The 55,875-nt window shown below is 38.0% G+C and carries 62 protein-coding genes and 6 pseudogenes (2 of these 68 running past the window's edge); 54 read left to right on the top strand and 14 right to left on the bottom strand.

Annotated features, from left to right (window positions below; translation table 11 throughout):
* The 4 genes in view from SK629_RS10360 to SK629_RS10345 are tightly spaced (at most 23 nt apart) and all read left to right on the top strand, a layout consistent with a single transcriptional unit that may run on beyond the window.
* Positions 1-88, top strand: the end of a protein-coding gene (locus SK629_RS10360; protein WP_042901805.1) for an ATP-binding cassette domain-containing protein. 776 nt of this gene lie to the left of the window's left edge; 88 of the gene's 864 nt are visible here — the last part of the coding sequence; its start codon lies off the left edge, out of view; it ends in the stop codon at positions 86-88.
* A gap of 23 nt (positions 89-111) precedes the next feature.
* Complete coding sequence (locus SK629_RS10355; protein ID WP_042901804.1) at positions 112-804, top strand: ABC transporter permease; 693 nt, start codon at positions 112-114, stop codon at positions 802-804.
* A gap of 8 nt (positions 805-812) precedes the next feature.
* Positions 813-1,394 (top strand): hypothetical protein, encoded by a 582-nt coding sequence (locus SK629_RS10350; RefSeq protein ID WP_042901803.1) that lies wholly within the window; start codon positions 813-815, stop codon positions 1,392-1,394.
* Positions 1,387-1,686 carry a cysteine peptidase family C39 domain-containing protein gene (locus SK629_RS10345; RefSeq protein WP_042901802.1) on the top strand — a complete coding sequence of 100 codons (300 nt, stop codon included), beginning with the start codon at positions 1,387-1,389 and terminating at the stop codon, positions 1,684-1,686. Before SK629_RS10350 ends, SK629_RS10345 begins: the two co-directional genes overlap by 8 nt.
* 92 nt (positions 1,687-1,778) lie before the next feature.
* On the opposite strand, the gene SK629_RS10340 is transcribed toward SK629_RS10345, so the two are convergent.
* From SK629_RS10340 to SK629_RS10320, 5 genes are all read right to left on the bottom strand, one after another.
* A complete protein-coding gene (locus SK629_RS10340) occupies positions 1,779-2,843 on the bottom strand; it encodes a DUF6574 domain-containing protein (protein WP_042901801.1) in 1,065 nt (354 codons plus the stop codon).
* A gap of 57 nt (positions 2,844-2,900) precedes the next feature.
* Entirely contained in the window at positions 2,901-3,812 is a 912-nt protein-coding gene (locus tag SK629_RS10335) for a DUF4097 family beta strand repeat-containing protein (protein ID WP_042901800.1), read from the bottom strand.
* Positions 3,805-4,398: a DUF1700 domain-containing protein gene (locus SK629_RS10330; RefSeq protein ID WP_042901799.1), complete on the bottom strand. Its 594-nt coding sequence runs from the start codon at positions 4,396-4,398 to the stop codon at positions 3,805-3,807. Before SK629_RS10330 ends, SK629_RS10335 begins: the two co-directional genes overlap by 8 nt.
* Positions 4,385-4,711, bottom strand: coding sequence for a PadR family transcriptional regulator (locus SK629_RS10325; RefSeq protein ID WP_042901798.1), 327 nt, complete (start codon positions 4,709-4,711; stop codon positions 4,385-4,387). The genes SK629_RS10330 and SK629_RS10325 overlap by 14 nt, the downstream gene beginning before the upstream one ends.
* Positions 4,712-4,849: 138 nt before the next feature.
* The gene (locus SK629_RS10320; RefSeq protein ID WP_042901797.1) at positions 4,850-6,016 is read right to left on the bottom strand and encodes a CynX/NimT family MFS transporter; all 1,167 of its coding nucleotides are present in this window, start codon (positions 6,014-6,016) and stop codon (positions 4,850-4,852) included.
* A 154-nt stretch (positions 6,017-6,170) separates the two neighbouring features.
* On the opposite strand from SK629_RS10320, the gene SK629_RS10315 reads away from it, so the two are divergent.
* Positions 6,171-7,001, top strand: coding sequence for a glycosyltransferase (locus SK629_RS10315; protein WP_042901796.1), 831 nt, complete (start codon positions 6,171-6,173; stop codon positions 6,999-7,001).
* Positions 7,002-7,087: 86 nt separating this feature from the next.
* A complete protein-coding gene (locus SK629_RS10310; protein ID WP_042901795.1) occupies positions 7,088-8,938 on the top strand; it encodes a polysaccharide biosynthesis protein in 1,851 nt (616 codons plus the stop codon).
* Positions 8,939-9,043: 105 nt separating this feature from the next.
* Here SK629_RS10310 and SK629_RS10305 read toward each other — a convergent pair whose 3' ends face one another.
* Genes SK629_RS10305 through sdaAB form a run of 3 tightly spaced genes read right to left on the bottom strand, consistent with a single transcriptional unit; the run spans position 9,044 to position 11,250 of the window.
* A complete protein-coding gene (locus tag SK629_RS10305) occupies positions 9,044-9,676 on the bottom strand; it encodes an HAD-IA family hydrolase (protein ID WP_042901794.1) in 633 nt (210 codons plus the stop codon).
* Positions 9,677-9,697: 21 nt separating this feature from the next.
* Entirely contained in the window at positions 9,698-10,570 is an 873-nt protein-coding gene (sdaAA, locus tag SK629_RS10300) for an L-serine ammonia-lyase, iron-sulfur-dependent, subunit alpha (protein ID WP_042901793.1), read from the bottom strand.
* Positions 10,571-10,578: 8 nt separating this feature from the next.
* Positions 10,579-11,250: an L-serine ammonia-lyase, iron-sulfur-dependent subunit beta gene (gene sdaAB, locus SK629_RS10295; RefSeq protein ID WP_000838912.1), complete on the bottom strand. Its 672-nt coding sequence runs from the start codon at positions 11,248-11,250 to the stop codon at positions 10,579-10,581.
* Positions 11,251-11,490: 240 nt separating this feature from the next.
* On the opposite strand from sdaAB, the gene SK629_RS10290 reads away from it, so the two are divergent.
* Positions 11,491-12,138, top strand: a complete 648-nt coding sequence (locus tag SK629_RS10290) for a M23 family metallopeptidase (protein ID WP_042901792.1) — start codon at positions 11,491-11,493, stop codon at positions 12,136-12,138.
* Between the two features lie 524 nt (positions 12,139-12,662).
* On the opposite strand, the gene SK629_RS12755 is transcribed toward SK629_RS10290, so the two are convergent.
* The gene (locus tag SK629_RS12755) at positions 12,663-12,815 is read right to left on the bottom strand and encodes a hypothetical protein (protein ID WP_235219631.1); all 153 of its coding nucleotides are present in this window, start codon (positions 12,813-12,815) and stop codon (positions 12,663-12,665) included.
* Here SK629_RS12755 and SK629_RS12960 point away from each other — a divergent pair.
* The 11 genes and pseudogenes from SK629_RS12960 to SK629_RS12740 form a co-directional block, all read left to right on the top strand.
* A pseudogene (locus SK629_RS12960) lies at positions 12,778-12,858 on the top strand (hypothetical protein); the annotation flags it as partial. The gene SK629_RS12755 and the pseudogene SK629_RS12960 sit on opposite strands and share 38 nt — an antisense overlap.
* Positions 12,859-12,873: 15 nt before the next feature.
* Complete coding sequence (locus SK629_RS12750; RefSeq protein ID WP_235219630.1) at positions 12,874-13,011, top strand: hypothetical protein; 138 nt, start codon at positions 12,874-12,876, stop codon at positions 13,009-13,011.
* Positions 13,012-13,170: 159 nt separating this feature from the next.
* On the top strand, positions 13,171-13,347 hold the full coding sequence (locus tag SK629_RS12745; RefSeq protein ID WP_235219629.1) for a hypothetical protein: 177 nt from the start codon (positions 13,171-13,173) through the stop codon (positions 13,345-13,347).
* A 49-nt stretch (positions 13,348-13,396) separates the two neighbouring features.
* Entirely contained in the window at positions 13,397-13,762 is a 366-nt protein-coding gene (locus tag SK629_RS12270) for a hypothetical protein (RefSeq protein ID WP_152639386.1), read from the top strand.
* A gap of 907 nt (positions 13,763-14,669) precedes the next feature.
* Positions 14,670-15,404 (top strand): ABC transporter ATP-binding protein, encoded by a 735-nt coding sequence (locus SK629_RS10270; protein ID WP_042901789.1) that lies wholly within the window; start codon positions 14,670-14,672, stop codon positions 15,402-15,404.
* A gap of 10 nt (positions 15,405-15,414) precedes the next feature.
* The gene (locus SK629_RS10265) at positions 15,415-17,433 is read left to right on the top strand and encodes an FtsX-like permease family protein (RefSeq protein ID WP_042901788.1); all 2,019 of its coding nucleotides are present in this window, start codon (positions 15,415-15,417) and stop codon (positions 17,431-17,433) included.
* A gap of 75 nt (positions 17,434-17,508) precedes the next feature.
* Positions 17,509-19,089: an ATP-binding protein gene (locus SK629_RS10260; protein WP_235219628.1), complete on the top strand. Its 1,581-nt coding sequence runs from the start codon at positions 17,509-17,511 to the stop codon at positions 19,087-19,089.
* Complete coding sequence (locus SK629_RS10255) at positions 19,070-19,666, top strand: response regulator transcription factor (protein WP_000698453.1); 597 nt, start codon at positions 19,070-19,072, stop codon at positions 19,664-19,666. The genes SK629_RS10260 and SK629_RS10255 overlap by 20 nt, the downstream gene beginning before the upstream one ends.
* 149 nt (positions 19,667-19,815) lie before the next feature.
* A complete protein-coding gene (locus SK629_RS10250; RefSeq protein ID WP_235219627.1) occupies positions 19,816-20,397 on the top strand; it encodes a hypothetical protein in 582 nt (193 codons plus the stop codon).
* A gap of 384 nt (positions 20,398-20,781) precedes the next feature.
* The gene (locus SK629_RS10240; protein ID WP_042901786.1) at positions 20,782-21,369 is read left to right on the top strand and encodes a hypothetical protein; all 588 of its coding nucleotides are present in this window, start codon (positions 20,782-20,784) and stop codon (positions 21,367-21,369) included.
* 4 nt (positions 21,370-21,373) lie between these two features.
* Positions 21,374-21,571 (top strand): annotated as a pseudogene (locus SK629_RS12740) (hypothetical protein); the annotation flags it as partial.
* Here SK629_RS12740 and SK629_RS10235 read toward each other — a convergent pair.
* Positions 21,482-22,360, bottom strand: a complete 879-nt coding sequence (locus SK629_RS10235; protein ID WP_042901785.1) for a helix-turn-helix domain-containing protein — start codon at positions 22,358-22,360, stop codon at positions 21,482-21,484. The pseudogene SK629_RS12740 and the gene SK629_RS10235 sit on opposite strands and share 90 nt — an antisense overlap.
* Before the next feature lie 382 nt (positions 22,361-22,742).
* Here SK629_RS10235 and SK629_RS10230 point away from each other — a divergent pair.
* The 12 genes and pseudogenes from SK629_RS10230 to mnmG all read left to right on the top strand — a co-directional run bounded on the left by SK629_RS10230 (position 22,743) and on the right by mnmG (position 33,411).
* Positions 22,743-23,026 (top strand): annotated as a pseudogene (locus tag SK629_RS10230) (lactococcin 972 family bacteriocin).
* A 54-nt stretch (positions 23,027-23,080) separates the two neighbouring features.
* Entirely contained in the window at positions 23,081-25,189 is a 2,109-nt protein-coding gene (locus tag SK629_RS10225; protein ID WP_042901783.1) for an amino acid ABC transporter permease, read from the top strand.
* On the top strand, positions 25,186-25,815 hold the full coding sequence (locus SK629_RS10220; protein WP_042901782.1) for an ABC transporter ATP-binding protein: 630 nt from the start codon (positions 25,186-25,188) through the stop codon (positions 25,813-25,815). Before SK629_RS10225 ends, SK629_RS10220 begins: the two co-directional genes overlap by 4 nt.
* 401 nt (positions 25,816-26,216) lie before the next feature.
* Positions 26,217-26,432 carry a hypothetical protein gene (locus SK629_RS10215; RefSeq protein WP_042901781.1) on the top strand — a complete coding sequence of 72 codons (216 nt, stop codon included), beginning with the start codon at positions 26,217-26,219 and terminating at the stop codon, positions 26,430-26,432.
* Positions 26,433-26,588: 156 nt separating this feature from the next.
* Positions 26,589-27,710, top strand: coding sequence for a tRNA 2-thiouridine(34) synthase MnmA (gene mnmA, locus SK629_RS10210; protein WP_042901780.1), 1,122 nt, complete (start codon positions 26,589-26,591; stop codon positions 27,708-27,710).
* 149 nt (positions 27,711-27,859) lie between these two features.
* On the top strand, positions 27,860-28,012 hold the full coding sequence (locus SK629_RS13030) for a helix-turn-helix domain-containing protein (protein WP_419991777.1): 153 nt from the start codon (positions 27,860-27,862) through the stop codon (positions 28,010-28,012).
* Positions 28,013-28,282: 270 nt separating this feature from the next.
* Entirely contained in the window at positions 28,283-29,053 is a 771-nt protein-coding gene (locus SK629_RS10205) for a hypothetical protein (RefSeq protein WP_042901778.1), read from the top strand.
* Between the two features lie 27 nt (positions 29,054-29,080).
* Positions 29,081-29,650, top strand: coding sequence for a hypothetical protein (locus SK629_RS10200; protein ID WP_042901776.1), 570 nt, complete (start codon positions 29,081-29,083; stop codon positions 29,648-29,650).
* Positions 29,628-30,077 (top strand): hypothetical protein, encoded by a 450-nt coding sequence (locus SK629_RS10195; protein WP_042901775.1) that lies wholly within the window; start codon positions 29,628-29,630, stop codon positions 30,075-30,077. The genes SK629_RS10200 and SK629_RS10195 overlap by 23 nt, the downstream gene beginning before the upstream one ends.
* Before the next feature lie 535 nt (positions 30,078-30,612).
* Entirely contained in the window at positions 30,613-31,068 is a 456-nt protein-coding gene (locus SK629_RS10190; RefSeq protein ID WP_042901774.1) for an NUDIX hydrolase, read from the top strand.
* Between the two features lie 8 nt (positions 31,069-31,076).
* Positions 31,077-31,508: an NUDIX hydrolase gene (locus SK629_RS10185; RefSeq protein WP_042901772.1), complete on the top strand. Its 432-nt coding sequence runs from the start codon at positions 31,077-31,079 to the stop codon at positions 31,506-31,508.
* Complete coding sequence (gene mnmG / locus SK629_RS10180; RefSeq protein ID WP_042901771.1) at positions 31,498-33,411, top strand: tRNA uridine-5-carboxymethylaminomethyl(34) synthesis enzyme MnmG; 1,914 nt, start codon at positions 31,498-31,500, stop codon at positions 33,409-33,411. The genes SK629_RS10185 and mnmG overlap by 11 nt, the downstream gene beginning before the upstream one ends.
* Before the next feature lie 33 nt (positions 33,412-33,444).
* Here the strand turns inward: mnmG and rnjA are convergent, their stop codons facing one another.
* Positions 33,445-35,124, bottom strand: a complete 1,680-nt coding sequence (gene rnjA / locus SK629_RS10175; RefSeq protein ID WP_042901770.1) for a ribonuclease J1 — start codon at positions 35,122-35,124, stop codon at positions 33,445-33,447.
* Between the two features lies 1 nt (position 35,125).
* Positions 35,126-35,359: a DNA-dependent RNA polymerase subunit epsilon gene (locus SK629_RS10170; RefSeq protein ID WP_042901769.1), complete on the bottom strand. Its 234-nt coding sequence runs from the start codon at positions 35,357-35,359 to the stop codon at positions 35,126-35,128.
* Positions 35,360-35,705: 346 nt separating this feature from the next.
* Here SK629_RS10170 and SK629_RS12735 point away from each other — a divergent pair, with 346 nt between their 5' ends.
* From SK629_RS12735 to SK629_RS10070, 21 genes and pseudogenes are all read left to right on the top strand, one after another.
* Complete coding sequence (locus SK629_RS12735; protein WP_235219626.1) at positions 35,706-36,257, top strand: hypothetical protein; 552 nt, start codon at positions 35,706-35,708, stop codon at positions 36,255-36,257.
* Between the two features lie 207 nt (positions 36,258-36,464).
* Complete coding sequence (locus SK629_RS10160) at positions 36,465-36,680, top strand: hypothetical protein (protein WP_042901767.1); 216 nt, start codon at positions 36,465-36,467, stop codon at positions 36,678-36,680.
* Between the two features lie 536 nt (positions 36,681-37,216).
* Complete coding sequence (tsaB, locus tag SK629_RS10155) at positions 37,217-37,900, top strand: tRNA (adenosine(37)-N6)-threonylcarbamoyltransferase complex dimerization subunit type 1 TsaB (protein ID WP_042901766.1); 684 nt, start codon at positions 37,217-37,219, stop codon at positions 37,898-37,900.
* A complete protein-coding gene (rimI, locus tag SK629_RS10150; RefSeq protein WP_042901765.1) occupies positions 37,897-38,334 on the top strand; it encodes a ribosomal protein S18-alanine N-acetyltransferase in 438 nt (145 codons plus the stop codon). The genes tsaB and rimI overlap by 4 nt, the downstream gene beginning before the upstream one ends.
* Entirely contained in the window at positions 38,324-39,334 is a 1,011-nt protein-coding gene (gene tsaD, locus SK629_RS10145; RefSeq protein ID WP_042901764.1) for a tRNA (adenosine(37)-N6)-threonylcarbamoyltransferase complex transferase subunit TsaD, read from the top strand. The genes rimI and tsaD overlap by 11 nt, the downstream gene beginning before the upstream one ends.
* Positions 39,335-39,437: 103 nt before the next feature.
* Positions 39,438-40,301, top strand: coding sequence for an XRE/MutR family transcriptional regulator (locus SK629_RS10140; protein ID WP_042901763.1), 864 nt, complete (start codon positions 39,438-39,440; stop codon positions 40,299-40,301).
* A gap of 287 nt (positions 40,302-40,588) precedes the next feature.
* The gene (locus tag SK629_RS12955; protein ID WP_315010581.1) at positions 40,589-40,756 is read left to right on the top strand and encodes a hypothetical protein; all 168 of its coding nucleotides are present in this window, start codon (positions 40,589-40,591) and stop codon (positions 40,754-40,756) included.
* A gap of 66 nt (positions 40,757-40,822) precedes the next feature.
* Positions 40,823-41,491, top strand: coding sequence for a CPBP family intramembrane glutamic endopeptidase (locus tag SK629_RS10135; protein ID WP_042901762.1), 669 nt, complete (start codon positions 40,823-40,825; stop codon positions 41,489-41,491).
* A 73-nt stretch (positions 41,492-41,564) separates the two neighbouring features.
* A pseudogene (locus SK629_RS10130) lies at positions 41,565-41,780 on the top strand (Rgg/GadR/MutR family transcriptional regulator); the annotation flags it as partial.
* 354 nt (positions 41,781-42,134) lie between these two features.
* Positions 42,135-42,419: a bacteriocin immunity protein gene (locus SK629_RS10125; protein ID WP_042901758.1), complete on the top strand. Its 285-nt coding sequence runs from the start codon at positions 42,135-42,137 to the stop codon at positions 42,417-42,419.
* A gap of 133 nt (positions 42,420-42,552) precedes the next feature.
* Complete coding sequence (locus SK629_RS10120) at positions 42,553-43,779, top strand: MFS transporter (protein WP_042901756.1); 1,227 nt, start codon at positions 42,553-42,555, stop codon at positions 43,777-43,779.
* A gap of 158 nt (positions 43,780-43,937) precedes the next feature.
* Positions 43,938-44,633, top strand: coding sequence for an AzlC family ABC transporter permease (locus tag SK629_RS10115; RefSeq protein WP_080710301.1), 696 nt, complete (start codon positions 43,938-43,940; stop codon positions 44,631-44,633).
* On the top strand, positions 44,623-44,946 hold the full coding sequence (locus SK629_RS10110; RefSeq protein WP_042901755.1) for an AzlD domain-containing protein: 324 nt from the start codon (positions 44,623-44,625) through the stop codon (positions 44,944-44,946). The genes SK629_RS10115 and SK629_RS10110 overlap by 11 nt, the downstream gene beginning before the upstream one ends.
* A gap of 103 nt (positions 44,947-45,049) precedes the next feature.
* Complete coding sequence (locus SK629_RS10105) at positions 45,050-45,880, top strand: amino acid ABC transporter substrate-binding protein (protein WP_042901754.1); 831 nt, start codon at positions 45,050-45,052, stop codon at positions 45,878-45,880.
* A 153-nt stretch (positions 45,881-46,033) separates the two neighbouring features.
* A complete protein-coding gene (locus SK629_RS10100) occupies positions 46,034-46,888 on the top strand; it encodes a MetQ/NlpA family ABC transporter substrate-binding protein (RefSeq protein ID WP_020902669.1) in 855 nt (284 codons plus the stop codon).
* Positions 46,889-46,984: 96 nt separating this feature from the next.
* Positions 46,985-48,358 carry a M20 family metallopeptidase gene (locus SK629_RS10095; protein ID WP_042901752.1) on the top strand — a complete coding sequence of 458 codons (1,374 nt, stop codon included), beginning with the start codon at positions 46,985-46,987 and terminating at the stop codon, positions 48,356-48,358.
* A complete protein-coding gene (locus SK629_RS10090) occupies positions 48,351-49,412 on the top strand; it encodes a methionine ABC transporter ATP-binding protein (RefSeq protein WP_042901750.1) in 1,062 nt (353 codons plus the stop codon). The genes SK629_RS10095 and SK629_RS10090 overlap by 8 nt, the downstream gene beginning before the upstream one ends.
* Before the next feature lies 1 nt (position 49,413).
* The gene (locus SK629_RS10085; RefSeq protein WP_000444647.1) at positions 49,414-50,106 is read left to right on the top strand and encodes a methionine ABC transporter permease; all 693 of its coding nucleotides are present in this window, start codon (positions 49,414-49,416) and stop codon (positions 50,104-50,106) included.
* A gap of 130 nt (positions 50,107-50,236) precedes the next feature.
* Positions 50,237-51,106, top strand: a complete 870-nt coding sequence (locus SK629_RS10080) for a helix-turn-helix domain-containing protein (protein WP_042901748.1) — start codon at positions 50,237-50,239, stop codon at positions 51,104-51,106.
* Between the two features lie 184 nt (positions 51,107-51,290).
* Entirely contained in the window at positions 51,291-52,535 is a 1,245-nt protein-coding gene (locus SK629_RS10075; protein WP_042901747.1) for a hypothetical protein, read from the top strand.
* Between the two features lie 16 nt (positions 52,536-52,551).
* Positions 52,552-52,776, top strand: a pseudogene (locus SK629_RS10070) (hypothetical protein); the annotation flags it as partial.
* A gap of 193 nt (positions 52,777-52,969) precedes the next feature.
* Here the strand turns inward: SK629_RS10070 and SK629_RS10065 are convergent.
* On the bottom strand, positions 52,970-53,539 hold the full coding sequence (locus tag SK629_RS10065; protein ID WP_042901744.1) for an MptD family putative ECF transporter S component: 570 nt from the start codon (positions 53,537-53,539) through the stop codon (positions 52,970-52,972).
* Positions 53,540-53,791: 252 nt separating this feature from the next.
* Between SK629_RS10065 and SK629_RS11810 the strand changes: the two are divergent.
* The 3 genes and pseudogenes from SK629_RS11810 to nrdI form a co-directional block, all read left to right on the top strand.
* Positions 53,792-53,992 (top strand): annotated as a pseudogene (locus SK629_RS11810) (helix-turn-helix domain-containing protein); the annotation flags it as partial.
* Between the two features lie 63 nt (positions 53,993-54,055).
* Positions 54,056-54,589, top strand: a complete 534-nt coding sequence (locus tag SK629_RS10060; protein WP_042901743.1) for a hypothetical protein — start codon at positions 54,056-54,058, stop codon at positions 54,587-54,589.
* Positions 54,590-54,666: 77 nt separating this feature from the next.
* A complete protein-coding gene (gene nrdI, locus SK629_RS10055) occupies positions 54,667-55,146 on the top strand; it encodes a class Ib ribonucleoside-diphosphate reductase assembly flavoprotein NrdI (protein WP_042901742.1) in 480 nt (159 codons plus the stop codon).
* 278 nt (positions 55,147-55,424) lie between these two features.
* Here nrdI and SK629_RS10050 read toward each other — a convergent pair whose 3' ends face one another.
* A protein-coding gene (locus SK629_RS10050; protein ID WP_042901741.1) for a DUF3021 domain-containing protein crosses the window boundary here: on the bottom strand, positions 55,425-55,875 show its 3' portion. Its footprint extends 8 nt past the window's final position; 451 of the gene's 459 nt are visible here — the last part of the coding sequence; the start codon falls outside the window, past its right edge — the gene reads right to left on this strand; the stop codon is at positions 55,425-55,427.

Below are 55,875 nucleotides of genomic sequence, written 5' to 3'. Positions count from 1 at the left end.
ATATAGTGTTGCTTCAAATCTAGTGATACAGGATATATATATTAAGAAGGAACGCTTTGAGGACTACTATTTGAGTAATATTATCTGATGATTTAAGAAAGGAGGAGAGTCATGAATTCTCTTAAAGCAGATATGTATAAATTTTACTGGGAAAAAAGAGGAGTGCTTCCTAGTTTGTTGATAGGATTATTGATTTTGTTATTCTCCTTATTTTTTAAGTCATCGAATGAAGATGAACCAGCATTTCGAGTATTGATTTCAAATGTGAGTGGTTTTATTCCTTTACTTTTTATCTCTACTAATTTATTTTTCTGGGGGGAAGATTATAGTTTCCGTACGATTAACATTCTCCTTACAAAAGAAAAACAACGATGGAAGTTATTTTTATATAAAACTTTGGGAGCTTTTTGTTTGTCTTTCCTATATGTAACTATTTTTTATAGTTTAACAGCTCTCGTCTATTTGGAAGGGGACATGGTGTTGATTGTTTCGACATTTTTACACCAGCTACCATACTATTTGGTTATTATCAGTATCTCGTTATTGATTTTTCAAATATTTGATAAGGTTTATGAATCATGTATGATTTATACACTCTATATTTTACTGTTTGATAACCTATTGATTTACGTCCTTCCAAACTCTGGTGAGAGTGTGAGAGACTATTTACTAATGACTTTAAATTTGAAAACTTCCCCTGAGGTAAGTCAATTTACTCTTACGAATGTAGGCTATCCTATATTGGTAAGTATAGCAGTGATTGTACTTACGTTTGTTGTATTCAGTAAAAAAGAATTTAAGTAGGAGTACTAATGATGAAAAAAATAGGAATTGTAATTGGGCTGTTGTTACTGTTTGTAGTAGCTGGAATTTTATTAACCTTAAAACGAGGAGAGACGACAATCAGTGTAAAACAATCGTGGGCTCTTTCTTCTAAAAGCATCAAAACGTTAGAGTTTTATGGTTCAAAGCAAGCAATTGATGTTAAAGTTGTCAAGAGTGAATCAGATGAAACAAGTGTTCAAATAGAAGGAAAAGTTTCCGAAGAATCAGTGAATAACATAACTAAAAACGTTAAAATGAGTTCAGATAGTCTATATATTCCATTTTCACAACATGGCTTTAATTTGGCTTTGAGTTCACAAGGGAAAGATAAGTTATATGTAACCATTTCCTTAGGGAAAAATGCGACTTTCGAAAAAATATTTATAGATACTCTTGTTGGTGATGTATCTATTACAGTTCCTGAAGACTTTGATGGAATCTATACTTTACATACAAATAATACAGGAGAAGTTTTAAGGGTTCCTACGACAAATCAAACTTCGAATAGCGTCATTGAAGTTGATGGTTATAGTAAGATAAGTGTTGAAAAAGGAGAAAATAATGGTTAGCCACTATAAACAAGCAACTTTGCTGGATTGTGGAATGGCTTGTGTAAAGACAATCATTTCTTACTATTTCCCAAAATTAGAACATTTAGATAGTCTACAATTTGATAACAATAACCACCAAGGACTGTCTTTGTTTGATATAGAAGATATACTAAAAAGCTATGGTATTGATGCGGACTCTTATCAAATTGAGACTCCTAGTTTGTTAAATATTTGGAATAACGAACTTCATAGCAACGTTATTATACTACTAAACTATAGAAGTACAACCCATCCTTGGACAAGATTTTGAAGGATTGGCACAAGAAAAGTAAAGCAGAAGCAGGTCAATCGACTTGCTTTTTGGCATAGAAAAAATCCTGCCATGGAAGACAGGATTGAAGTTTAAAGAAAGGCCAAGATACGAAGATAATCTCCAATCAGTGCCACTTCAGCTACAAAGAAGAGGAGGATAATGACTCCGTTCACAAGGACAGATAAGAATAACTGATAAAAGGAGTCGGTTTCACTTGATTGACTAGGTCTCGTAATGATATGGAGGCTGGCAAGCAGAATGATTCCAATGCTAATCACACATAAGAGGGCTGTAAATCGTAGGCTGTCAAAGAAGGCAAAGAAACTAGCAATAGCAGTGAGGAAGATTGGAATTGCCAAGAGTTGACTGTATTGTTGGACAACCTTTTCTAGCGTCCAGTCTTTTTCCTGGTGGATAAATCGTCTCACGACAAAACTACCCAAGAGGAATGAAAAGAAGAAGAGTGTTGTCGCTACTAGGATAGAGATGATTGAAAAGAGAGTTAAAGGAGCTAGCTGCTCAGGGAAGTGATTATGCATCGTTGCTATATGTCCATAGTAAGCATGTTTGATGTGGTAGATACTAAAGAAAAAGGAAGATGCAGAAAACAGAATGAGCAAGAGGAAGGCTGTATAACTGTGTGTGCTACTTGTTTCAAGCTTGCTTGTAGGAGATTTGATTGCTTCCACTAGCCAAGACCAAAAATCAAGCGCATGCTCTTTCCATTTATCCCTAGATTTTGGAGATTGGTAGGGGATATAAGGACTTTCTAAGGATTTGCTGATAAGAAGGGGCTCTTTCGTGGTTGTGTTTTGCTGAGGAAGTGCTTCTTGACTTTCTTCAGCTATAGTGACTTTTTCTGTTTCTTTAGAAAGGTCTTGCTCTTCTTCAGTAGAATTGGATGCTTTCTTTTCTTCTATTTCTGTTTTCGTTTCACCGTCTTCAGGAGTTTCAATTTTCTCTTCTTGCTGGCTTTCTAGTTCGACTTCAGCTTGAGAGACTTCCTCCTCTACTTGAATATTTTTTTCAATTGGCGTATCGAGATTAACTATAGTTTCTTCAGCCTTGTCTGCAAGATCTTGGGGCTGTTCATCAGGCTTGTTCTTGCTTGTTGCTTTTACAAAATCATTACTTTCAAACCATTCTTGTTTCATGGTAGAACCTCCTTTTTAGTTAGATATGCGTTATTGTGGTCGATATAAATAGGTTTGTTAAGGTCTGTTGGCTGTAGTCTCAAGACTAATATAATCATCAGCCTTAGCTATGAGTTGACCTTTTACATCGGTCTTTTCAGTTTTGTAAGGGTTGCTTAATTCGTTGGGTTTCTGTTGACTCTTATCTCTTAATAATTGATAAATAAAACCATGGTGACTCGAGAGGTCTAAGTTAATTTCTTGGCTTTCTTTTTGAGTTAGCATGATACTGAGCGCATTTTTAGAAGATAGTTCTACTTTACCATATACTTTAATATTTTCAGCGCGGAAGTGATGTTCTGTTGACTCTAGCTGACTATCTGTAAGGTCTGTATCGAAGATATTAACGATATTGGGCGTTGTGAGTTTACTGTTTTTGATACGACTTCCTTTAATTCGGAGGATATAGCTGTTTGTATTGAGGGTCGCATTTTCAAGACTGGCATTGGTGATACTAGTTTGACCGCGATTGGCTGAGATGTTGATCCCTTTTAAAGCTCTTCCTTTTGGCAATTGGAGAATAACTTCATCAAAACGACTAGAGTAGCTACTTGCGATATGGAGAATCCTGCCGATTCCAGAAGAGATAAGTGGAGTTTCAGACAGTTTCTTATCAGTGAGGCTTAGAGTTTTGTCGTTTTGATTTGTGACAAGATCATGGTTAGCAGAAATAGATGGATGATAAGAAATGTGGATTTGATCATCGAAAGAGTCTGTGATGGTCAGCGCGTGTTGGTGGAGCGTGATCTCTAGGTTTTCGACTTCCTTGCCAAAGGTGAACTCTTCCATCCGACTATCATAGACAGGCTCCTTGGACATGGCAAGCAAACTCTTAATCCCGTCAGATTGGATGCCTACAAAGAGCAGGATAAAGCCGATAATGGTAGTCACCACACCAAAAATGAGAAATCCTTTTGTAAACTTACGCATGCTGGTCACCTCTCTTTCCTTTTTTGAGAACAAATTGCACCAGGCGAACAATGAGTAGGCCGAAGAAGCGGGCTACATAGGAAATACCTAGTAAGACTAGTGAAGAAGCACCGATAGCCAGTAAACCAGAACCAAAAATCAAGATAAAGGCTGATTTAGCTTGGGTTAAGACAGTGAAACTTTCAACTAAAAATAGGAATCCACCGATGATACCAAGTATGGAAACTACAAAGAAAGCCAAGATGACGCTCGAAGCGGCCACAAGGATTGCGAAAAGAGCCAAGAGAATGGCGATTCCTAAAGGAATACCGATGGGTGCTGCAAGTAGGGCTAACAAGGCGATATGCAAAATTTGTCGGTTATTCTTTTGAGCAGGTGCTTCATTGATTTTTTTATCAAGAAGATTTGAGAGAACTTCGTGGGCCGCTTCTTTGGGAGTTCCTAAACTAGCGATGAGTTCCTCTTCTCCCTCGACTCCAGCATCGTCAAAGAGTTCTCTGAAATAGTCCATGGCTTCGATTTGGTCAGCCTGAGGCAGTTTTTTGAGATAGAGTTCTAGCTGAGTCAGGTATTCAGTTCTTGTCATGGCGGATACTCCCTTCTATGATGCCATTGATGGTGTCTGTATAGAGTGTCCATTCATCTTTTAGGGTCAAGAGTTGCTCTATACCACCATTTGTCAAGGAGTAGTATTTGCGCATGCGACCTTGGAACTCTCTAGAGTAGGTTATCAGAAAGCTATTGCCTTCCAATTTTTTTAAGATAGGATAGAGTGTAGATTCTTTGATATTAGCGATCAGCTTAATGGTCTGGCTAATCTCATAACCATAAGAATCCCCTTTTTCCAGTACGGCCAAGATGAGAAATTCAATCAAGGCAGAGGATGTTGGAAAGTACATGAGAAACCTCCTTTTCTAATGTGTAAGATTTTTATATATAATTTTTCTACACATACATTGTACATCTAAAAGAAAGCCCTGTCAAGAAAAATGTGTAAAATTTTTATATATAAAAAACTCCTAGTTTTTACTAGGAGTTTAGAGGATTTTATCAGCTCTGTCTACTGTAAAGAGAGCCACAGTCATCAGGATATCGACGAGCAAGAGGGCCGCTACAGCTGGTACCCAAGAGTGGAAAAGGTCAAAACTGTAACCAAAGAGAGTCGGTCCAAAGGCTGCTAGGATATAGCCTCCTGTTTGAGATAAACCAGACAACTGGGCAGTCTTTTCAGGGGCGCTTGTCTTGAGTGAAAAGTTGACCATGAGATAAGGGAAGAGGGCGCTGGTTGCAGTTCCGATGAGAAGATGGATGGCAAGCCAGTAAAAGAAATTACTAACAGGGAAAAAGAGCATGGAAATGCCGACAACACCAGCTAGTGAAACCAGAGTGAGCATGAGCTGACGGTTGCGAGTAGATAAACTAGTTGTCAGGCTTGGGATGGTCATTGAAAAAGGAATGCTAATCAGAGAGAAGATAGAGGTCAGCAAGCCAGCTTCGTGACTGGATAGGCCTGCATGGATAGCCATGGTCGGTAACCAAGTCATAGCAGTGTAAAAGAGCAAGGATTGAAAACCTGCAAAGACAATCACTGCCCAGACCTGTTTATTACGCATGACCTTTGTTTTGCTTTTTTGTTTGGTTTGTGGAGCCAGTCTGTGATTATAGCGGTGATTTGGGAGCCAGACCAAAAAAGTTGCTAGGCAGAGCAGGGTGAGGAGGATGATAAGTCCTTTCCAAGAACTGGCTTGTGTAATAGGCACAGCCAGATAGGAGGCCAGAGCCGTCGCAATCCCCATAGACGTTACATATAAGGTGGTCAGAAAACCAATCTTCTTTGGTTGATTAGCTTGGATAAGACTAGGAAGCAGAACATTGATGACTGCGATACTTGCCCCAACCATCAAGGTTCCTAGATAGAGCAGGGGTAGATTGATTAGTCGAATCAGAGAACCGATAGTCAAGAAGAAGAGGCTGTAGGTAAAAAGATGCTCCAAGCCAATTTTCTGAGCCAGTCGGGTAGAAAATAGTGAGAAGAGGGTAAACATGAGGAGAGGAAGGCTGGTCAGGACACCAAGTGAACTAACTTCGACTCCCAGTCCTTGCGAAATATCTCCCAAAATAATGGGTAAAACAGTAAAAGGAGTCCGCAAGGAAACACCAATTAGTATAATACCTGGAACAAAAAAGAGTGATTGCTTTTTCATATAATACCTCTTCTAGCTGATTTTAATAACAGCTTATTTTAAGGTTTTTTCCTTATAATGTCAAGTAAGGTTTTGGGCTTTCAAGATAAAAATGGGAAAGTCTTGAAAATTATGATAAAATAGTGGAAGGAAATCTATATATTGGAGAAAAACTGTGCTTGAAAAGCAAAAAATCAGCGTCTTGATGTCGGTCTATGTAAAGGAAAATCCGACATTTTTGATAGATGCCATTAATAGTATTCAAAATCAAACCTTGAAACCGAGTGAGTTGGTTCTGGTTGAGGATGGGCCTTTGACTCCTGAGCTCTATCAGGTATTAGACCAGCTTGAAGCTGAGTCTGATATTCCAGTGAAACGCTATCCTCTTGAGCAGAATCAAGGTTTGGGTCTGGCTCTTCGACAGGGTGTTTTGCAGTGTCAGTATGATATTATTGCCCGTATGGATACGGATGATATTGCTGTTCCAGATCGTTTTGAGAAACAGGTTCAGTTAATGGAGAAGGACAACCTCGACCTATTAGGTGGCCATATTGCAGAATTTATTGATAATCCTGATGAGATTGTTTCTTACCGTCGTGTTCCGACTCAACATGCAGATATTGTGGCTTATCAAAGGATGAGAAGTGCCTTTAACCATATGACTGTCATGTTCAAGAAGGACATGGTTCTCAAGGCAGGCAACTATGAGGATGGCCTTTATATGGAGGATGACCTCCTTTGGCTCAATATGATTGCTACAGGAGCCAAGACTGGAAATCTGGATCAAATCTTGTGTCAGGTTCGTGTCGGAGCAGGGATGTTTGAGCGTCGTGGGGGACTGCGTTACCTCAAACTCTATCGTCAAGCTCGTCAGCGCATGCTGAAGAGAGGGCAAATTTCTTACAGAGAGTACGCCAAGAGTGTTGCGATTCAGATGGTTGTTGCCCTTTGTCCAGGATTTGTCAGACAGTTTATTTTTATGAAGCTGTTACGAAAAAGCAATTAAAAGATTGTAGCAAATCGTAAACTGGATAAAAAAGTGTTATAATAACAATATAACCATTCAGCTCTTTTAAGGAGGAGTAAATTTCTATGAATAAAAAACTCACGGATTATGTCATTGATCTGGTGGAAATTTTAAATAAACAACAAAAACAAGTCTTTTGGGGCATATTTGATATTTTCAGTATGGTGGTTTCCATCATTGTATCTTATATCTTATTTTACGGATTGATTAATCCAGCACCTGTTGACTACATTATCTATACGAGTTTGGCCTTCTTGTTTTATCAATTGATGATTGGATTTTGGGGGTTGAACGCTAGTATCAGCCGTTACAGTAAGATTACGGATTTTATGAAAATCTTTTTTGGTGTGACTGCGAGCAGTGTCTTGTCATATAGCATCTGCTATGCCTTCTTACCTCTATTTTCAATCCGTTTTATCATTCTCTTTATCTTGTTGAGTACCTTCTTGATTTTATTGCCACGGATTACTTGGCAGTTAATCTACTCTAAACGTAAAAAAGGCAGTGGTGATGGAGAACACCGTCGTACCTTCTTGATTGGTGCTGGCGATGGTGGAGCTCTCTTTATGAACAGCTACCAACACCCAACCAGTGATTTAGAACTTGTTGGTATTTTGGATAATGATGAAAAGAAAAAGGGTCAAAAACTTGGTGGTATCCCTGTTTTGGGCTCTTATGACAATCTGCCTGAATTAGCTAAACGCCATCAAATCGAGCGTGTGATCGTTGCGATTCCGTCGCTTGATCCGTCAGAGTATGAGCGTATCTTGCAGATGTGTAATAAGCTGGGTGTCAAATGTTACAAGATGCCTAAGGTTGAAACTGTTGTTCAAGGACTTCACCAAGCAGGTGGAGGCTTCCAAAAGATTGATATCACAGACCTTTTGGGCCGTCAGGAAATTCGTCTTGACGAATCGCGTCTGGGTACAGAACTTACTGGAAAAACGATCTTGGTTACAGGAGCTGGTGGTTCAATCGGTTCTGAAATCTGTCGCCAAGTTAGCCGCTTCAATCCTGAACGCATCGTCTTGCTCGGTCACGGGGAAAACTCAATTTACCTTGTGTATCATGAATTGATTCGCAAGTTCCAAGGGATTGATTATGTACCTGTTATTGCAGATATTCAAGACTACGACCGTCTCTTGCAAGTCTTTGAGCAGTACAAGCCTGCTATTGTTTATCATGCGGCTGCCCACAAGCACGTTCCTATGATGGAGCGCAATCCAAAAGAAGCCTTCAAAAACAATATCCGTGGAACCTACAATGTTGCTAGGGCTGTTGATGAAGCCAAGGTGCCTAAGATGGTTATGATTTCGACGGATAAGGCGGTCAATCCACCTAATGTTATGGGAGCAACCAAGCGCGTGGCTGAGTTGATTGTTACTGGCTTTAACCAACGTAGTCAATCCACCTACTGTGCTGTTCGTTTTGGGAATGTTCTTGGTAGTCGTGGTAGTGTAATTCCAGTCTTTGAACGTCAGATTGCTGAAGGTGGTCCTGTAACAGTGACAGACTTCCGCATGACCCGTTACTTTATGACCATTCCAGAAGCTAGCCGTTTGGTTATCCATGCAGGTGCTTATGCCAAGGATGGCGAAGTCTTTATCCTTGATATGGGCAAACCCGTCAAGATTTATGACTTGGCCAAGAAAATGGTCCTTTTAAGTGGCCACACTGAAAGTGAAATTCCAATCGTTGAAGTGGGAATCCGCCCAGGTGAAAAACTCTACGAAGAACTCTTGGTATCAACCGAACTCGTTGACAATCAGGTTATGGATAAGATTTTCGTTGGTAAGGTCAATGTCATGCCTCTAGAAGCCATCGATCAAAAAATTGAAGAGTTCCGAACTCTCAGTGGAGATGAATTGAAGCAAGCCATTATCGCCTTTGCCAATCAAACAACCCACGTTGAATAAAAAAGAAAACGCATATTATTAGGACTTAAACCTTGGTAGTATGCGTTTTGTTATGTAGAGACTTGCTTCGTTTTATTCTGAAATAGAGTTATTGCCCAGTCTATGTTATTGAAAATACTCCAAAACTTCTAAGGGTTTGTGGGCCATATAATCAGGTTGATAGTTGAGCAAATCTGCTTGCTCTCCAAATCCCCAAGTGATGGCTAATTTCTGAATGCCTGTTTCTTGAGCTCCCAGCATATCAAACTTGGTATCTCCGATGATGATGGCTTGTTGAGGGGCTAGTTGATGTGCCTGCAAGGCTTGGCGAATGACATCAGCCTTATGGGGTGCTTCAGGGCTGGAACCATAAATGCCATTAAAGAAATGATAGATTCCCAAATTTTTAGTCATATCCTGAGCGGTTGGTGTATTCTTTGTAGTGGTGATATAGAGAGGGTAATTCTTGGATAGTTCTTCAAGTAATTCTACAATCTGAGGGAAAAGTTGAGCTTCATGGATGCCTTTTTCCTTGTAGTAAGAACGGTATATCTGCACAGCTTCAGAGATTTGTTCTTTGGGCAGGCAGGCCGCAAAACTACTTTCAAGGGGCGGTCCCATAAAATCACGAATCGTTTTGGCATCAGGGCTAGGTACCCCCAGCTCTTTAAAGGTATGGGTAAAGGCATTGTGAATCCCGATAGAACTGTCAACGAGGGTTCCATCCAGATCGAAAAAGATAGCTGAGATAGAGGTCATGGTTTCTCCTATTTGATAAGCTTATTCTCCGAAAATTTCTTTTTGGAGGCGACGACCAGTAGGTGTGGCAGCGAGTCCACCTTCAGCTGTTTCACGAAAGGCAGTTGGCATGCTTGCTCCTACTTGGTACATGGCATCGATAACTTCATCCACAGGGATTTTAGATTCGATACCTGCCAGGGCCATGTCTGCTGCGATAAAGGCAAAGCTAGCTCCCATGGCATTGCGCTTTACACAGGGAACTTCGACCAAGCCAGCAACAGGGTCACAGATGAGACCTAGCATATTTTTAATGACAAAGGCAATGGCCTGGCTGGCCTGATAAGGTGTTCCGCCCGCAGCAAGAGTCAAGGCAGCGGCACTCATAGCAGAGGCCGAGCCGACCTCGGCTTGACAGCCACCCTCAGCACCTGAGATAGAGGCATTGTTTGCGATGACTAGTCCAAAGGCACCAGCAGCAAAGAGGAAATCCATCTGTTGCTCGTGGCTGAGGTCTAATTTTTCAATAGCAGAAGTTAGAACAGAAGGCAGACAGCCAGCACTTCCAGCAGTCGGAGTGGCACATACCAAGCCCATTTTGGCATTGTGTTCATTGACTGCGATGGCATTTCGGGCAGCAGAGAGAATCGTGTAATCCGACAGAGTTTTTCCGTTTTTGATGTAGTGGTCCAATTTGGCAGCATCTCCACCTGTCAGGCCACTACGAGATTTATTTTCATTGAGGCCAAGTTGGACAGAGGCTTTCATGACTTCCAGATTGCGTTCCATGAGAAGGAGAACCTCTTCACGTTCACGACCTGTCAATTCAAACTCCGTTGTAATCATGAGTTCTGCGACATTTCCTTGAAAGTCCAGTTCTGCCTGCTCAACCAATTCTTTGATAGAATAAAACATGCTTCCTCCTATTTAAAGAAATTGACATTGTGGAGATGAGGGATTTTTCGAATTTCTTCGATGGCCTCATCACAGTTGCGACTGTCGACTTCGATAATCATAATGGCTTTTTCACCAGCTTTTTCACGAGTAACATTCATCTGGGCGATATTGATACCATAGCGTGAAAGTGCCTCTGTTACGAGGGCAATCATGCCTGGAATATCTTGATGAACAATGATGATAGTCGGTGTATTCATATTGAGAGAAACGGCAAAGCCATTGAGTTCGGTGACCTGAATATTTCCTCCACCGATAGAAATACCAGTCACACTGATGGTCTTGTGAGCATTTTTGACGGTAATTTTAGTGGTGTTTGGATGAGGAGCATTACTGTCTTTCTGAATGGTCCAGACAATCTTGATACCACGTTTGTGGGCAATCTCCAGACTGTTTGGAATTTCAGGATCATCTGTATCCATACCCAAAATACCAGCAACAAGGGCTAGGTCTGTTCCGTGACCACGATAAGTCTTAGCAAATGAGTTAAAAAGTTGGAATTCGACTTCTGTCGGAGTATCATCAAAAATGGAAGAGACAATCTTCCCAATACGAACAGCACCAGCGGTATGACTACTAGATGGGCCAATCATAACTGGTCCGATGATATCAAAGACAGATTGAAAACGAAGTGATTTCATCAGTTTCCCCTTATAAAAATTCTTATCTCTATTATATCAAAGAATGAAGGTCTTGGCTTTAATTGTGGATGAAAACCTTTTTACACTACAAATAGCATAAAAATAGTATCTTTTATGACAAAAAATAGCTTGTTTAAGGAAATAAAAAATAATTTTGTAATATTTCTACATAAAAGTGTCAAGAAACAGTAATATTTAAAGGGTATGATAGAACTATAGAAAGAAGGAGAATTTTCGAATATGAAATCAACAACTAAAAAGATTAAAACAACTCTTGCAGGAGTAGCTGCCTTGTTTGCAGTATTTGCTCCATCATTTGTATCTGCTCAAGAATCATCAACTTACACAGTTAAAGAAGGTGATACACTTTCAGAAATCGCTGAAACTCACAACACAACTGTTGAGAAATTGGCAAAAAACAACCACATTGACAACATTCATTTGATTTATGTTGGTCAAGAGTTGGTTATCGCTGGTCCTGTAGCACCAGCTGCAACACCAGCGCCAACTACTTATGCAGCACCAGCTGCTCAAGATGAAACTGTTTCAGCTCCAGCAGCAGAAACTACAGAAGTAGTGGAAGAAACTTCTGTAGCAAGCACACCTGCAGTAGAAGAAACTGTTGCTGCAGCAGAAATTTCAGCACCAGTTGCAACTGTAAGCGGATCTGAAGCAGAGGCTAAAGAATGGATTGCTCAAAAAGAATCAGGCGGTAGCTACACAGCTACAAATGGACGTTACATCGGACGTTACCAATTGACAGATTCATACTTGAATGGTGATTACTCAGCTGAAAACCAAGAACGTGTAGCAGATGCCTACGTTGCAGGACGTTACGGTTCATGGACAGCTGCGAAAAACTTCTGGCTTAACAATGGCTGGTATTAAGAACTAACTAGCAGAATAAGATGTAAAGAGGTTGGGCAAAAAGCCTTTAAAATTAGAAAAACGCATCATATCAAGTGTTCACACAAAAATCTTGATATGATGCGTTTTTTTGTGGGAAGATTTACTTTATATTCTCCTGAAATTGAGTTTTTGATAGTCTCTGGTAATTTTTATAACTTGGTGCAAACTACCTATACTCTTCGAAAATCTCTTCAAACCACGTCAGTTTTATCTGTAACCTCAACGCTGTACTTTGAGCAACCTGCGGCTAGTTTCCTAGTTTGCTCTTTGATTTTCATTGAGTACTAGTAAATATTCAGATGATGAGCTTGAATTACATGTGTTAAATGTTGGTTGGGCTGTATGTTGAGCAGCAGTATACTAGTGAGAGCAAGGACAGAACTTAGCTTCTATTTGATTCAAGGAGATAGTTTTTATAAACCCTTTACTTATCAAAAATATAAAAAGGATTAATCAGTAATTTATTCAATTAATTTTCAAGGAGTAATTTGTTATTTTTTATATTACTCTTTTTTATTTCTTTGATTTTCAAATTCTGTAAAATTGCCCATAGAAATTTCTATTTGATTATTTTCAATGAAAGCAATTCTTTGTACAATCAAATCGAAAAAGTAGTGGATGATGGCATTTACATCAAGGTCAAGTTTGGTATTCATCAGGGAAACTAGCTCCTACTATATCTATCACAAAGATGATGCTGAGAAAAATCGCTATATGAAAGGTAGAACGTTGATTCGCCAATTCAGCTCTGAAAATCAAACTATTCCATTCCGCAGAAAAACAACTGTGGAGATGATCAAGGAAAAGATTGAGGAAATGTATACTTTACTTGAGCTGGATACGGAGAAGTAATCTTATATTACAATTAAGGATAATCTAGTTTATAAATTGGTAGCGTCTGAATTGAGAATTAATGTTTTGCAAGAAAGAATATCAATATTAAATCAAGTAGCAAAATATTTGTTGTCTTCAATTGAAAACAAGCAAAAAATGAAGTTGAATCTTTAAAAAATGAATATAACTGAGGAAATTGGCATTGATGTTGCTGAGAAGGAGTTGAATGAGTTAAGTATACAGATAGCATTAGAGAGCGATAGATATGAGAATATCGTATTTAAAGTGAATAAGTTTATCAATCGTTTGAGTAAGAAAATTTTAAAAGAAGAAGGGATAGGTTTTCAAAAATAACCTATCTAGTCATTGTTTATATATAATCTGTATCTTTTGGTTTATTAATTTGTATTTAAAATTTCATCATGTTACAATTGAAATTATCAAACAGTTTTATTCTTATGCTCAGGAAAATGGATTTCAAAAACTAAAAGAAAGTAAAGTTGTTAGACCTAGAGGGGCAGATCCTATTTTTAATATGTCTGCTATTTCAGAGCATATTAGTTTATTTAAAATACCATCTGAAACTGGTTGCGTGGAAAAATATGTAACAAAAAATCTATCATGTTTTTCAAATAAATTAGATGGCGTCGGTAAATCAAGTAGCAGAACATTTACTGGTTTCATACTCTTCGAAAATCAAATTCAAACCACGTCAACGTTGCCTTGCCGTACTCAAGTACAGCCTGCGGCTAGTTTCCTAGTTTCCTAGTTTGCTTTTTGATTTTCATTGAGTATCAGTTGAAAACAAGCAAGAAATGAAGTTAAATCTTTCAAAATTGAATATAACCGATAAAATTTGCATTGATGTTGTTGAGAGAGAGTTGAATGAGTTAAGAATCCATATAGAATTAGAGGGCGATAGTTACGAAGAGGTAATATTTAGATTTGATAAGTTTATTAATTGCTTAAATAAAGAAAAATTTGTGTATCTAAATAGCAGAGATATTTAAAAAGTGCACAAATTACTCATTTTAAATGTTCTAAAATTTGTTAAAATTATGGAAAAAGGAGGAATACATTATGTGTGATATATCTAAAACTAGCTGAAATTTTTTAGTGATAATATTAGTGTTGAAGAGCAGTTGAATAGGTTCGTACTTTTTAATTCAGGAGATAGTCTCTTAGATTGGAAAATGTAGTCGATGCTTTACATGTTCTCATGGATGTACTAGAAATCATGTTCACTGTTAGAAACTAAACATAGATTTCCTTTGTTTATTATTAAAAACATAGAACAAAAAATATTAACAGATGTAAAGATATTATCAAGCCAGCTAAAAGAAGAGTTATTAAAAGAGGTTGATTGAACCTTGATAAAGGAGGATCGGATGGAAGGAATTATTGGAACGCTTGAATTTTATGCTCCTGTACTTGTACTAGGAGTAGTCATCATTGGTATTGTATACTTTATGAAAAAACGAAATGATAAAAAATAGTGTATAGATTGGTTTTATCACTATTATTTCTAACCAATGCTCTTGAGGAGTATTGGTTTTTATTGTGCCCTAGAAAAAGACAAGAAGCCTCAATTACGACTCAATTCTGCACGAAATACTCATGAAATAGATTTTTCTACAAGCTATAATGATTATATAAAAGAAATGGAGGAAACGATAATGCCACAACTAGTAGTAACAGGATTAAATAAGACATTTGGAGAAGGCGAAAGTTTAGTCCATGCCTTATCTGATATTTACCTTTCAGTAAATAAGGGTGAATTTTTAGCCATTATGGGGGCTAGTGGTAGTGGAAAGACAACTTTATTGAATTGTATATCTACTATTGATAAACCTGATTCGGGCAGTATTGTTTTTGAAGATTTTGATATGATTCAAGCAAAAGAAAGCCAATTAGCCGATTATCGCGCTAAGAATATCTCTTATATTTTTCAATCTTATAATCTGGTAGAGACCTTAACAGTTTATGAAAACGTAATTTTACCACTTCAAATTCAAGGAAAATCCATTAGAAAATATCAAAATAAAATTAATGATGTTTTGGGTAAATTAGCTATTCAAAATTTAAAAAATAAATTTCCAAATCAATTATCAGGTGGGCAACGTCAACGTGTCGCAACAGCTAGAGCGTTAATAGATGATTCCAAACTCTTGATTGCAGATGAACCGACAGGAGCTCTTGACTCTGCTAACTCAGAAAATCTCATGTCTCTCTTACAAGAAATTAATCGAATGTTTGAAATAACTATTCTACTAGTTACTCACGATCCTGCTGCTGCTAAATATTCGTCTCGAATGGTTCTTCTCAGTGATGGACAGATTATCGATGATATTGAGCGGAATGGACTATCAAACGACTTATACCTAGAAGAAATATACAGACGAACAAGATAGGAGGGGAGCTATGTACCCAAAGTTAATTTTACGCAATGTATTTAGAAACTTACAAACCTATACGATTTATTTTTTAAGTCTTGCTTTGATTTATAGTCTTTTGTACGCCTTTAATGCTCTTCCAAGTCATCCTGTCATGCAGAGCTTATCGGGTGCGAAAGAAATGTTGACGACAATCATGAGCCAGTACATGGGACTTATTTCATATTTGATACTCGGTACTGTCGCCTTTCTTATTGTTTACTCTACAAATTTTGTTTTAGGAAGACGACAAAAAGAGCTCGGGTTATATTCAACACTTGGAATGAAAAAATATCAAATTATCGGAACGCTATTCTTTGAAACGATGTTAGTAAATATCTTTGCTCTAGTTCTAGGATTTACTTTTGGGCTAATCTTACTTATTTTACTTGCTCACATTGCTTCTGAGTTTTTTATGGCAAATTATTTTGGAAATCTATTCTTTTTAGATCCTAAGTCACTCTCTCTGTTGGGCTATTCCTATGTGGTAACTAGTTTAATAGTTGGTTTAATGGACATTTTGAAATTTAGAAAGAAAACAATCATTAGCTTAATTCAAGAAAACGGCATTGAAAAATCACGAATTATTAAAGAAAATTCTATTTTACAATTGTTAATTTTCATTATTTCAAGTATTGTTATCATCTCTGGTAGTATTTATTTTTCTGATTATCATCACTTATCCATTTTGAAAAACTGGGGAGTTTTATTAGTATCTATTTTAGTGATCTTTGTCATTTTATTTTACAACACCTTAAGTAATTTCTTACTTGGAGTTGTTAAGAAAGTATCTTCATTCTATTATAATAAATTAAACTCATTTAAAATCCGCCAATTTTCCAAACAAGCGGACAGCAATTCTGTAACGCTAGCAGTACTATCTATGACCTTGACTTTGGCTCTTAGTTTACTAGTGTTTGGTGGCAGTTCATACACAACCATGAACCATGAGTTGAATCGTTATGCCCCTTATGATTTACAAGCCAATTTATATAGAGGTAATGAGTTTCATTATGGAAACGAGAGTGTAAAAGATAGATTACAAGCAGACGGCTTTGATTTTGATGTCGTAAAAGAAGACTATGTTTATTCAACTTTTACGAGTGTTCTGACTTATAAAGATATCATAGATACTAGTCAGTTATGGGAGCACGATAAAGGGTTACCTGATTCAAAAGTCCATATTTTAGGAATTTCAACTTATAATCATCTAAGAAAACTACAAGGTGTAAAAGATATTGACTTAGCTGATAATGGCTATCTAGTAAATGCCAATTACAAAGGAACCATTAAACAAATCCAAGAATTTTTACTACAAAAGAAAGATTTATCAATTGGCGGTTATTCTTTAAAATTGGCATCATCCCAACCATTAGATACTGTTTATTTTCTTTCTTCAGTAGGATTAAATGATTCGGGGACTCTTATTGTACCAGATAAAGTTATTAAAGAATTAAACGAAGACTTTACAACTTATGTGGTTAAATATAAAGAAAATATTGATAAAAGAAAAATTGAAGCATTTATGAAAGAGTGGGTTGATAAGCATTACTTTACGGTGGATGGTACAGAATTAAATGACTTCACTTATCAAAGTAAGGTGAGATTATCTGAGCTTTATATAGGATTTATGGGAGTCATTGTACTAGTATTGATATTTATTAGTGTTGTGTTTATTATTATTTCACTTAGCATTTTATCTCTACAAATCTCAACTAGTGCACTAGACAGCATTAATGATTATCGTATCTTATATCTATTGGGAAATAAGAAAAAACAAAATAAGAAAATACTTATTCATCAAATTATAAGTTACTTCTTTGTTCCCTTGCTACTTGCTGTTCCATTAGCGGTTTCTCTAAGCAAGTCCTTATTAGGTTACTTTGAAAACTTTGCCAATACAACTATCACTATTGATGTGACTTATCTAGGAGTGGCAGCTCTTCTCTTTCTGATTTACTTAGTCATAACCTATAAAGTGAGTTGGCATATTCTTGATCAAAATTAGGATAAAACTAGGATACTGTTAAATAGTACCCTAGTTTTATGCTATACTATACTTATAAAATAGAGGGAGATGATTATGATGAAAAAAATTGTAAAAATCATTTCTAATCATTCATTATGGTTGTGGCAATTAACTTTGCTGAATCACTTGATTTTGATGTTCTACATATACTATAGAGTTCCTATTTATTATGAAAGTGGTCTTACGCAAAAGTTCTCCGTAATACTTGTGATTTTATTGATTGTGTCCAGCTATGTTTGTAACTTTACTACCTTTCGACATAGTGAATTAAAATTATGGACTATCTTTTTGCTAGCTTTGATCAGTTGGCAAGCCATCTTTCAACAAGGAACAAGTAACACTTTGTTGCATTTTTTTGACATACTGAATCCAATTAATTCATTTTTATTGGTTTATAGTTCTCTTTCGATAATTTTACTAGGTGAGAAGATTGGGGAAGAATTGATGAATGTTTCACTAGCTTTAACCATCATTACCACTTTTTCTTACTTTATCCATTTTCCATTGTTTCTATTCTTATCGCTTTTCACAACCTTTTTCCTTACATTTGTTCCTTTGATTTTATTACTCTTGTATCGAAAAGAGTTGAGAAATGTACTAGCTTTCCAAAGGCGAAATGTTATAATCCTTTCGGTTGTCTTACCTATTTCATATATTGTATCGTATGTTAATACGACAGGAGCGGGTGTTTTAAATTTAGTTTGGTATGTTGAAGTATTGTCTATCCTAACTTTTTTACATTTCAAGACAATATTTACGTCCTTTAAAAAGAAGATTGCTGAATTGAAATTATCCTATTTAAAGGCTTTTATACGCTTATTTTTTGTAGTAGGAGGATTGTTACTGCTTTCGTTTATTGTCTTTCAATTAGATTTGAATGTGAGTGTATTAATCCTAAATCTAGTCTTGCTTATCATGGGAATCGTTGCCGAAGAATGCATTCGCTTGTTTCATGTATCGAATATGAAAGATGCGAAAGATTATCTGGAGATTCTATTTTTGAAGCGGAATAGAATGGTTAACAATCTTCTTTCTAATGAGGTTGTGGAGCAGCAATTTTCAGAATTTCTCCACAATGAAATTTTACAAAGTGTGATGGCTATTAAGAATTTCAATACTTACAGTAATAATGAGATGTTTGGTAATCAAATAAATCTTGTTACCGAAGAACTGGTGCAACGAATCAGAGAGCGAATGGATTATTATCAGCCCATGAGTGAGATAGATGAGCCTCTGGCAAAAAAATATCAGGCACTCATTGATAGAATAGAGAAAAGATATAAGAAAGAAAGTTCAGTGGTGGTACACTTTCCACCTAAATTTTCTTTAATGACTCCCTATGATAAACTTGTCTACCGTTTTGTTGAGGAGTTAATTACCAATGCGGTCAAATATTCACAAGGAGGAGAGATTTCTTTGGAAATCGAGGTGAAACAGGATACTATTTTTCTAGTTTCTAAAAATAAATCTGTCTCTACTAAAGAACCTTCTCTGGGATACGGACTGAAAAATATGGCAAATAAATTAAATGTTTTAGGTGGTAAGATGGATACTTTAGATGAGAATGGTATTTTTCGTGTTATTATTGTATTACCGATTGATAAGGAGCTATGTTATGAAAATTTTGTTGGTTGATGATCATAAATTGTTTAGCCAGAGCATCAAACTGATTTTGGAATTATCAGAGGTCATTGAAAGGGTGGATTTGATGGATGATTTTTCTTCTGTCTTGGACTTTTCTTATGATGATTATGATATTGTGCTCATCGACATAAATTTGACGAGTTTGTATCAGGAGGATGGGTTGTCTTTAGCTCAAACGATTATTGAAAATGGTTGCTCCGCTAAAATTGTTATCTTGACAGGATACAGCAAAAGAATGTATGAGTATCGTGCCAAGATAATGGGGGCCTGGGGCTTTTTGGATAAGAGTATTGGTCCAGAGGAATTACTTCAAAACTTGCTAAGGATTTATCAGGGAGGAAAGATTTTTTCAGATGAAGTAGTGGTAGATGTCTTGACTTCCCGTGAAATAGAGATGTTAGAATTAGTCCGAAATGGTCTGACCATAGATGATATTTGTGAAAAAGTCTATGTGAGTAAGAGAACTGTTTCAAATCATCTTGCAAATATCTTTTCAAAATTAGGAGTATCCAGTAGACAGGAAGCTATTCATGTCGCGGAACAGTTAGGTTACTTTTCTCCCGAATAATTGATAAGTTATTGTCCTATTGTTTAGAAATCTTTAATCAAATTTGAGTGAGGATGGTTGCGAAAGTGATTATTACTTACCCCTTTTTAAAAAATCCTTTACATAGAAATAAAAGTTTATATAGGCTGGAAAATCAAGATTATGCCTCTTTGAAATATGCTTTTGAGGGAGAAAGAAAGCAACAGACTTCCTTATCTTTTGATGAAAAGATTTATCTGGACTGGATAGATGCCATTCTAACCTATCAATGTGAACATCAATTAAAACTAGCTATTTCAAAAATAGAGGACATCCTCAGTAGGATTAGTATTGATAAAGTAGACTACTTGTATATTTTGAATACTCTGTTGATTTTCTTAGGCTATGATGAGGATAAGGAGAAATTTGAGCAACTATATGATCAGGTTTCTGTAGCCCTTTCAAAAATCGATATCAGTGTGCGTGAACAAATTGAGTTGTATATCAAAATAAAATACAATTATTGTTACCACCTTTGGAAACAGGAGGAGATGGACAAGTCCAGAGCCCTATTATTGGAGATAATTGAATTTTGTAACAAATATCATAGTAGCTTTAGGCTAGCAGATTTATATTGTTTGTTGGGAAATGTAACAGAGGATCTTGATCTCTCTGTTGCTAAGGACTATTATATAAAAGCTAAGGTGCTTTATCTAATTGAAAATAATGAAGTCATGGCACTCAAGGTAGAACAATATCTGATGGATAAGTAGTTAGAGAGTGTATAAGGATAGCAGAAGCTATCTTTTTTATGTGTAAAAATATAACTATAATTTTTCTTTTTAAAAATATCTACTATGTTGCTTTGATTACTTGACAGGTTATATATGTTGATCTATAATATAGGTGAAACGAATTATGTAAACGCTACCAAAAACGGTATTCTTAACTTTGTATTTGTTCGAGAATTATGATGTAGCTAGAAAAGGGGTGGAAAAATGTTTAAAAATAAGGAGCTTTTTCGAGTAGTCATGATATTTGTGATAGGAACCATCCTCATTTTGATGACACCCGTCTTATTTAAAGTTGTTATGGCACTATTTTAAAAATAAATAGGCCTCTGCTTTATGTAGAGTAGTGAATCAGGAGGTTAAGTGATGAACTACAATTTAAAATATCTTTTATCAGGAATATTTATCATAGTCTTTATAGGTTTCCTAGTCGGGATGCGTTATTTTAATCAGAGGAAGGAAGAAGAGCATTCAGATGTGTCTTTTGAAGCGAGGTTAGATAGTGAGGTCAAGGCCTTATATAAACAACTAGGATTGGGTGAGGAGCCTCATTATTTCTTAGCTTATCGCTACTTACATCCTTGGTTTAACTTGGCAATTTTACCACCAACAGTTGAAATTTTCTTAACTAAAATTGCGCTGGTGATGGTAACTCCAGATGAACTACTGATAAGAAATCTTGGAAATGGGATGACTTTCACAAGTGAGCATCATCGCGATTTGCGGCAAGGACTTATCCGCATTCTAAAATCAGAGATGAAAGAATTTGAGATTCGTAACTGGAAAAAAGTTTTTGTATTTGGTGATTTTTTGACGATCAAAACAAGCCAACAGAGCTATTATTTACAGGTTAGAGATGATGGACTTCAAAAAGGAAGTCTTTCTACCAAACAATTCTCAGACTTGAAAAGACAAGATTTTCTCGGATTATTGACAAATAAACGGACATTTTGATCGACAATTGCCCAAAAAGCTAATCTCTGAACGTTCAAAAATTCAAAAACCACACAGTGCTTCTTTCAGCTTGATTGTGTTCAAGGCTGAAAGAAGCACTGTGTGGTTTTATTTAGAAGCTAAGCTTTTTTCTTTCCTTCGCTTGATAATAGGTCTCCACTTCTTTTTTGAGATGAGACAGCATAGAAGTTTCCTCGGTTAACTCTAGAAGTAAGAAACCTTTTTGGATAAGTTTAGAATCGTCTGTACAAATCCCAATACGGACATAGCAGATAGCAAGCATATCGTAGCTTTTCTTGTTTTTGGCATCCTCCAGTAAAGTGTAGCAGATTTGCTTACACATGTTTTTATCTTGATTGTATAGATAGAGTGTGGAAAGGTTTAATAGAATTGTCATTCGCAAGTCATATAAATGTTGATAGTTTTTATAGACTTCTAAGCGTTGCAAGATTTTTCCAGTGATGAGATGGAGGTGTTCAATGGGCAAGCTGAAAAGGATGGTATTGAGGATTTTTAGGTCACTTTCATACCATGTATCTTGTTTTTCAATTTTTTCCCACAGTTTTTGGATAGTCTGTTTCACTTGGTCTGATAGTTGCTCTGTACCATGTTGACGGATATGAATGACAACTTCCAGCATATCCCTGATCTCTTCTATAGGGAGGTCATGATGGGTCTTGAGATAGTTTTGGCATGTTTCAAAAAAATCAACTAGACCACTGCTGCCAATGATAGAACTCATATTAAGATAAGTTTGCATGATTTCTGTTCGTTGGCTCGGTTGATAGAGATGGCAGATGTAGTCAAACTCTTCAAAACTCATATTGATTTGACGGAGAAGAAATTCCATATTTTCATATTTGGGAGTTGCCTTGCCGCTTTCAATCTTTGATAGGCTGGTTCTTGAGATGACATTTCCACAGACCTCTTCTTGGGTCAATCCTTTTGATTCGCGTATTTCTTTATATACTTTCCCGAAATCATAACGCATGATTTACTCCTTTTCGTGAAAAAAGTTAACAAATAATAAAATCTAGTTAAAAATATTGTATCATAGTAACAGGAATAGTAAAAAAGAAAACTAAAATAATGTGTGAAAAAAGTTAACTAATTTTAAAATAGAGTAAAGAAGAGGTATACTATAGATACAAAATACAGATAGGAGGGAAAGAGTATGAATAAAAAAGTTTTTCGCTTTTTAGTTGTTCTTGCTTTTTTATTCAGCATTGCTACGGTTTTCCCATGGAAATGGCCGATATAATGCGCTAGTTGTAAAAATGAAAGGAAGGTGAGTCCAATGGACTACGATACTTGTTGATAAATTACTATAGCTGTTTTTACGGAACAGCTCTCGATAATAGGAGAAATAAATCATGAGAAAATTAGTTAGAATGGTGTTGCATCTTTAATGGTATGTGGTATACTTGCTACTACAAATGCTTTAGCAGAATGGGTTGATGGTGGTCAATGGAACTATGGAGTAGGTTGGACAGGAACTTTTGGATATTCTGATTATTTACATTCTACTCGATCTCATACAGCAACTGTCAAGCATGGAGGTAGAATCTCTAAGGATCGTGAAGATCCCGAGGTTTGGGCTCAAGCTTCCCTTAATAAAATTCCGCCAACAGGATTAGAATATTTCTATGGATTTTAAGTGAAATTTTCCCTCTCCTATTAGGAGAGGGAAAACTTTAGTGGAGGTACTTTTATGAAAAAAATCAGTCATCTTTGTATGTTTCTGCTGTTGCTGTGTACCACTTTTTTTGTTTTTAATGTAAACTACACACGTGAAGCGGTTCGGATTCGGGAAATGGGAAAGACTGTAGATTCTTTGGATTTGTATTTGAAAGATATTAACGAACCTGCAGCGTCTGTTCTTCGATTTTTTGAGGATGTATCAAAGGAGTACAAAGTCTCCATCATCAAAACAGACAGTGGTGATGAGGTAATCAAGTCTGGTGTTTTTGATAAAGATACCTTCCCCTACCAAGAGTTTGGGATTTCTTCTCTTGATTTTACCACAGATGGTGAAGGAGTCTACAGTAATAAAAAAATTTCTAATAAACTTGGTACGATACCGACCTTTCTAAAAGCCAAGCCTATTCAGCTTATAACTTTTCAAACCTATATCAAGGATACATCTCGTAGTTTAAATGGTCGCTATACGATAACTTCTACACAAGAGATGGATAAGGATAGGATTGTACAGAAATGGAGCGATTTTTTCAAGATAGACCAGGCTACTTTGCTAGAGCCTACCTATAAAAGTGCAGTGGAAGTCATAAATCGAGATTTGCTTTTATCTGCCATTGTTTTTGTCTTGGCTATTTTACTTCTTGTGTTAGTAACAGTTTATCAGCCGATGATGGAGATGAAACGAGTGGGGGTTCAAAAGTTACTTGGTTTTCAAAGTGGAGCGATTTTAGCTGGTTTTGTAAAGACTAATTTTTATCTTCTCTTGGGTGGAAGTCTTGTCATTGACTTGGGACTATTTTTAGTGCTGGACTACAGGCCAAAACTTCTGTTCCCAAGTTTACTCTTATCCCAATTTCTGCTTTTACAGTTGTATTTGTTCATCAGTTGGCTGACCTACCTGATGATTCAGAAAATGACAGTCAGTTCCATGTTGAAAGGTTTTTCATCTGTCAAACTTGGTCTTATCTTCAATTATGTGATGAAAATAGGGACAACTATTTTACTGACGGCCTTACTGATTGGGGTGGGCAGAAGTCTAGAGCAAGAAAACAAAGAACTTGCTTATCAGCAACAGTGGGTAAGCCAAGGGAATTACTTGACCTTAGAAACCTTCCAACTCAATGATAACCTGTGGCAAGAAGAGCTAGCAGGGTCAGGGAAATCTACAGATTATTTCTACCAATTTTATCAAGATTTGCTAGCAAAAATACAAGTAAATTATGTGCGAAGTGCGAGTCTTCCTATCAAACCAGTCATCAAAGCTGAACAAGTACAGCAGTACCAACTGCCTGATAAGGTAGATGTTTACTATGCTAATAGCAATTTTCTAAAGAGCAAGGGATTCAAGTTACCAGATAACAGCACTAAAAAAGTTATTTTGATGCCAGCTAGTGATAAAGGACAAGAAGGTAAGAATCAGTTCTTGGGAAAATCCATCGCCTATCTTTCTCTGAGGTATGAAGATCAGCAAAAGCAAAGGATAGAAGATATGGATGTAGAAATTGCCTACTATGAAGGAGATTGGTCATTCTTCCCTTATAATAATGAGCGAAAGGAAAACCTCCACAATCCAATTATTAGTCTGGTAAATGATCAAGACATGATGTGGGAAGAAAAGACTCGCTTGTCAACGACAGGTTTAAACAATCCTATGAAAGTTGAAAATACAGAACAAAATCAAAAAGTGATTACGGAGTTAGTTGAGAAATTATCAGATGGGAATTATTTAAAATTTTCATCGCTTCAAGCCATTCAACAAGAGAAAGTAGATTCTTATCGAGATGCAGTTCGAAATCTTAATATACTCTTTGCTTTGTTTGGTCTCCTTAGCATGATGATTTCCTACTTCTTACTAGTAACAACTTTCTTATTGAAGCGAACAGATATCATTACCAAGAAGTTTATGGGGTGGAAACTGGTCGATCGCTACCGCCCTCTCTTAGTTCTGCTCTTGCTGGGCTATAGTCTGCCTCTTCTAATATTGATTTTCTTTGCCCATGCGCTCTTGCCACTCCTGCTGTTTGCAGGCTTTACATGTCTGGATATACTATTTGTGCTAGTCTTGGCTTCTAGGATGGAGAAAAGAAGTCTAGTAGAATTATTGAAAGGGGGCATCTTATGATTGAGTTGGAAAATATTACCAAAACCATTGGGAGAAAAGTGATTTTGGATAACTTATCTCTCAGGATTGATCAGGGGGATTTGGTAGCCATTGTTGGCAAGAGTGGTAGTGGTAAGTCAACCTTGTTAAATTTATTAGGTTTGATAGATGGTGATTATAGTGGACGGTATGAGATTTTTGGTCAGACAAATCTAGCGGTCAATTCTGCTAAGTCACAAACAATAATCCGTGAACATATCTCTTATCTGTTTCAAAATTTTGCCTTGATTGATGATGAAACGGTCGAGTACAATCTTATGCTTGCACTGAAATATGTGAAATTGTCTAAGAAAGACAAGCTCAAAAAGGTGGAAGAGATTTTAGAGAGAGTAGGTTTGTCAGCTACTTTGCATCAAAAGGTTTCCGAGTTGTCTGGTGGGGAGCAACAACGAATTGCAGTTGCTAGAGCCATCTTAAAACCTAGCCAGCTGATTTTAGCCGATGAACCAACAGGTTCTCTGGATCCTGAAAATAGAGATTTGGTCTTGAAGTTTCTCTTAGAGATGAATCGCGAGGGGAAAACAGTTATTATTGTGACCCACGATGCTTATGTAGCCCAACAATGTCATCGTATCATTGAATTGTGAAAAATACAGAAATCTTATCAAAAATCTTTAGATTTAAGGATACCTTTAAAATTTAATTTTAAAACACTTATTTGGAAATCGTATGACTCTTAAGCTTCGAATACTTAAGTTCTCATTGTTTTGAGCTATTCTAGCTTTAGAATTCTTCAGAACGTAAAATTTTAAGCAGTCAAAGGCTTAGAATAATCCTAAAACATTTATTTTAAAGCAATTCTAAACGTAGAATTACATGGATATGTGTGTGTTTGAGCTGTTCGATAGTTTGGACAGCTCTATTCTGAGAAATCTGAGTTATCAATGCTTTAGAATAGTATTTCGTCAATGAATTTTATTGAAGGATTGCTTATTTTATGCTACTCTAAAATAAAACGGATTTAATGGAGCAAATGGAGAATCATTACATGAAACATTTTTTTGCAGGAATTGGTGAGATTCATTTTTTGTCACTTTTATTATATCTAGGCATGTCTACTAGCCCAATTATTGGACTAGTGATTGGACATACTAAAATAAATCTAATAAATTCTATTATTATAGCTCTTGGTATGATATTGACATTAATTTTGGTATTATCAAGAGTGTATAGAAAATATTTTTATAGAGACGATGATGACTAAAGTTTTTATCAATAAAATCAGAGGTTGGTAGATTATCAGCCTCTTTCTTGTCTTCTCCAACCAAGCATGTTATAATGAATACTGCTCAAGCGACCTTCAATCGTGAAGCACACACGACCTTCAATCGTGAATAAACGAATAGATGGGAGACTTATCATGAGTGATAACTCTAAAACACGTGTTGTCGTGGGGATGAGTGGTGGTGTTGATTCGTCGGTGACGGCTCTTCTTCTCAAGGAGCAGGGCTATGATGTGATTGGTATCTTCATGAAGAACTGGGATGACACAGATGAAAACGGCGTCTGTACGGCGACCGAAGACTATAAGGATGTGGCTGCGGTGGCAGATCAGATTGGCATTCCCTACTACTCTGTCAACTTTGAAAAAGAGTACTGGGATCGCGTTTTTGAGTATTTCCTAGCGGAATACCGTGCAGGGCGCACGCCAAATCCAGATGTTATGTGCAACAAGGAAATCAAGTTCAAGGCTTTTTTGGACTATGCCATGACCTTGGGGGCAGACTATGTAGCGACTGGGCACTATGCCCAAGTGGCACGTGATGAGGATGGCATCGTTCACATGCTTCGTGGCGTGGACAATGGCAAGGATCAGACATATTTCCTCAGCCAGCTTTCGCAAGAACAACTCCAAAAAACCATGTTCCCTCTGGGACATTTGGAAAAGCCTGAAGTTCGCAGACTAGCAGAAGAAGCAGGCCTTGCCACTGCTAAGAAGAAAGACTCGACAGGGATTTGCTTTATCGGAGAAAAGAATTTTAAAAACTTCCTCAGCAATTACTTACCAGCCCAGCCTGGTCGCATGATGACTGTGGATGGTCGCGATATGGGCGAGCATGCAGGTCTTATGTACTATACGATTGGTCAGCGTGGCGGTCTCGGTATCGGTGGCCAACACGGTGGTGACAATGCACCTTGGTTCGTTGTCGGAAAAGACCTAAGCAAGAATATTCTCTATGTCGGCCAAGGATTCTACCATGATTCGCTCATGTCAACCAGCCTAGAGGCTAGCCAAGTCCACTTTACTCGTGACATGCCAGAGGAGTTTACGCTAGAATGCACAGCAAAATTCCGCTACCGTCAGCCTGATTCGAAGGTGACCGTCCATGTCAAAGGAGACAAGGCAGAAGTTATCTTTGCGGAATCGCAACGCGCGATTACACCAGGACAGGCAGTTGTCTTTTACGATGGCGAAGAGTGTCTAGGTGGTGGTTTGATTGACAATGCTTACCGCGATGGACAAGTTTGTCAGTACATTTAAGAGCTTCTAAGAGGAATGAGAATGTTTCAGTTTTTTAAGAGATAAATTGTAAATTATAGTGCAACGAAAAAACTCACATAATCTCAAATAGTGTGAACTGTAAGTAAACACACAGAAAGATACGCAAGGAGATTCTATAAGCTACTACTATCGTATATCTTAACATAAAGGAACGGATTAAGATAGAGCTCGATGTGAAATCAGGGGTAAATGTTTTTGAAATTGCAACTATGATTGGATTTTCTCACTTGATTATTAGTAGAGAGATGAAACGTTTTCTAGAATATTATTCAGTGGTGTAATTCAGGCCAAATTGTCAATCTTAAGACGAAGAAGGGAAAGTAAATCCTTATTATTTTGGATAGAACGAAATTTTTGTATGTCCTCACCTAGGACTAGAATTATGATATGTAGTTTTTTAACAAAACTTTTAGTTAACGGAATAATTCCTTGAAAAACAAATTAGTATTTGATAGAATTAGTTAAATGAAATTTTTATTTGATCGGAACAGAATAGATTTCTTCAAATAATTAAATGATATTAACCTGTTTATTTTAATAGAGTAGAAAAAATGATAGAGTTTTATGATAACTATTGTACAAAACAATGTGGTGAAGATGAATTATATTTCTTTAAAGGATTCCAGGGTAAAGTTGAACTAAATAAACTTAATATTTCATTTCAGAGAGAATCGGAAAAACTTCTTGTAAGATATGCTAATCCAAAATCCAATTTTGATAGATTACGTTTTAAAGAATTTGAGTACGATGAAAAAGTATGTGCTGATGAAACATTATCTTTTATTTCTGCACTCTCGGACATAGAAGATGGCTCGGAAAATCTTGTTCAAGATTTAAGTAAAAATAGAGAAGTGTATTTTCTTCCCACAGATCTTGAGAGGATAATAAGAGATATAATTCTTAATAATAAAAGACGTAGAATACCTAAAATTTTAGAGCCTCTAATACCCGCTGATATTAAAGAAAAAATTGATTTTGACTTCGTAGATATACCTGATGAAGTGTATATTTGTCATAATAAGATCGGTGAGGTTTCTACTTCTTTTTTGAAGCTAGCAGATGCCACGAATATTAGTGAAGTGAAGCGTAATATGGATTATATAAAAGATAATTTTAATGATAGTTTTATTGATGGAATTGATAGTTATTATATCGGTGATATAAAAAAAGGCTTCGGAATAATGGAACGAGACTCTAAGAAAAAATATGAAGCACCGAGTACATTTCATTATAATTTTGTATTGAGAAACAATGATGAGGATAAGCTAGAGGGATTATTAAAATCATTGAGTGGTGCATTTACACCATATCCGTTTAAATAATAAAAAGACTAGTGGAGGGATGCTGATATGTCCAATAAAGATTTACAAAATTTTTATCAAGTTATGGAAATCGAGGATTGGAGTAATTTTAAGATGCCGTTGCTAGCTATAGATGAACCTATTTTTGGTGTTGTTTCATATTTAGATAGAATATACACAGTTTATATTATGCAAGATAGGACTCTATTAAAAAATAATCATTTAGTAGATATAAAAGAACTTTTAATTACCGAACCTAATATTAATGATTTATGCAACGTAATTGACGGTGAAATTTCTATTTACAATTTCTTCGAAAAATCTGATAAATATAGTATTGGAAAGATTGCTAATAAAATATTTCCAATAATGCAAGTTAATAGTATGATAGAAATTTCAGAAAAGCTCCCTTCAAATGATTTTCGTTTAACCTTGAATCAAGTATGTGCGAACGATTATAAATTATATATTCGTAGTCGTTGCGAACGTCTTAAAGAATACAATGATTTTAATGATAGTTTTACTCTTAAAAAGTTTAAAAACGTAGAAATCAAGAAACAAATAGAAAGTTTAAATAAACTTTGGGAAGTTGAAAATGAAATATATAGCAATAGATAATGGCCTTAAAATAAATACACTGGAATATAACACTTTTGGAATAGATGGTTATGAATCAGGAGAACAAATTGTAGAGAATCAATCGGTTAGTATATCTATAAAATTAGGTATGAATAAGAAAAATAAAGTAAAAAGAGTTTTGTTGCTAGATGTTTTTATTGAGGGCAAAAACGAAGAAATATTATTGCGTAAGTTACACTTAGATTTATTTTATGAATTTGAATATAAAGATAAATACTCTGAATCTGATTTGGAAAACTTAGACTTATATATGACTAAATATTTTTTGGGAAAAACCAATGCTATCGTTGAAAATGTAAGTTCAATAGATCAATCATCTTGTTTTAATTTAAATGATGCTATAGAAGATATAAATAAAAAAGTTCCTGAAGAATTGTCAGTTGAGATTAGGTCAATTGAAAGTTAGAGAAATTAAACTGATATTAATTTAAATTACTTTATATTAACATTTTAGAGTATTAAAGGTTGATATTTGAAAAGAATAAGTTAATCTTTTCTTTTATTGTTCGAAGGTACAAAATACTTATTTGATAGTTTTTAAAGTCTTAGAATCCAAAGAATTTAAATAGTTTTCAAAGGGAGTTTATACATAAGAAATTTTCAATTAAAAAACTTGATTCGAACGAATTAGGTGACAGTGTAGGAACATTAATGAGTGACAAAAGAGAATCCAGTGTTATCAGTTTTAGAAAATTTATTCGAATTACTATAAATAAATTGTAAGGTGCTCATTGTAACTTATATATTATTTTGTTAAACTTGGGGTATTCCCAATTTTATTAATAGTGTTAGTACATATAGATTGACAAATTTTCTCAATCTGCTACAATAATAACAGCAATAGAAATGATGGTCAAAGCTCATGGATGTTGCAGGCTCTTTTGTCCTGCACTTCTTTGGAGTTTTGACTGTTTTTGTGTCGTTTAGAGGAAAGGACAAAAATGACTCAACAAGACTTTCGGACAAAAGTAGACAATACGGTTTTTGGTGTTCGGGCGACAGCCTTGATTCTCCAAAATGGCAAGCTCCTAGTTACCAAAGCCAAGGGCAAGTATTACACTATTGGCGGTGCGATTCAAGTCAATGAAAGCACGGAAGACGCGGTAGTCCGTGAAGTGAGGGAAGAACTGGGTGTAAAAGCTCAAGCTGGGCAACTAGCTTTCGTAGTTGAAAATCGTTTTGAACAGGACGGTGTTTCCTATCACAACATCGAGTTTCATTATCTGGTGGACTTGCTTGAAGATGCCCCATTGACCATGCAGGAAGATGAGAAGACGCAATCCTGCGAATGGATTGATTTGGACAAACTTGAGGATTTCCAGCTAGTTCCAGCCTTTCTAAAAACAGCCCTACCAGATTGGGACGGTCAACTAATACACATTCATCTTGAGGAATAGGAGAGAAAATGATGGTTAAGCTTATTGCCCATGTACTTGTTCAAAGCGGTGCTGATTATTTGCTCATTCAGCGTTCGGAAATTAAAAGAGGACAACCCAACGTTTATCCAACTTACTGGGATATTCCTGGTGGTGGAGTTGAAAAGGGTGAACTTCCGCGAGATGGAGCTCTTAGAGAATGTATTGAAGAAGCGGGAGTTAGACTAGATAGCAGTTCGCTCAAACTTCTTCACGAAGATAGTCAACTGGATACTTCTAAGGATACTGTCTTTACTCGCTTAGTTTATAAAGCAGAGTGGGTTGGGGAGAAGCCAATTATCAGATTAGATCCTGAAGAGCATACACACTTTAAATGGGTTACTATGGCTCAAGCTCTAGAGGAGGAGAAGTTAGTTCCTTATTTACGAGAAATTTTTGAAAGGTTAAGAAATGACTTATAATTTTACAGAAGAATACGATATTATTGTAATTGGTGCGGGACACGCTGGGGTCGAGGCTTCCTTAGCTGCTAGCCGTATGGGCTGTAAGGTCTTGCTTGCGACTATCAACATTGAAATGTTGGCTTTCATGCCTTGTAATCCCTCTATCGGTGGTTCTGCCAAGGGGATTGTCGTGCGTGAAGTCGATGCCCTCGGTGGTGAAATGGCTAAAACTATTGACAAGACTTACATCCAGATGAAGATGCTCAACACAGGGAAGGGGCCAGCTGTTCGTGCTCTTCGTGCGCAGGCTGACAAGGAGCTTTACTCTAAGGAGATGCGCAAGACAGTTGAAAATCAAGAAAATTTGACCCTTCGTCAAACCATGATTGATGAGATTTTGGTGGAAGATGGCAAGGTTGTCGGTGTTCGTACAGCGACCCATCAAGAGTATGCTGCCAAGGCTGTTATCGTGACTACAGGGACTGCTCTCCGTGGGGAAATCATCATCGGAGACCTCAAGTACTCATCAGGACCTAACCATAGCCTAGCTTCGATTAACCTTGCTGATAACCTTAAGGAATTAGGACTCGAAATTGGTCGTTTCAAGACAGGAACGCCTCCACGTGTTAAGGCTTCTTCTATCAATTACGATGTGACAGAGATTCAGCCAGGAGACGAAGCGCCTAATCACTTCTCATACACTTCACGTGATGAAGACTATGTCAAGGACCAAGTACCATGCTGGTTGACCTATACCAATGGTAGCAGTCATGAAATTATCCAAAATAACCTCCACCGTGCGCCTATGTTCACAGGTGTGGTCAAGGGAGTGGGGCCTCGTTACTGTCCGTCGATTGAGGACAAGATTGTGCGCTTTGCGGACAAAGAACGCCACCAACTTTTCCTTGAGCCAGAAGGGCGCAATACAGAGGAAGTCTATGTTCAAGGCCTCTCAACCAGTCTGCCTGAGGACGTCCAACGTGACTTGGTTCATTCCATCAAAGGTTTGGAAAATGCTGAGATGATGCGAACTGGTTACGCCATTGAGTATGACATGGTCTTGCCTCACCAGTTGCGTGCGACTTTGGAAACCAAGAAAATCTCAGGACTTTTCACTGCTGGTCAGACAAATGGAACGTCAGGTTACGAAGAGGCAGCAGGCCAAGGGATTATCGCTGGTATCAATGCGGCTCTGAAAGTCCAAGGCAAGCCTGAGTTGATTTTGAAGCGAAGTGATGGTTATATCGGAGTGATGATTGACGACTTGGTGACTAAGGGCACCATTGAACCTTACCGTCTCTTGACCAGTCGTGCTGAATACCGTCTCATTCTCCGTCATGACAATGCCGATATGCGCTTGACAGAGATGGGACGCGAGATTGGACTTGTGGATGATGAACGTTGGACCCGTTTTGAAATCAAGAAAAATCAATTTGACAATGAGATGAAGCGCCTAGACAGTATCAAACTCAAGCCAGTCAAGGAAACCAATGCTAAGGTTGAGGAGATGGGCTTTAAGCCGTTGACAGATGCGGTGACAGCCAAGGAATTCCTTCGCCGTCCAGAAATTTCTTACCAAGATGTGGTGGCCTTTATCGGACCAGCAGCAGAGGACTTGGATGACAAGATTATCGAATTGATTGAAACAGAAATCAAGTACGAAGGTTATATTTCCAAAGCCATGGATCAGGTTGCCAAGATGAAACGCATGGAAGAAAAACGTATTCCAGCTAATATTGACTGGGATGATATTGATTCTATCGCAACCGAAGCCCGTCAGAAGTTCAAACTCATCAATCCAGAAACCATCGGCCAAGCCAGCCGTATTTCGGGAGTAAATCCAGCAGATATTTCTATTTTGATGGTATATTTGGAAGGTAAAAATCGTAGTATTTCTAAGAATCAAGAAAAGAAAGCATAGAAAAAACAGCTCCGTCGGGGCTGTTTTCTTGCTTTATTCTTCATCTGGTGTGAGGATCATTGGGATGATAATCGGTTCACGTTCGGTATTTTCATAGAGGAAGGGGCGAATAGCGTTGACAATGGCACCATTGACAGATTGCACGCTGGCCTCCTTATTTTTGAGTGCGATACGAATTGCATTGAAGAGGATACGCTGGCTTTGGCGAATCAAATCACCAGACTCTCTCATATAGACAAAGCCTCGACTGAGGATGTCTGGACCAGACAGAATCATCTGCGATTTGAAGTCAACAGTTGCGACTGCCAGAACGACACCGTCTTCAGATAGATCACGACGGTCTTTGAGGACAGCAGCGCCGATTTCACCGATACGATTTCCATCGACATAGATGTCTTGGGCGTTGAAATGACCTGCGATACGAGCTGAGTCAGCAGTAAGGGCAAGTACATCACCATTGCTCATGATAAAGATATTGTCCTTCTCGACACCAGTATCTACTGCTAGTCCAGCGTGGACTTTTTGCATGCGGTATTCACCGTGGACAGGCATGAAGTATTTTGGCTTAATCAAGCGGAGCATAAGTTTTTGCTCTTGCTGGCCACCGTGTCCAGATGTATGGATATTGTTAACCTTACCGTGGATAACTTCGACACCAGCTTCTGAAATGATGTTAATCAGCTTGTTAACGCTAGTAGTGTTTCCAGGGATAGGACTTGAAGAGAAGATAACCGTATCGCCTGGTTGGAGTTGTACCTGACGGTGGGTTCCGTTGGCGATACGAGAGAGGGCAGCCATCGGCTCACCCTGACTACCTGTACAGAGGATGAGAACCTCGCCTGCAGGGTAGTCTTTGATTTCATTTGGCTCGATAAAGGTTCCCTTAGGAGCTTTGATGTAGCCAAGGTCTATCCCGTTGACAATGGCCTTTTCCATAGAACGTCCAAAGACCGCAATTTTGCGTCCAGTCTTAACAGCAGCTTCAGTTGCTTGCTGGAGACGGAAGATATTTGAGGCAAAGGATGCAAAGATGATGCGTCCTTCAATACCTTGGATAATCTTCATGATGGACTGGCCAACGACTTTTTCAGAGTTGGTAAAGGTTGGTACTTCCGCATTTGTTGAGTCAGATAGAAGACAGAGAACACCTTCTTCACCAAGGGCTGCCATACGGTGCAAGTCCGCAGGTTCTCCAACTGGAGTAAAGTCAAACTTAAAGTCACCCGTACAAACGATTTTCCCTTGTGGAGTATGAATGACAATCCCCAAAGGTTCTGGAATAGAGTGAGTCGTTCTAAAGAAAGTTGCCTTGAGATTTTTAAAGGTCAACTCAGTATTGTGGTTGATTTCGTAAAGTTTGGCGTTGCGCAAGAGGCCGTGTTCTTCGAGTTTCCCACGGATCAAAGCCAAGGCAAGCGGTCCAGCATAGATTGGGACATTTGCTTGCTTGAGCAGGAAAGGAATCCCACCGATGTGGTCCTCGTGTCCGTGGGTAATCAAAACAGCCTTGACGCGGTCGATATTGTCTACTATGTAAGAATAATCAGGAATGACGTAGTCAATACCCAGCAAATCATCTTCTGGGAATTTAATCCCAGCATCGACGATGATAATCTCATCTTGGTATTCAATCCCGTAAGTGTTTTTCCCGATTTCTCCCAGACCACCGATGGCAAAAACGCCGACTTCTTCAGGTTTAAGAGTATAGGCCATATTAGAACTCCGTAATTTCGAAGGCGCCAGTTTCTTTTTCGTAATCTAGCAATTTGTCAGACAAGCGTTCGATATATTCGATATTGTACTCTGGGCGATTTTCTTCGACAAGTTGACGAGCAGCGATACGGCCCTCAAGTTCTGAGTTAGCATCGATGTCTAGGTAAAGTGCGCGTGTTGTTTCACGACGTGGGCTACGTTCTTTTGTTTCTTGATAAAAAACTTTGTAAATCATATAGTTCCTTTCTATTTTACAGGTCAGCTTATTCCAAACTTTTAGCAGAGATTTGCTTGATTTCATTCCATTTTGTGTCTAGATTGACCTTGATTCGTTACAATTGTTTCAATTATAACATAAAATGAAAAATTAGTAAAAGACGGAAACGAGAAAGTCATATAGTCCCCTTTGGTAAGCGCTTGCAATCTCAAAAAGTATATGCTATAATAATAGAAAGAAATAGTCTAAGCTGGAAAGGAAATAATTCGGAAACTATATTGTTTAGTGCTATTGTCATTATTTTTAACTTATGGATACTATTGATGTATTTGATAGTATGAACTCAATAAGAAAGGATTCTACGATGAAACATAAGTTTAGTTTTATTTTGATTGTTTTGGCTTTTTTTACTACGACTTTATTTGCTATTTATAGTTCTGCTTCAGCACTAGAGTCTAATCACAGAGTAGAATATTCTTGGTTATCTGAATTGGATAAAGTTACCGAATTGAATGAACATGGTTTCCCTGTAGTTAGATTAGATAAAGCAGAGGAGCTTGGTTTAGATAATGAAGCTTTGGAGGTAGGGCGTGTTTTAAACGAAATCGTAACGGATATAGAGACTAACGGAGAGTCAACTGCTTTGGCTAGAATGGATCGCTCTCTTTTTCCTATAGGCTCTTATGGTAATTATTGTGGTTATGGAAATAATGGATATTCTATTCCAGCTATTGATGATTTAGATATGGCTTGTTTCTATCATGATAAGTGTTTTAGGGGATTTTTAGCAGATAATAGAAGTTGCAATGCCGAATTCCTAACAAGATTATCTCCTATTGTAGCAAATAATGCTTGGAATACAACTAAAGGAGCATATGCAAGAGCAGCTGTGGCTCTATTTTCTAGATTCGTATAAGACCAAGTTTTTATAAAATATGAGTTGTTACGTAAAAGTGTTGATATGAATATTGGTGTCTATGAACAGAATCTTATTTTATAAGTTTTAACTTATCTTTTAAGGTTTCTGTTTATAGGCACTTGTAGATGTGTTTATGCCATTGAAATTAGATGCATATGCAATATTTTACTTATTAAGATAATTTTAACCTAAGGAGGTTGCCATATGATTAGTTTATTTGCTTTTGCGATAGGAGTTCGCTTGGTAGCTTTCATCGTTTTTGTTGCTTGTGTTTATGGAGGGAATCTTCTGTTTGCAAAACTAGAACAACGACAAAGCAAGTTCTTGTGGAAAATTACCTTTGTGACTCTTTACTCGCTTTTTCTCCTCCTCGTAACCTATGTCGTTTGGTTTGTATTTTACTTTGGATTAAATACTTAGATGCCCTGCTCATGCTAGGGCATTTTTGTTTGGGGATATAGAGATAGTAGATTTACGACACGAAAATTCCACCCCATCTATCAAGATGAGGCAGCTTTGCATTTTTCTAAAATGACATGACAATGAAATTTTCAGAGCTTATTATTTTTATGGTGATCATTACTCTGCTCAAAAATAGAGTTGAAGCATAAAAATAAAACAATACAAACAGATAAATCAATTGGTAAAGGGATAGTAGTAATGTTTAAATCATTGAGAATGCTGAGAAAGCTGTAAGAGATGAAGAAGAGAAAATTTATCCTTCTAAAAATGTGTCTTTTATCTAGCATGACTTATCAAACCTTTTACGGAGATCCTTTCAATTTTCTTGTTCACTTTTATATTCGGAAAAGAAAAGGAAAAGTGAAAATTTTTTTAATTTTATTTGCGAATTATTTTTTGTTTAAGTATAGGCATTTTGTTTGGGGATAAAGAAAATTCCCATGTGCCAGCTTTTGTAGTATAATAGTAAGCAGACCAAAAGATAGGAATGTGTTATGAAAGTATTAGCTTTTGATACGTCCAGCAAGGCTCTTTCTCTAGCTATTTTAGAGGACAAGCAGGTTCTTGCCGAGACGACTATTAACATCAAGAAAAATCACAGTATTACCCTCATGCCTGCCATCGATTTTTTGATGGCAAGTTTGGATTGGACACCCAAGGACTTGGATCGAATCGTGGTGGCAGAGGGGCCAGGTAGCTACACAGGTTTGCGAATTGCGGTAGCCACTGCCAAGACGCTGGCTCATACTCTGAACATTGAGTTAGTTGGTATGTCTAGCCTCTTGGCTCTGGTGCCCTACCAACAAGAAGGCTTGTTCGTCCCTTTGATGGATGCACGTCGTAATAATGTTTACGCAGGATTTTATGAAAATGCTAAACCTGTCATGCCAGAAGCGCACCTTTCCTTTGAGAGAGTGATTGAGCTAATCAAGGGTGCTAGTCAGGTTACCTTTGTCGGAGAAGTCGGCCCTTTTGTTGAGCAGATTCAAGCACACTTGCCAAGGACTAATTACAAAGAAACCTTGCCTAATGCAGCCAATCTTGCTCTTTTGGCTTGGGATAAGGAAGCTGATTCCTTGCATGATTTTGTGCCGAATTACCTCAAACGAGTTGAGGCTGAGGAAAATTGGCTCAAGAACCATACCGAGTCTGGCGAATCTTACATTAAACGCCTATGATTGAAATCAAACGAATCCAACAGCAGCCTGACTTGGCTCAAGCCATCTACGCTGTCATGGTGGATGTTTACTCAGTCAGTCCTTGGACGCTGGAACAAATCCAAGCAGACCTGGCTCAAGATCAGACTTGGTATGCTCTGGCTTATGATGGGGCAGAAGTGATTGGCTTTCTAGCTGTACAGGAAAATATCTTTGAAGCAGAAGTCCTGCAAATCGCTGTCAAACAAACCTATCAGGGGAATGGAATTGCGTCAGCCTTGTTTACTCAATTACCAGCAGACAAGGAGATTTTCCTCGAAGTCAGAAAGTCAAATCAACGAGCGCAAGCATTTTACAAGAAAGAAAAAATGGCGGTCATCGCTGAGCGAAAGGCCTACTACCATGACCCAGTCGAGGACGCCATCATCATGAAGAGAGAAATAGATGAAGGATAGATATATTTTAGCATTTGAGACATCCTGTGATGAGACTAGTGTTGCCGTCTTGAAAAACGACGATGAGCTCTTGTCCAATGTCATTGCTAGTCAAATTGAGAGTCACAAACGTTTTGGGGGCGTAGTGCCAGAAGTAGCCAGTCGCCACCATGTCGAGGTCATTACAGCCTGTATCGAGGAGGCGCTAGCAGAAGCAGGGATTACGGAAGAGGACGTGATAGCTGTGGCGGTCACCTACGGACCAGGATTGGTCGGAGCCTTACTAGTTGGTTTGTCAGCTGCCAAGGCCTTTGCTTGGGCACATGGACTTCCGCTGATTCCCGTTAACCACATGGCTGGCCACCTCATGGCAGCTCAGAGCGTGGAGCCTTTGGAATTTCCCTTGTTAGCCCTCTTAGTCAGCGGTGGGCACACGGAGTTGGTCTATGTTTCTGAGGCTGGGGATTACAAGATTGTTGGGGAAACGCGAGATGATGCGGTTGGTGAGGCCTATGATAAGGTCGGTCGCGTCATGGGCTTGACCTATCCAGCAGGTCGCGAGATTGACGAATTGGCTCATCAGGGGCAGGATATTTATGATTTCCCACGTGCTATGATTAAGGAGGATAATCTGGAGTTTTCATTCTCAGGTTTGAAGTCTGCCTTTATCAACCTTCACCACAATGCCGAGCAAAAGGGAGAGAGTTTGTCAACAGAGGACTTGTGTGCATCCTTCCAAGCGGCAGTTATGGACATTCTCATGGCTAAAACCAAGAAAGCCTTGGAAAAATACCCTGTTAAAACTCTAGTTGTGGCTGGTGGCGTGGCAGCCAATAAAGGTCTCAGAGAACGCCTAGCAGCCGAAATCACAGATGTCAAGGTTATCATCCCACCCCTACGCCTCTGCGGAGATAATGCAGGTATGATTGCCTATGCCAGCGTCAGCGAGTGGAACAAAGAAAACTATGCAGACTTGGATCTCAATGCCAAACCAAGCCTCGCTTTTGATACCATGGAATAAAGAGTCAGCTTAGGGCTGGCTTTTTCACTCGCTAAAATGTCAGAATATTTTGACAAAACTGTAGAAATAATGATATAATATATGAAGAATAGGAGGTGGTAAGATGATTGAGAGAATGGAATTGGGAGAATTTTACAAGGAATTGCGCTTGGCTAGAAAGCTAAAACAGTCAGATGTGGCTTGTGCTGGGCTAACAGCCTCTCAGCTATCCAAGTTTGAACTAGGACAGTCTATGCTATCTGCGGACAAGATAATCCTAGCTATTCAAGGGATCAATATGAATTTCGATGAATTTGGGCACAAGCTTAACAACTATCAAGAATCTCCACATATGCGAATTGGTAGAAGGGTTGTGGATTGCTTTGCCCATCAAGATATTGCTGGTTTAGAGCAACTGTTGGAGGAAGTCGAACAAGAACAGATGGCGCAGACCTATCGTCGTTTGAATGCTATTGTAATTAAAAACGCACTCCATTCCTTAGATAAGAACTATCCATTGGTAAAAGAAGATAGCGAGTTTTTGACTATCTATCTCTATGCTATTGAGTCTTGGACCTGGTTTGAACTCTATCTCTTTTGCAATACCATGCCCTTCTTGAGCAATCAAGATTTGATATTTTTATCAACCGCTTTAATTGAGAAATCTAAGGAATTTAAAGAGTTAGTACACAATCGGTTGTATATGAAGCAAGGGCTCTTAAATATCTTATCAGAACTCATGGAGCGCAAGCTTTTCTCCTACATCCCAATCTTTGAAGCCGAGTTGAAGAGCATGCTACGTCCGTATGATGTTTTTGAAAAAGTATTATGGCAATTTTTAAAGAAAATGAGTGTTTTCCTTCAAACTAAGGGAAGCAATCAAAAAGAGATTGAACACTTTATCCAATCTCTGCAAGTATTAGAAAATCCACAATTGATAGCCCTTTTTGAATTGCGTTTGCAGCAATTCAAAGAACTTATTGATTAGTTAGAAATGGCAAAATGATAATAATATCAGCAACGGCTGTCAATAATGTTAAAATTTGTTTTTTCATAGTTGCTCCACTCCTTAATTAGTAATAACTTGATTATACCAGTGAAATAATCAAATCTACTAAAATCGCAAATCTGAAATTTCTATAAGAAAAAATATCAAATATGCGATTTTTTAAAATAAGCCAATTTTCGTGTTATACTGTCCTTGTAAAGTACTTAAAGCAAATCCTAGGTCGTAGAAGTGCTTTACAAGCAAAAACAATTGAAGGAGTATAAAAGATGTTAAATTTACAATTTGCAGAAACAATGGAATTGACAGAAGCTGAGTTGGAGACAGTTTATGGAGGAAGGGCATATCCTCCATTGGAATCTGGTGGAATGGGCGGTCTATGGCAAAACTACTTTAACTTTGCTCCTCCAGCTCCTGAGACTAGACGTCGTTATTGATGTTTAAAGCCCTTGCCTTTTTCTTGGGTAGGGGCTATCTTTATTTCATATATAGGAGAAAATAAAATGGGAAAGATAACTTCAAGATACTACTTTTTTATAGTAATCCTACTCGTCATTGCTTACCAGTATCTTAGTGGTCTGGTTTTATCTAGCGACTTTGCTCTTGGTCTATCTGACTTTGGCTATTATTTGTCGGATATGATGTTGCATTTTCTTGTCGTTTTTATTGCTTTTTTTACTATGGTTAAGTCAGGAAAATGGCAGAAAATCAACAGTAAGAAGTTTCGCTGGACCTATTTGTTTTATTGTGTCTTAGCTTTTCTTTTGTTGTTCCTTTGGAACAGAGTTACCTTTTCTCTTTTTCCACCTACTAGAAATGCAATTTCTTATCAACATTACGCTCCTACTTTTACAGGAGCTACGGCATTTTTGATGTTCTTTCTCTACCCTGTAGTACTGGCTCCTATTTTTGAAGAAATCATGTATCGGGGATTGGTGATGACAGTTCTGGAGAAAGGGAAGAAATGGGGACTGGATGTACTTGGTTCGGCTATATTATTTGGAATCTTACACATTAGCGGCCATGGTTGGGTCTTAACAGACTTTTTTGTATATATGGGTGGCGGTCTCATATTTGCAGTCTTGTTTAGAGCAACAAAGTCCATTTATTGGCCTATTGGACTGCATATAGTCTACAATGGTATTGGTCAGATTCTTATGTTATTGCACTAGAATTTAAAGAGATGAAAATTTCGGAGTATTTGATTTTGGTAAAAAGTTTTGCATTACTATGAGGAAACTTTCATTTGAAGCCGAGTTGGAGAGTATGCTGCGCCCGTATGATGTTTTTGAAAAAGTATTATGGCAATTTTTAAAGAAAATGAGTGTTTTCCTTCAAACTAAGGGAAGCAATCAAAAAGAGATTGAACACTTTATCCAATCTCTGCAAGTATTAGAAAATCCACAATTGATAGCCCTTTTTGAATTGCGTTTGCAGCAATACAAAGAGCTTATCGATTAGTTAGAAATGGCAAAATGATAATAATATCAGCAACGGCTGTCAATAATGTTAAAATTTGTTTTTTCATAGTTTCTCCACTCCTCATTAGTAATAACTTTATTATACCAGTGAAATAATCAAATCTAATAAAATCGCAAATCTGAAATTTCTATAAGAAAAAATATCAAATATACGATTTTCTAAAATAAGCTAATTTCTATGTTATACTATCTTTGTAAAGCACTTCAAGCAAATCCTAAGTTGCAGAAGTGGTTTATAGATGGGAATTCGTACAGTATATGCTTAATTATGAGCATACTGTAAATGGCTGGACTAAAAGTGAAACTTGGCGTCCTAGATAAGATGAGGTAAACGATGGAAAAACAAAGTCAGTTACAAATTTTAATTCATTCCCTGTACAATAATAAAGAAATTAGCTTGACGGAAGACTTTAGGAAGCAATTGCTGGAAACAGCAAAACAGTTTTCTAGTAGTAATGAAGATTTGCTAGCTGTACGTCTCTCATTTGCCGTCTCTAAAGAATTGTTGAGTTTTAAAGGTGAACCGCCGACAGAATTGTTGGATTTAGCAAAATTTGTCCAAAAGAAAGAAGCTAAATACAAGCAGGGAATAGTGTGGTCTGGTATTTTTAAAATATGATTCATTATAAAATACGGTATTAATAGTTGTATAATGGATGAATCTAAAAAGAAAAAGAATATAAGCAAGACTTGGATTTCAATGCCAAACCAAGTCTTGTTTTCTATACACTGGAACTTAAAAAGGAGTTGTGATGAAAGTATTTCTTCAAAATAGAGATTTTAGGCAATTAACTATCAACCAATGGATTTCAACGGTTGGGGATACGATTTTTTATCTGGCTTTTTTGAATTATGTGGCAGATGCCTCTTTTGCCCCTTTGGCGATTTTACTCATCACGATTTCAGAAACCCTTCCCCAAGTTCTACAAATCTTTCTGGGAGTTTTGGCGGATTTTCAACATCATCGTGTCTTGAAATACACAGTCATTAGTTTTGCAAAATTTTTGCTTTACTCTATAGTGTCCCTGTCGCTTTCAGGGCAGTCTTTCTCCTTGTTGCCAGTAACCTTTATTTGTCTGATTAACCTCTTGTCTGACACATTGAGTTATTTTTCAGGCGCCATGCTCACTCCGATTTTCATTAGAATTATTGGGCAAGACCATCTAGCAGAAGCTATTGGGTTTAAACAATCAACTGTTAGTTTAGTGAAAACAATCAGTAATATTCTAGGAGGGATCTTACTAGGTATTCTATCCATCCAGTTTATTTCCTTGCTGAACGCTCTTACCTTTTTAATCGCATTTTTAGGTATCCTCTTCATAAAAAATGACCTCTTGAAAGTAGAAAAAACGATTAGCTATCAAGAAGGACTCTCTGTAAAATCCTTTTGCCAGCATTTGCTCCAATCATCGAAATTGATATGGAATATGAATCAGGTACTCTTGGTTTTGTTTATTATCTCTATTAGTCAAGCAGTGATAAATGTTACAGTTCCTGTCTCTACTCTGTTTTTGAGGAATCAACCCTTTTTGAATTTACAAACAGGTCAATCTCTTGCCTTGTTATCCACTCTTGAATTAGCAGCCCTTATTGTCGGAAGTCTTGTGAGTGGCTATCTGAAAAATATGATTTCTATAAAAACAGCTCTATATGCCTCGCTTGTCATCCAGTTGTTTCTTCTAGTAGGATTTGGCACAGTTCGTTTTGACTGGATTCTTATCTTTAGTGCCTTAGATGCCTTTTTCGCAGGTGTTCTATCTCCTCGATTACAGGAACTCGTTTTTAAACAAATACCTGAGGAGTCAATGGGAGCAGTTCAATCCTCTATCGGCGCCATTACGGTTGTTTTACCTAGCTTATTTACAATAGCTTTGGTAACCATTGCTACTAGCTTTGGAACTCTGGCAGTTAGCTTTGTTTTATTGCTATTTCTTCTAGTTGCCTTTGCCATGCTCCTAAATATCCGTGAAAGTGTTTAGCGGAGAATTTGTATAATATATGTTTGAGACTGGATTGCCAGTCTTTTTATGATGGTCAAAATCAGCAGACTTTTTTCTCTTTCCTGAATGTGTTATAATAGTCCATGCTGTGGCTGGAGCCTTTTCAGCCCATTTATTAAGACAATATGAGGAGAAAGATGAAAGAAAAAGGATTTTGGGAGGGGGCGCAGGCAGCCATGCCAACGGCTCTTGGTTATGTCAGTATCGGACTGGCCTGTGGGATTATTGGTGCGCCCTATGTGACACCTGTTGAGATGGGCTTGATGAGCCTCTTTGTTTATGCTGGGAGCGCCCAGTTTGCCATGTTAGCCTTGATTGCGGTCCAAGCACCTGTAGTAGCCATTGCTATGACGGTCTTTTTGATTAATTTGCGTCTCTTTTTGTTGAGTTTACATGCATCGACTTATTTCCGTCATACCAGTCTCTGGCAAAATATTGGTATGTCTAGTATCTTGACGGATGAGACTTATGGTGTTTTGATGGGTGAATTGGCCCATGCAGACAAGGTCAATCCTATGTGGATGCACGGAAACAATCTTAACAGCTATGTGGCTTGGTTTGTGGGAACAGTAGTCGGAACGGCTCTGGGTGGCCTGCTGCCAAATCCAGAAACCTTTGGTTTAGATTTTGCCCTAGTTGGGATGTTCATCGGCATTTTTGCTTCGCAATTCCAGATTATGCAAAGACGGATTCCTATCCGCAATCTGCTCATTATCCTAGCAGTTGTTGCGGTGTCCTTCTTTTTACTCTTGACAGTGGTGTCTCAGTCACTAGCTGTTCTGTTTGCGACGCTACTTGGTTGTACGATGGGGGTGGTTTTAGATGGTCAGTAAGTATCTTTTATTAGCAGTTATTTTCTCTGGCTTGGTGACTTGGATTCCCCGTATGATTCCCTTCATCTTGGTCAAGTATAAGGGTTTGCCTGCAATCGTTGAGCGTTTTTTGAAGTTCTTGCCCGTTTCGATTATCTTTGCCTTGATTCTTTCAAGCGTAGTGACAGGCAAGGTTGGCAACCTTCCTCAAATCAAATGGCTGGACTTCTTAGCAGTATTTCCAACAGCTTGGGTAGCCTTTCGCTACCGCAATCTAGTCGGAACGGTTCTCTTTGGAGTGGTCTTGATTGCAGTCCTACGTTTACTATTTTAAATAGGCTATAAAGAAAATCTATCACAGAGATAAATATCATATAATGGCATAATTACTTTTTTTCTGATAAGATAATAAGGTATTCTATTTTGGAGGAAATGACATGAAAAAAATCGTTAAATACTCATCTCTTGCTGCCCTAGGACTTGTTGCTGCAGGTGTTTTAGCAGCTTGCTCAGGTGGTGCTAAGAAAGAAGGAGAAGCAGCTAGCAAGAAAGAAATTATCGTTGCAACCAATGCTTCACCAAAACCATTCAACTATGAAGAAAATGGTGAATTGACTGGTTATGAGATTGAACTAGTTCGTGCTATCTTTAAAGACTCTGATAAGTATGAAGTCAAGTTTGAAAAAACAGAGTGGTCAGGTGTTTTTGCAGGACTTGACGCTGACCGTTACCAAATGGCAGTTAATAACATCAGCTACACTAAAGAACGTGCAGAAAAATACCTTTATGCAGCGCCAACTGCTAAAAACCCTAACGTTCTGGTAGTGAAGAAAGATGACTCTAGCATCAAATCGCTTGATGATATCGGTGGAAAATCAACAGAAGTTGTTCAAGGGACAACATCTGCTAAACAGTTGGAAGACTATAACAAACAACACTCAGATAATCCAACTGTCCTTAACTACACTAGAGCAGACTTCCAACAAATCATGGGACGCTTGAGCGATGGCCAGTTTGACTACAAGATTTTTGATAAAATCGGTGTTGAAACAGTCATCAAGAACCAAGGCTTGGACAACTTGAAGGTCATTGAACTTCCAAGCGACCAACAACCTTACGTTTACCCACTTCTTGCCAAAGGTCAAGATGAGTTGAAAACATTTGTAGACAAACGCATCAAAGAACTCTATAAAGACGGAACTCTTGAAAAATTGTCTAAACAATTCTTCGGAGACACTTATCTACCAGCAGAAGCTGATATTAAATAATTTTTTGAAATCATCCATTCTGAATCAGGTGGATGATTTCTAAGTCTTTAGGCATATAGTTTTAAACTATATATCTGACTATCTAATAACAATTTGTGAAATCAAACAAATTGTGAGATACTAGTACGGTATTATTTTTAAGGAGAAAGAATCATGAAAATTAAAAAATGGCTTGGTGTAGCAGCCCTTGCTACAGTCGCAGGTTTGGCTCTTGCAGCTTGCGGAAACTCAGAAAAGAAAGCAGACAATGCAACAACTATCAAAATCGCAACTGTTAACCGTAGCGGTTCTGAAGAAAAACGTTGGGACAAAATCCAAGAATTGGTTAAAAAAGACGGTATCACTTTGGAATTTACAGAGTTCACAGACTACTCACAACCAAACAAGGCAACTGCTGATGGCGAAGTAGATTTGAACGCTTTCCAACACTACAACTTCTTGAACAACTGGAACAAAGAAAACGGGAAAGACCTTGTAGCGATTGCAGATACATACATCTCTCCAATCCGCCTTTACTCAGGTTTGAATGGAAGTGACAACAAGTACACTAAAGTAGAAGATATCCCAGCGAACGGAGAAATCGCTGTACCGAACGATGCTACAAACGAAAGCCGTGCGCTTTACTTGCTTCAATCAGCTGGCTTGATTAAATTGGACGTTTCAGGAACTGCTCTTGCAACAGTTGCTAACATCAAAGAAAATCCAAAGAACTTGAAAATCACTGAATTGGACGCTAGCCAAACAGCTCGTTCATTGTCATCAGTTGATGCTGCCGTTGTAAACAATACCTTCGTTACAGAAGCAAAATTGGACTACAAGAAAGCACTTTTCAAAGAACAAGCTGATGAAAACTCAAAACAATGGTACAACATCATCGTTGCGAAAAAAGATTGGGAATCATCACCAAAAGCTGATGCTATCAAGAAAGTTGTTGCAGCTTACCATACAGATGAAGTGAAAAAAGTTATCGAAGAAACATCAGACGGTTTGGATCAACCAGTTTGGTAATAAGAAACAGGGAGGTGGGAGAGAAAATTCCACCTCTTGCTTTTGTATAAAGCATGGATTGTCAGGAAGAGTAGTTCATAGAAAGGTAGAGAGAATATGGTTTTTCCTAGCGAACAAGAACAGATTGAAAAATTTGAAAAGGATCATGTGGTCCAGCATTATTTTGAGGTTTTGCGTACTTTGATTTCTAAGAAATCAGTCTTTGCCCAGCAGGTTGGACTCAAGGAAGTCGCCAATTATCTGGGTGAGATTTTCAAGCGTGTTGGGGCTGAAGTGGAGATTGATGAGACTTATACGGCTCCCTTTGTCATGGCGCATTTCAAGAGTTCGCGCCCAGATGCCAAGACCTTGATTTTCTATAACCACTATGACACTGTGCCAGCGGATGGGGATCAGGTCTGGACAGAGGCTCCTTTTACGCTTTCGGTCCGCAATGGTTTTATGTATGGGCGTGGGGTTGATGACGACAAGGGTCATATCACGGCTCGTTTGTGTGCTTTGAGAAAGTATATGCAGCACCATGATGATCTGCCTGTCAATATCAGTTTTATCATGGAGGGAGCGGAGGAATCGGCTTCAACAGACCTAGATAAGTATCTGGAAAAACATGCGGATAAACTCCGTGGGGCGGATTTGTTGGTCTGGGAACAAGGGACAAAAAATGCCTTGGAACAGCTAGAAATTTCTGGTGGAAATAAGGGGATTGTGACCTTCGATGCCAAGGTTAAAAGTGCTGATGTGGATATCCACTCCAGTTATGGTGGGGTTGTGGAATCAGCTCCTTGGTACCTCCTTCAAGCCTTACAGTCTCTTCGTGCTGCAGATGGCCGTATCTTGGTTGAAGGCTTGTACGAAGAAGTACAAGAGCCAAATGAACGGGAATTGGCCTTGGTAGATACCTACGCTCAACGAAATCCAGGGGAAATCAGCCAGATTTATGGTTTGGAATTACCTCTCTTACAAGAGGACCGCGCAGCCTTTCTAAAACGTTTCTTTTTTGAACCAGCCCTTAATATCGAAGGGATTCAGTCAGGTTATCAAGGACAAGGAGTCAAAACGATTTTGCCAGCAGAAGCCAGCGCTAAGCTAGAAGTTCGTTTGGTTCCTGGCCTAGAACCGCATGATGTTCTGGAAAAAATTCGGAAACAGCTAGACAAAAATGGCTTTGATAAGGTAGAATTATACTATACCTTGGGAGAGATGAGCTATCGAAGCGATATGAGCGCGCCAGCCATTCTCAATGTAATCGAGTTGGCCAAGAAATTCTATCCACAGGGCGTTTCGGTCTTGCCGACGACAGCGGGGACAGGGCCTATGCATACGGTCTTTGATGCCCTAGAGGTACCAATGGTGGCCTTCGGTCTAGGAAATGCTAATAGTCGCGACCACGGTGGAGATGAGAACGTGCGAATCGCCGATTATTACACCCATATTGAATTAGTAGAGGAGCTGATTAGAAGCTATGAGTAGAGATATTATCAAGTTAGATCAGATCGATGTGACTTTTCATCAGAAGAAGAGAACCATCACAGCGGTCAAGGATGTGACCATTCACATCCAAGAAGGGGATATCTATGGAATCGTTGGATATTCTGGAGCAGGGAAATCAACCCTTGTACGGGTGATTAATCTCTTGCAAAAGCCATCTGCAGGCAAAATTACCATTGATGACGATGTGATTTTTGATGGCAAGGTGACCTTGACAGCAGAGCAGTTACGTCGTAAACGTCAAGATATTGGAATGATTTTTCAGCATTTCAACCTGATGAGCCAAAAGACGGCAGAGGAGAATGTAGCCTTTGCCCTCAAACACTCTGGACTTAGCAAGGAAGAAAAGAAGGCTAAAGTAGCTAAGTTGTTGGACTTGGTTGGCTTGGCAGACCGTGCTGAAAACTACCCTTCACAACTATCTGGAGGGCAAAAACAGCGTGTAGCCATTGCGCGTGCCTTGGCAAATGATCCAAAAATCTTGATTTCAGACGAGTCAACTTCTGCCCTTGACCCTAAGACAACCAAGCAGATTTTGGCCTTGTTACAAGATTTGAACCAAAAATTAGGCTTAACTGTTGTCTTGATTACGCATGAAATGCAGATTGTCAAAGACATTGCCAACCGTGTGGCAGTTATGCAGGATGGGCATTTGATTGAAGAGGGAAGTGTCCTTGAAATCTTCTCAAATCCTAAACAACCCTTGACCCAGGACTTTATCTCAACTGCTACAGGTATTGACGAAGCCATGGTCAAAATCGAGAAGCAAGAAATCGTGGAACACTTGTCTGAAAACAGTCTCTTGGTGCAACTCAAGTACGCTGGAGCTTCAACAGACGAGCCACTTTTGAATGAATTGTACAAGCGTTACCAAGTAACGGCTAATATCCTCTATGGGAATATCGAAATACTCGACGGCACTCCTGTTGGAGAATTGGTGGTGGTCTTGTCAGGTGAAAAAGCAGCGTTGGCAGGTGCCCAAGAAGCCATTCGTCAAGCAGGCGTACAGCTAAAAGTATTGAAAGGAGGAGAGTAAGATGGAATCATTGATTCAAACCTATTTACCAAATGTTTATAAAATGGGCTGGGCTGGTCAAGCAGGCTGGGGAACAGCCATCTATCTAACCCTTTATATGACAGTTCTTTCCTTCATCATCGGAGGTTTCTTGGGGCTAGTGGCAGGTCTTTTCCTTGTCTTGACAGCTCCAGGTGGTGTCTTGGAAAATAAAGTCGTTTTCTGGATTTTGGATAAAATCACCTCTATTTTCCGTGCGGTTCCATTTATCATTCTCTTGGCAGTCTTGTCACCCTTCTCTCATCTAATCGTAGGAACAAGTATCGGACCAAATGCGGCTATCGTACCCCTATCTTTTGCAGTTTTTGCCTTCTTTGCCCGTCAGGTGCAGGTTGTCTTGGCTGAATTGGATGGTGGTGTCATTGAGGCGGCTCAAGCGAGCGGAGCGACCTTCTGGGACATCGTGGGTGTTTACCTATCAGAAGGTCTTCCAGATTTGATCCGTGTGACGACTGTGACCTTGATTTCCCTTGTTGGGGAAACAGCTATGGCCGGTGCGGTTGGAGCTGGAGGTATCGGTAACGTAGCCATCGCTTATGGATTTAACCGCTACAATCACGATGTGACTATCTTGGCAACCATCATTATCATTTTGATTATCTTTGCAATCCAATTCTTGGGAGATTTCTTGACTAAGAAATTGAGCCATAAATAAAAAAGAGCTAGGCAATCTGTACATCATTCATAGGAGTTGTCGTTATAGTCAAGACTTAAAATTCTCTGTACTGGTTGCTATCAACCGTTACTTTTATGAGTTAGAGAGTTAAGAATTGTGGGGAGTCAATATGCAAAATCTGGGAGAAGTTTTTAAAGAATTGAGAAAGAGTCGGAATGTATCTCTACAGGAGGCGACGGGAGGAGAGTTTACTTATTCCATGCTGAGCAAATTTGAGCGTGGAGAAGCAGACTTATCCTCTATGAAATTGATTACTGCCTTAGATAACATCCACTCTGATTTGAATGAATTTATGTACTTGGTACGTGGTTTTTCTCAGAAAAAGGTTTTGGCTTTTCAAGAAAATCTTTGGGATTTATATGACAGAGAAGGGATTGATTCTCTCCACTCCTTGTATGAAGAGACGACTCAAAAGTATAGTTCAAGTGGTGAAAAGAGCTATCTCTTACAAATGATTCGTATCAAAAGCCTTCTTGTGTTTTTTGATTCAGAAATAAGGGCAACGGATGAAGAATTGACTTTTCTCTATGACTATTTTTTTACTATTGACATCTGGGGAAATTATGAATTGGAACTATTTTCAACGATTTCTACTTTGTTTCCTCTGCCCCTCTATTTTAAATATTCTAGGGAGATGTTGCAAAAGACGGATTTATTAGGCTCTTTACCTAGTAACAAAGTTGGTATTGACACCATTTTAATTAATGGACTCTTTAAAGCGATAGAGGAAAAGGATAAATTAAAAGCAGATTATTTTATCTTTCAGATTGAAAAACGAGAATTGCCAGAATCTCAAGCTTATCTTAAAATCATTTATATGATTGCTAAAGGGTATTATGATACTATTTTTAATGTAAAAAATAAGGGTCTTGAAAAAATCCAGAGAGGTATTACAATCTTACAAGATTTAGAGTATGTAGATGGTGCAAGATACTATGAAAACTATTTTGCAAATCAGCTTTCAAATAAAGATTTGTAATATATTCTCGTTACATCGACTGATGAAAAATAAATAGCCTTGTAGATGGATTGATAATTAGTAGTTTCTAGGCGCTAGAGTTTCTATTTTCAGAAAAAATATATTACAAAAAAGTGGGGAGTCCCGCTTTTTTTGTTAGACTGATTTCAATAGAATACTCTTTGAAATGTGAGAAAGGCCTGTTATGAAACTATTCTTAAGACATCATTTATTTAGAATACTGACCTTATCGAGGTTTTTAAGCTCAAGTGGAGCTTATATTTATAATCTGGTATTTATTGTTTATGCTGCGAGTCTACCCTTTAAAAATATAGCTGTATTTATGGCGAATATGATTACGATTTTACCTTTCCTATTTACTTTTTATGTTGGGATTAAGGCTGATCATACTCGGAATAAAGCAGGGACAATTATTTGGGTTGGTTGTGTGCAAAGTCTACTATTTCTTTTGATTGCTAGTGTGATTCATGATCAGAACTTCGTAACGTTTGCTTTTATCTGTATGGTTAATATCTGTTCGGATATTTTATCGGATTATACAGCAGGCCTTCGTATGCCGATTATCCAGCATAATATTTCGGAAGATAGACTCTATGAAGCTTATTCCTTTACTCAGTTTGTTTCCTATTTATCAAATCTAGGAGGTCAAGCCTTAGGAGTGTGGTTACTCACAACAAGCCACCAAAATTTTTCTTTTGTTGCAATTGTGAATGCTGGCTTCTTTTTACTATCTTCTCTTATTTTGTTCAAAAATCGAAGAGAATTGACGTATTTGTCTGTAACGGTAGAGGATAAGTCGATTAGTTTACTTCAACAAGTTAAGGCAATCTATGCGGACATGGATGATATCTTTAGACAGAGAGAAAGTCAATCATTGTTTAAAATGATCCTTGTCATTTTGGTAATGAATACTTTGGGAGGAGCTGTTGGAGGTATTTATCACTTTTACTTATTAGACCATACTATCTATCATCTCAGCTATGCTCAAGCCCTATTTTTAATTGAATGTGTTAACTTGGGAGGAGCTATTCTTGGTAGCCTAACCCCCCATGATTATTTTGGGAAATTGTCGTTTTCAAGTTTGCTATCGCTCAATGCAAGTCTGTTTGTATTACTTGCTACTGCTAATATTTTAGATTTTTCTCCTCTAGTAGGTGTTGTTTGCTTAGCCTTTGTCATGTATTTGATGTCGAAATCAATGCCTAAATTAGATACTCTGTTACTGTCTAACTTGAGCGCGGATGTATTAGCTAGAAGTAATAATCTCTTGAGTATGATTTTTTCCCTAACATTACCCTTGGGAATGTCTATATTTTCCTTCTTAGCTTTACAAGATATCAGGCTTTGTTGGTGGGTGTTTTTGGTAGTGAGTGTGATAGGGCTCATTTTATCACTAGAAAAAAGAAGTTTTTCAGGTAAAAAAATTTAACCTAGGAAGCTCAGAGTTACTAGAAGAACTGTCGGATTTGATCCGTGTGACGACTGTGACCTTGATTTCCCTTGTTGGGGAAACGGCTATGGCGGGGGCAGTTGGAGCTGGTGGTATTGGTAACGTAGCCATCGCTTATGGATTTAACCGCTACAATCACGATGTGACCATCTTGGCAACCATCATTATCATTTTGATTATCTTTAAATTCATACTCAATGAAAATCAAAGAGCAAACTAGAAAACTAGCCGCAGGCTGCTCAAAACATTGTTTTGAGGTTGCAGATAGAACTGACAAAGTCAGTAACCATATATACGGCAAGGCGACGTTGACGTAGTTTGAAGAGATTTTCGAAGAGTATCAATTCTTGGGAGATTTCTTGACCAAGTCTTGAGCCATAAATAAAAAGAGCCGTGCGGCTCTTTTTTATTGACTAGATTTTCTGCGCAAATTTTTTACTCAAAGCTTGTCCAATTAAGGCACCCACTAGGGCTCCGATGACAACACTTGCGACAAATAGAAGGATGGTTCCAGGATTTGGCGCGACCATGATACGGTCGATATATTCTTGGGATTTTCCTCTTGCCAGAAGGGTAGCCATATAGGCTTTGGGCGCAATCCACATAAGTAAGATTGGACCTGTTGAGCTAAAGGCAAAAATAATGAAAGAAAGGAAGTTCTTTGTTTGGTCCTTGTATTTTCCTAGGCTAGCTACTGCATCTGCTAGGAGGCCACAGATAATTCCAGGAAGGAAGGCACCAGCACCGTGTTTAGTCCCCAAGAAAAAGAGGGCAATAACAAGGCCGATAGTGGTAATGGCTCCAAAGCGCGGAACTTTTGCGACCAGAATCATATAGGCGCTACCGCCGACAAGGGCAGTAAAGGCAGGCGCATAAAACATATTTCCAGTTTGGTCAAAGAGATTTCCCAAAAGGACACCAATCCCCATGCAGAGGAAGTAAAGAACTGCAAAAAGCAGAGTCGTTAAGATAGATTTTTTCATGAATTGTCTCCTGATAATTTCTTCATAATTTTCATTGTACCATGGTTTGATGGGATTGTAAATGGGGAGAAAGTGTTATTGTTTGCTTGTCATACTCTTCGAAAATCAAATTCAAACTGCGTCAACGTCGTCTTGCCGTACTCAAGTACAGCCTGCGGCTAGTTTCCTAGTTTGCTTTTTGATTTTTATTGAGTATAAAACTAAATTTTTTATAGATTTGTTAATTTTAAATCGTTTTACTGTATTGCTTAAACCAATTCAACCTTCGCAGAATTACTAAAGAAACAACGCATTAATGCTGCCCAGCAGCTCTTGCTTTCAACTAGTGACAGTATCGAAGATATTTGTTATGCTGTTGGTTACAGTAACGTTGGATATTTCTATAAAGTGTTCCGAAAATTGTGCGGAAAGTCTCCCAAAGCCTACCGAAAACAGGTAGAAACTATACTATAAGATTTGTATTCCCTTACAAAAGGTGCTATAATATAAATAATAATAACATCAGGAGGTTCTATCATGAAAAAGAAACCGATTTATCTATGGGTCTTGTTAATCTTGTCTGCCCTTATTTCAGCTATGTCTCTGTTTGGAATTTTGAGTCCCTTGCCTAGCAAAGAAGCCTTTCGTTCCGCTCAGAAACAGGCTGCAGGGGTCAGTGCTCAGCAATTAGAAGACCAGCTTAATTACACCTATAGAGTAGCAGAAGCATCTCATTCTATTTTTAATGTTGCCTTGATTGTGCTATCTGCTATTTTAGTGGTAGTAGCCATTGTCTTCCTTATTCGTAAGAATTTGCAATATGCAAACTATACTTACGTTGGCTATGTTTTGCTAGCCATTATTGGTTCGATTTATGGCTATGTTGGTTTCCAAGACGCTTTGCAGTTAGTTCAAGATGAGACCATGCGTTTGACAATGGGTATTGGTTCAAAAGCTGTTAGCATTTTCTATATCGTCATCAATGTTCTTTTCCTAGCCCTTGTTTTCTATAAGATTTGGCGTCAACAAAAAGCCTTGGCAGAAGAAGAGGAAACAGAAGAACTTGCCTAAGTATTGACAAAAAATAACTATCAAGTTACAATCTTGGTAGTTATTTTTCGATTATAGATAAAATCATGGAGGTAAATATGAAGACAATTTCTTTAGTTTATATTAGTCTGAGTGGCAATACTGAGAGTTTCGTGACACGCTTGAAAGACTATCTATTGTCCCAGTACGAGGGGATTGAGGTCCAAAAGATTCATATCAAAGATTTGGTCAAAGAAGGCCAAGATTTCTATGAGATGGACCATCCTTATGTTGTTTTTTTGCCGACCTACCTAGAAGGTGGAAATGGCGTTGATAACGGAGATGTCGAGATTTTGACGACACCAGTAGGGGATTTTATCGCCTATGGTGATAATGCTAGTAAATGTTTTGGTGTGGTTGGTTCAGGAAATCGTAACTTTAATAACCAATACTGCCTGACAGCCAAGCAATACAGTCAACGTTTTGGCTTCCCTGTATTGGCTGACTTTGAAATGCGAGGCATGCTGGGAGATATCAAACATGTCGCAGCGATTATTGCAGATTTGTATGAGTTGGAAGAGGCTGGGACAAAAGTCTAACCTTAAATATAAAAAACGAACAAAACGAGTTATCTGAAACTTAGAATTCTGTTTTGTTCGTTTTTTTGTCTAACCTATCGATTTTATACTCAATGAAAATCAAAGAGCAAACTAGGAAGCTAGCCGTAGGCTGTACTTGAGTACGGCAAGGCGAAGCTGACGTGGTTTGAATTTGATTTTCGAAGAGTATTAAAATTTTATAATAAAGAATTCCTAAAATCAGAATCTTTTTGTCTCAGCCTCTCTTTTTACTATCCTAGGCAATTCTATCAGAACTCTTACTTTCTATGCTCTAAGAGTTGATTGATATGGTCTACTTTTTTTGATGCTCTTTTATAGGAAATAGTCCAAATGATGAGGTAGACAATCGCAAACTCGATAATGAGCTGGAGATAGAAGATCCAGTGGAAGGGGAACCAACCTGCCAGAGTTGCTAGTGGGACAAAGCCTACTAGCATGAGGAAAAAATGAGTCAGAGTCGCACGAAGCATGCTCCAGTCACGGCTGAATAATCGTTTACCAAAGTTGAAGAGAATACCGATGGCTGCCCAGATAAGTGTGCAGTAGAGCAAGACCAGGGCACCGTGAATCTGATGTTGGGTCATCACTTGGCCGACGAGAGATTCAGGGCTAAGTGGAGCGTAGGTATTTGGTGCATAAATGAGTGAAAAGATGATAGAGAGGATGAGGCCGATGAGGACACCAGTAGCTGCGTCGTGGAAGATTTGT

The sequence above is a fragment of the Streptococcus mitis genome, from assembly GCF_000722695.1.
GTDB classification, from domain to species: domain Bacteria; phylum Bacillota; class Bacilli; order Lactobacillales; family Streptococcaceae; genus Streptococcus; species Streptococcus mitis_O.
This window is presented reverse-complemented; position numbering and strand designations above follow the sequence as displayed.

What these genes read in the sequence shown, in the direction of transcription:
- SK629_RS10355 (WP_042901804.1), top strand. Translation starts at nt 112, where the DNA reads ATGAATTCTCTTAAAGCAGATATGTATAAATTTTACTGGGAAAAAAGA.
- SK629_RS10350 (WP_042901803.1), top strand. Translation starts at nt 813, where the DNA reads ATGATGAAAAAAATAGGAATTGTAATTGGGCTGTTGTTACTGTTTGTA.
- SK629_RS10345 (WP_042901802.1), top strand. Translation starts at nt 1,387, where the DNA reads ATGGTTAGCCACTATAAACAAGCAACTTTGCTGGATTGTGGAATGGCT.
- SK629_RS10340 (WP_042901801.1), bottom strand. Translation starts at nt 2,843, where the DNA reads ATGAAACAAGAATGGTTTGAAAGTAATGATTTTGTAAAAGCAACAAGC.
- SK629_RS10335 (WP_042901800.1), bottom strand. Translation starts at nt 3,812, where the DNA reads ATGCGTAAGTTTACAAAAGGATTTCTCATTTTTGGTGTGGTGACTACC.
- SK629_RS10330 (WP_042901799.1), bottom strand. Translation starts at nt 4,398, where the DNA reads ATGACAAGAACTGAATACCTGACTCAGCTAGAACTCTATCTCAAAAAA.
- SK629_RS10325 (WP_042901798.1), bottom strand. Translation starts at nt 4,711, where the DNA reads ATGTACTTTCCAACATCCTCTGCCTTGATTGAATTTCTCATCTTGGCC.
- SK629_RS10320 (WP_042901797.1), bottom strand. Translation starts at nt 6,016, where the DNA reads ATGAAAAAGCAATCACTCTTTTTTGTTCCAGGTATTATACTAATTGGT.
- SK629_RS10310 (WP_042901795.1), top strand. Translation starts at nt 7,088, where the DNA reads ATGAATAAAAAACTCACGGATTATGTCATTGATCTGGTGGAAATTTTA.
- SK629_RS10305 (WP_042901794.1), bottom strand. Translation starts at nt 9,676, where the DNA reads ATGACCTCTATCTCAGCTATCTTTTTCGATCTGGATGGAACCCTCGTT.
- sdaAA (WP_042901793.1), bottom strand. Translation starts at nt 10,570, where the DNA reads ATGTTTTATTCTATCAAAGAATTGGTTGAGCAGGCAGAACTGGACTTT.
- sdaAB (WP_000838912.1), bottom strand. Translation starts at nt 11,250, where the DNA reads ATGAAATCACTTCGTTTTCAATCTGTCTTTGATATCATCGGACCAGTT.
- SK629_RS10290 (WP_042901792.1), top strand. Translation starts at nt 11,491, where the DNA reads ATGAAATCAACAACTAAAAAGATTAAAACAACTCTTGCAGGAGTAGCT.
- SK629_RS12755 (WP_235219631.1), bottom strand. Translation starts at nt 12,815, where the DNA reads ATGAATACCAAACTTGACCTTGATGTAAATGCCATCATCCACTACTTT.
- SK629_RS12750 (WP_235219630.1), top strand. Translation starts at nt 12,874, where the DNA reads ATGAAAGGTAGAACGTTGATTCGCCAATTCAGCTCTGAAAATCAAACT.
- SK629_RS12745 (WP_235219629.1), top strand. Translation starts at nt 13,171, where the DNA reads ATGAATATAACTGAGGAAATTGGCATTGATGTTGCTGAGAAGGAGTTG.
- SK629_RS10270 (WP_042901789.1), top strand. Translation starts at nt 14,670, where the DNA reads ATGCCACAACTAGTAGTAACAGGATTAAATAAGACATTTGGAGAAGGC.
- SK629_RS10265 (WP_042901788.1), top strand. Translation starts at nt 15,415, where the DNA reads ATGTACCCAAAGTTAATTTTACGCAATGTATTTAGAAACTTACAAACC.
- SK629_RS10260 (WP_235219628.1), top strand. Translation starts at nt 17,509, where the DNA reads ATGATGAAAAAAATTGTAAAAATCATTTCTAATCATTCATTATGGTTG.
- SK629_RS10255 (WP_000698453.1), top strand. Translation starts at nt 19,070, where the DNA reads ATGAAAATTTTGTTGGTTGATGATCATAAATTGTTTAGCCAGAGCATC.
- SK629_RS10240 (WP_042901786.1), top strand. Translation starts at nt 20,782, where the DNA reads ATGAACTACAATTTAAAATATCTTTTATCAGGAATATTTATCATAGTC.
- SK629_RS10235 (WP_042901785.1), bottom strand. Translation starts at nt 22,360, where the DNA reads ATGCGTTATGATTTCGGGAAAGTATATAAAGAAATACGCGAATCAAAA.
- SK629_RS10225 (WP_042901783.1), top strand. Translation starts at nt 23,081, where the DNA reads ATGAAAAAAATCAGTCATCTTTGTATGTTTCTGCTGTTGCTGTGTACC.
- SK629_RS10220 (WP_042901782.1), top strand. Translation starts at nt 25,186, where the DNA reads ATGATTGAGTTGGAAAATATTACCAAAACCATTGGGAGAAAAGTGATT.
- SK629_RS10215 (WP_042901781.1), top strand. Translation starts at nt 26,217, where the DNA reads ATGAAACATTTTTTTGCAGGAATTGGTGAGATTCATTTTTTGTCACTT.
- mnmA (WP_042901780.1), top strand. Translation starts at nt 26,589, where the DNA reads ATGAGTGATAACTCTAAAACACGTGTTGTCGTGGGGATGAGTGGTGGT.
- SK629_RS10205 (WP_042901778.1), top strand. Translation starts at nt 28,283, where the DNA reads ATGATAGAGTTTTATGATAACTATTGTACAAAACAATGTGGTGAAGAT.
- SK629_RS10200 (WP_042901776.1), top strand. Translation starts at nt 29,081, where the DNA reads ATGTCCAATAAAGATTTACAAAATTTTTATCAAGTTATGGAAATCGAG.
- SK629_RS10195 (WP_042901775.1), top strand. Translation starts at nt 29,628, where the DNA reads ATGAAATATATAGCAATAGATAATGGCCTTAAAATAAATACACTGGAA.
- SK629_RS10190 (WP_042901774.1), top strand. Translation starts at nt 30,613, where the DNA reads ATGACTCAACAAGACTTTCGGACAAAAGTAGACAATACGGTTTTTGGT.
- SK629_RS10185 (WP_042901772.1), top strand. Translation starts at nt 31,077, where the DNA reads ATGATGGTTAAGCTTATTGCCCATGTACTTGTTCAAAGCGGTGCTGAT.
- mnmG (WP_042901771.1), top strand. Translation starts at nt 31,498, where the DNA reads ATGACTTATAATTTTACAGAAGAATACGATATTATTGTAATTGGTGCG.
- rnjA (WP_042901770.1), bottom strand. Translation starts at nt 35,124, where the DNA reads ATGGCCTATACTCTTAAACCTGAAGAAGTCGGCGTTTTTGCCATCGGT.
- SK629_RS10170 (WP_042901769.1), bottom strand. Translation starts at nt 35,359, where the DNA reads ATGATTTACAAAGTTTTTTATCAAGAAACAAAAGAACGTAGCCCACGT.
- SK629_RS12735 (WP_235219626.1), top strand. Translation starts at nt 35,706, where the DNA reads ATGAAACATAAGTTTAGTTTTATTTTGATTGTTTTGGCTTTTTTTACT.
- SK629_RS10160 (WP_042901767.1), top strand. Translation starts at nt 36,465, where the DNA reads ATGATTAGTTTATTTGCTTTTGCGATAGGAGTTCGCTTGGTAGCTTTC.
- tsaB (WP_042901766.1), top strand. Translation starts at nt 37,217, where the DNA reads ATGAAAGTATTAGCTTTTGATACGTCCAGCAAGGCTCTTTCTCTAGCT.
- rimI (WP_042901765.1), top strand. Translation starts at nt 37,897, where the DNA reads ATGATTGAAATCAAACGAATCCAACAGCAGCCTGACTTGGCTCAAGCC.
- tsaD (WP_042901764.1), top strand. Translation starts at nt 38,324, where the DNA reads ATGAAGGATAGATATATTTTAGCATTTGAGACATCCTGTGATGAGACT.
- SK629_RS10140 (WP_042901763.1), top strand. Translation starts at nt 39,438, where the DNA reads ATGATTGAGAGAATGGAATTGGGAGAATTTTACAAGGAATTGCGCTTG.
- SK629_RS12955 (WP_315010581.1), top strand. Translation starts at nt 40,589, where the DNA reads ATGTTAAATTTACAATTTGCAGAAACAATGGAATTGACAGAAGCTGAG.
- SK629_RS10135 (WP_042901762.1), top strand. Translation starts at nt 40,823, where the DNA reads ATGGGAAAGATAACTTCAAGATACTACTTTTTTATAGTAATCCTACTC.
- SK629_RS10125 (WP_042901758.1), top strand. Translation starts at nt 42,135, where the DNA reads ATGGAAAAACAAAGTCAGTTACAAATTTTAATTCATTCCCTGTACAAT.
- SK629_RS10120 (WP_042901756.1), top strand. Translation starts at nt 42,553, where the DNA reads ATGAAAGTATTTCTTCAAAATAGAGATTTTAGGCAATTAACTATCAAC.
- SK629_RS10115 (WP_080710301.1), top strand. Translation starts at nt 43,938, where the DNA reads ATGAAAGAAAAAGGATTTTGGGAGGGGGCGCAGGCAGCCATGCCAACG.
- SK629_RS10110 (WP_042901755.1), top strand. Translation starts at nt 44,623, where the DNA reads ATGGTCAGTAAGTATCTTTTATTAGCAGTTATTTTCTCTGGCTTGGTG.
- SK629_RS10105 (WP_042901754.1), top strand. Translation starts at nt 45,050, where the DNA reads ATGAAAAAAATCGTTAAATACTCATCTCTTGCTGCCCTAGGACTTGTT.
- SK629_RS10100 (WP_020902669.1), top strand. Translation starts at nt 46,034, where the DNA reads ATGAAAATTAAAAAATGGCTTGGTGTAGCAGCCCTTGCTACAGTCGCA.
- SK629_RS10095 (WP_042901752.1), top strand. Translation starts at nt 46,985, where the DNA reads ATGGTTTTTCCTAGCGAACAAGAACAGATTGAAAAATTTGAAAAGGAT.
- SK629_RS10090 (WP_042901750.1), top strand. Translation starts at nt 48,351, where the DNA reads ATGAGTAGAGATATTATCAAGTTAGATCAGATCGATGTGACTTTTCAT.
- SK629_RS10085 (WP_000444647.1), top strand. Translation starts at nt 49,414, where the DNA reads ATGGAATCATTGATTCAAACCTATTTACCAAATGTTTATAAAATGGGC.
- SK629_RS10080 (WP_042901748.1), top strand. Translation starts at nt 50,237, where the DNA reads ATGCAAAATCTGGGAGAAGTTTTTAAAGAATTGAGAAAGAGTCGGAAT.
- SK629_RS10075 (WP_042901747.1), top strand. Translation starts at nt 51,291, where the DNA reads ATGAAACTATTCTTAAGACATCATTTATTTAGAATACTGACCTTATCG.
- SK629_RS10065 (WP_042901744.1), bottom strand. Translation starts at nt 53,539, where the DNA reads ATGAAAAAATCTATCTTAACGACTCTGCTTTTTGCAGTTCTTTACTTC.
- SK629_RS10060 (WP_042901743.1), top strand. Translation starts at nt 54,056, where the DNA reads ATGAAAAAGAAACCGATTTATCTATGGGTCTTGTTAATCTTGTCTGCC.
- nrdI (WP_042901742.1), top strand. Translation starts at nt 54,667, where the DNA reads ATGAAGACAATTTCTTTAGTTTATATTAGTCTGAGTGGCAATACTGAG.